We start from the raw sequence: 57,145 nt of genomic DNA on the forward strand, positions 1-57,145 counted from the left end.
ATCGGCATCGAAGCTTCCCGTGGGCGCTTCCGCTGAAGGGCCACCCGCGAGCCGTGCCAGCAGCGCGACGCGTGACGATGCCGCCGGAATCTCGGGGTCCGTTCCCGTGTCGACACGTGCCTCGTGCAGCGCTGCCACCTGCATTTCGAGCGAGCGCCCATCGGCGGTGAACACCACGCGCGCCAGCTTCGACAGCGCGGCTTTCTCGGAAGGCGCCACCTCGTGGTCGCGCAGCAGGTAGAAGCCCGCCGTGTCGTTGCGCGGAAAACTGTTCTGGGTCTGGTGCGCGACGCGCAGGCGCAGGGCTTCGATCTCGCGCTGCAACGGCATCAGGTAGGAGTTCGGCTCGCTGTTGAGCACCACCAGGTCGCAGGCCACGCCGCCAAAGCCCCACCACGGCTGCGCGCGCAGCAGCGCGTTGACGAGTCCCATGCCGTTCATCGAATGGATGGCGACCAGCACGATCGGCTTGTCGCCCGAAATGCCGAAGCGCCAGATCTGGCGCAGGTCGATCAATCCGCGGTCTTTCATCGCGCGCGGCGTGGTGTAGGTGAGGATGGTCGTCAGGTCTTGCAGCGCGAAGGTTTGCGCGGGCGCAATGCTCAGGTCGCGCAAGCGCACCTGCGCCAGCGTGGCGGCCATGCGCATCGCGCGCTCCACGTGCATCGGCTCCAGGTAGCGGTCGATGCTGGGCATCAGCGCCTCGACGCTTTCGTCCGCGGCAGTCGCGAAGCTCAGGTGCGCGGTGGCCCCCGGTGCGATCGACAGGCGTACGCGCAGGCATGCGATGGGATCGAGGCCGTTCACCGGTGTGCTGTCTGGCGCCATGGGCTGCGGATCGAGCGCGGGGCTCGCGAGCGAACGGTTGCGGCCGATGAAGGCGCGCCGGTCGGTCATGCAGTCGATCGAAAGCACATGGGCATCGACCGAGGCGAGGAAGTGCGCGGCGGCCACCACCGGGTCGCCATGCAGGCGCGGTTTGCGCGTCATCAGCAGTGCGCGCCACGCGGGTTCCCAGCGCGATTCGACGAACAGGTTGGCGAAGGCCGGATGCGCCTCGTCGGCCTTGGGATTCGACAGCACCGGCTCGAAGTAGGAGACGAGCTCCAGCGTGCGGGTTTTTTCGCCGGTGTTGTGCAGCGTGATGTTGCGCAGCTCGGTGTCGTCTTCGGGGCTGATCAGCACCGTGGTGCGCACTTGCAAGCCGTCGCCGGTTGCATCGAACTGCACCTGCTCCGCAAGAAATCGTGTGCGGTAGCTCCAGCCGGCGCCGGGCGCGGGCAGGGCGGTGAGCGAGACGAGTTCCTGCTGCCCTTCGTCGCGCAGGAAGAAGAAGGTGCCATGGCTGTCGCGCAGGGGATCGTCGCGCCAGCGGGTCACGTTGAACGCGTGCCAGCGGCTCACACCTGCGCCGTTGGCGCGCAGGGCCACCGTGTAGCGCCCGTTCGACAGCAGGTGCGTGGGCTGGAAGCCGGAGGCCGTCGGGTCCACCGCGCGGGGCTGGAACAGCGGCGCCAGTTCGCCCAGGCTGGGTTCGGGCGGCGTGCGCGGGTCCGCGCTGCCGATGATCTGCCGTGGCGTGCGTTCGTGCAGCAGCGACTCGTGCGCCTGCACCAGTGCGGCACTGCCGAACCAGCGCCGCGGCGCCTCGGCGCGCAGCACGTGGCACAGCGCCACGAGCGACATGCCCTGGTGGTGCGCCATGAAGTTGCGCACAACGGTGAAGTCCTGACCTTCGGCCTGGCGCGAGGTGGTGAAGTCGACCGCGTCGTGAAAGCCGAACTCGCCGCGCGCGCCAAGCGATTCGAGCAGTTCCAGGTTGACCACCGCCGCGGCCGGTGCAAGCACCGCGGCCATGGCGCTGGCATAGGGCGCCACCACGCGGTCGGTGGGGGGCGTGCGGCGAAGCGCGAGGCGCGGCACGCCGAAGGGCGAGTACTGGAAGGCCAGTGAATGGTCCTGCGCGAAGTAGGCCGACTCCGAGACGCCCCAAGGCAGGTTCAGCGATCGGCCGAAAGCCTGCTGCTCGGCAATGGCCGCGGTGTTGGCCACCTGCAGCAGGCCGTCGGCGGGCTCGGACATCACGAGCGCGGGCATCAGGTACTCGAACATCGAGCCGGACCACGACTTGAGGCCGGGCTGGTAACCCACCAGCAGGAACGGCCGGCCCAGCGCCATCCAGTGGCGCCGGGGCACGTCGCCCTTGGCAATGGCCAGGAAGCTCAGCAACCGCGCTTCGGAGGCCAGCAGGTCGTAGTAGCTCGCGTCGAGCTCGTTCTCCTCGACGCGCAGGCCGATGTGGAACAGGTGTCGCTTGGGGTCATACAGGCCGCTGAAATCCATGCCGGCGTGCAGCGCGTCGCAGCGCCGTGCCAGCGCCTCCAGCGCGGGTTCCTCGTGGCTCTGGCAGCCTTCCGCGGCGAAGGTGCGGCAGGCCTGGGCGACGGCCACCAGATGGCCCGCAAGGTTGCCGCTGTCCACGCTGGACACATAGGCCGGCGGCAGCAGGCGCAGGGTCTGCGTGTCGTACCAGTTGAAGAGATGGCCCTCGTGCTTCTGCATGCGGTCGATGGTGTCGAGCGTGGCCGTGATGCGCACGATCAGCGCCGCGGTGTCGAGCCAGCCGAACTCGCGCGCGCAGCACGTCGCCAGCAGGTACATGCCGATGTTGGTGGGCGAGGTGCGGTGGGCGACGGTCGGCTGCGGCTCGAGCTGCAGGTTGTCGGGCGGCAGGTGGTTGTCGTCCGGACCGACCACGTGCTCGAAGAACCGCCAGGTGTCTTGCGCCAGTTTTTCGAGGTACGCGCGCTGCTCAGCGCTCAGCGGATCGGGCACGTCCGGATCGACGCGGCTGCTCCACCAGGCCGCGAACGGCGCCAGCGCCCAGGCCAGGAACAGCAGAGGCCCGGCCACAGGGTAGGCGCTCCAGCGCGCCGCCACCACCGCCAGTGCCAGGCAGAACCCGGTACTGAGTGCCGCGTTGCGCAGGAAGGGCGGCAGCCGTTGGCTCGACTGGGCCTGTGCCTGCGCGGTCGTGGTCCATTGGAGCAGATGCCTGCGGCTGACGGTCAGCCGCCATGTCGCCAGGAACATTGCATCGAGCAGCAGGCGCGACTGCGCCGCCAGTTGGACGAACTGCCAGGCCGCGCCAGCCATGGCGCGGAGCAGCTCGACCGCGCCGACCTCGAAGAAGTGGCGCAGCTCGATGGCGCGGCGTGTCGGCACCAGTCCTGCCAATGCGCCGAGCAGCGGCCCCAGTGTGAGCGCTGAAGCGACCGCGGCAAGCGCCCATCCGAGCGGCATGGCCTGCGTGAAGATCACCAGCACCAGCAGCGCGAAAGAGGCGGGCACCACCAGCGAGCGGCGCAGGTTGTCGCCCATCTTCCAGAGCCCGAGCGCGTCGATGCCGAATCGCCTGGCGCGCCATATCAGCGGCAGCAGCTGCCAGTCGCCGCGCACCCAGCGGTGCACGCGCGATGCGGCCACGCCCGCGTGGTGAGGGTGGTCCTCGATCAGCACCACGTCGCTCACCATTGCGCAGCGCGCGACCGTGCCTTCGAGCAGGTCGTGGCTCAGCACCGCGCCTTCGGGCAGGCGGCGATCCAGCGTGGCGTGTACGGCGCGCACGTTCAGCAGGCCCTTGCCGGTGAAGGAGCCGCTGCCGAACACGTCCTGGTAGATGTCGGACGCGCCGCTGCCGTACGGGTCGAGCCCACACTGCCCGGCAAACATCCAGTGGAAGAGCGAGCGCTCGTTGCGCAATGGGAAGGGCGTCACGATGCGCGGCTGGAGGATGCCGAAGCCCGCGACCACGCGCCGGCTTTGCGCGTCGATCTCGGGTGCATTGAGCGGGTGGGCGGCAATCGACACCAGATCTCGCAGCGCGCCCGGCGGCAGGCCGGTGTCGCTGTCGAGCGTCAGCACGTAGGGCGTTCGTCCCGATGCCAGCCGCTGGCCCGATGCGAGCGGCAGAAAGCCGCTGGCGTCGCCCGTTGCCAGGAGGCGCATCAGCATTTCGATCTTGCCGCGCTTGCGCTCCCAGCCCATCCAGCGTTCTTCGGTGCCGCTCCAGCTGCGCGGGCGGTGCAGCAGCAGGAAGCGCGAGGCCGCGCCTGTGGTCGCTGGATATTTCGCATTGAGGGCTGCGATGCGCGCAATGGCATCGTCGAGCAGCGGTGCGTCGTCCGGCAGCGAGGCTTGCGCAGCGTCGGCCCAGTCGGTCAGCAATGCGAACTGGGCGTGCTCTTCGCGATTGGCGAGCCAGTGCAGTTCGAGCCGATGGGCGAGCTGCGCGGTGTTCGCAGGCGAGCTCAGCAGCGTGGGAATGACGACGAGCACTCGGTGCCGCTCGGGAATGCCGGCCGGGAAGTCGAGGCGCGGCAAGGCCTGGACCCGCACCGACTCGGCCATGATGCGCTGCGCCAGGGCGATCAACGCCTCCGAGAGCGGCCATGCGAGCAGTGCCATCGCCGCAACGGTGTTCCAGCCACGAGGAGACGGCAGTCCGTTCGCCACCGCCGTCAGCAGCCACGCGGTGCCCAGCACGATGGAGAGCACATACGCGGGCAGGCGCCAGCCGCGGCGGCTGCGCAGCGGCCAGACCCTTGCAGGCCGGCGGACGTGGCCCGCCGCGGCATCGGATTGCAGCGCGCCTATCAGCTCGGCGCGTCCTTGGCCGAACAGGTAGTAGCCGGCGGTGCCATCGGCTCGGTCGGTATCGGCCTGCACATCGTCAGCCGGCGCGGCTGCCGCGAGCCGCACCACGGCCTGCGCCACCTCGCGCTCGGAGCGGCCGCTGTCGCGCGCAATCCGCTCCATCGCGTGGGTGATCTGTTGGCGCGTGAGCTCGCTCTCGTCCACGAAGCTCGGCAGCTCGCGCAGCACGCGCAGCGACCGACTGACGGGTTCGATCAGGTCGCTCCACTCGACCTGGCCGATCATGCGCAGCGTGGTGATGATGTTGCCGACGGTGAGGTTGGCCGCGGCTTGTGCGTTCTGAGCCTCGCCGATCAGTGCCGGCCCGTTGGGGCAGTGCTGTTCGGTCCAGCGCACCAGCGCAGGAACGTTCTCGCCATGCTCAACCGGCAAGCGCTGCCAGAGCTGCGTGATGTAGGCATCCTGCAGGTTGTGGCTTTGCAATGCGCGATACAGCGCGTCGAGGTCTGGTGTCGAGAGATGCGGCGCCGCATCCCAGACTGCGTGCGCTATTTCGCGCGCGACCTTGTTCTCGGCGATGCTCTCGGCCACGCGGCGCAGGTTTTCGAGCAGCACCACGCGCAGGGTAGTGGGCAACGCCCAGAGCTCGCCGAGCGTGAGCTCGTCGATATCCTGGTAGGCATTGAGAAAAGCAGTGAACAGCGTCTTGTTGAGCACGCTGTCGGTGTGGGCCACGTAGGCCCACGCAATACCGTAGACGCGCGGCAGCCCCGCGAGCGGAGGCGTGGCGAGCTTCGGCAGTCGCGCGTAGTAGCTGCGCGGCACGCCGTCATGGATCTGCTGCAGCTGGGCTTCCACCAGGTGGAAGTTGTCGAGCAGCCATTCGGCCGCGGGCGACACATAGCGACCGCTCTGCGAAATGAGCGCGATGTAGTCGAAAGCATTCCGCAGCGATTCGAGGTTCTCGTCGACGCGCGGAAAAAAGGGCGCACCTTCGCGCGCGCGGCGGGGGTCGACTTCGACGACCTGAGCGCGGGACAGACTGTGGCCGTGCTGTTCGAAGCGCTGGGCGCCGAAGAGTTCGGCGCGGATCGGTGGCGCCACCGGATCATGTGGCGCAAGGAGCAGCGCGCGCGCGTACGGGCTGAGGTCTGCGAGCCGATCAACGACAAAGGCGGCGCTCATTGCGCCGCCTTTGCGTGGGTTTCGGATGGCATGCTGCCTGCCGGTTCCCTCTCGGGGAGAGTTGCAGCCCGTATCGGGTCAAAGGCGGCCACCCTCAAGCGATGGCGAACAGCCCGATGCCGAAAGCTGCCGCAACGCAGGCCATCGTGACGATCCGGCCCGCAGCGAGTGCCCGCACCCGCTGCATGTGGCTTCGCATCGAGAACCATCGCCCGTGGGCACGTGCGCAGTGACGCATGTGGGAGGCCAGCGCCTCGAAATCGTCGGTGACGAAATCGACTTGTGAATGGGTGAGGGACTGCGGGGTGGACATTGCAACGGGCTCCTGAAAAACGACTCGAGCTGCCGCGCGATTGCGAGAGATAGCGAGAAAACTTTGAATGCCTCCGACCCTACCCTTTTAATTGACCTTACAAATTGCTGTTCGGCAATTGTTTATGTAGGAAAAGGCGTACAGACGCCCTTTCCTGCTCTATTCCTCATCGATCCGGACGTGTCAGCCCGTGTTGCGCAAGCCGGCCGCGACGCCATTGATGGAGATGTGGATGCCGCGCTGCAGCCGCTCGCCGCCTTCGCCCGCCCGATAGCGCCGCATCAGTTCGACCTGCAGGTGATGCAGCGGATCGATGTACGGAAAGCGGTGGCGCACCGAACGCTGCATCTCCGCATTTCCCTCGAGCCTTTGCTTGGCACCGGTGATGAGGGTGAGCGCGTCGGAGGTGCGATGCCATTCGGTGTCGATCATCGAGAACACCTTCTGACGCAGCTTGCGGTCGGTCACGAGTTCGGCGTAGCGAGACGCCAGCGCCAGATCGCTCTTGGCAAGCACCATGTCCATGTTGGACAGCAGGGTGCGAAAGAACGGCCACTGCGCATACATGCGGCGCAGCAGCGCGACGCGTTCCTTGCGTGCGGCCGGCGTTTCGGCCAACGCCAGGAACTGCTCCACGCCTGAGCCGAAGCCGAACCAGCCCGGAATGGTGAGCCGGCATTGGCCCCAGCTGAAGCTCCATGGCACCGCGCGCAGGTCGTCGATCTTGTGGCTCGGGTTCCGCGAGGCAGGACGCGAGCCGATGTTGAGTTCGGCAATCTCGCGGATCGGCGTGGAGCCGAAGAAGTAATCGCCGAAACCCGGGGTTTCGTAGACCAGCTTGCGGTAGGCCGCCATGCTCGCAGTCGATAGCTCCGCGGCTGCCGAGAGGAATGTTGCGGGCGCCGACTTGGCCTGCGGCAGCAGCGTGGCTTCGAGGGTGGCGGCCACCAGTGTCTCGAGGTTGCGCCGGCCGATCTCGCGATTCGCGTACTTCGAGCCGATGACTTCGCCCTGTTCGGTGAGGCGGATCTGGCCGCGCACCGTGCCGGGCGGCTGAGCAAGGATCGCCTGGTAGCTCGGACCGCCGCCACGGCCCACCGTGCCGCCTCGGCCATGGAACATGCGCAGGCGGATCGGATTGGTTTTCTTCTTCTTGTTGAGCTCGTCGAACAGCGACACCAGCGCAATGCCGGCGCGGTAGAGCTCCCAGTTGCTCGTGAAGATGCCGCCGTCCTTGTTGCTGTCGCTGTAGCCCAGCATCACGTCCTGTTCGGCTCCCGATCGTTCGATGAGTGCCTGGATGTTCGGCAACGCGTAGAAAGCGCGAACGATGGGTGCGGCGTTGCGCAGGTCTTCGATGGTTTCGAACAGCGGCACCACGATCAGGTCGCAGGTGGCGTTGCTGTCCATCTTGCCGCGCAGCAGGCCCACTTCTTTCTGCAGCAGCAGCGCTTCGAGCAGGTCGCTCACCGTTTCGGTGTGGCTGATGATGTAGTGCCGGATGGCCGCTGCGCCGTAGCGCGCACGCGCGGTGCGCGCGGCCGCGAAGATCGCGAGCTCGCTGTGTGCCAGCGGCGAGTAGTCGGCATCGGGCACGCGCAGCGGGCGCGCATCGTCGAGCAGCTTGAGCAGCAGCGCCTGCTTGTCTTCTTCGGTGAGCGAGGCGTAGGCGGGCTCGATGCGCGCAGTGGCCAGCAGCTCCGCGATCACTGCCTCATGCTTGTCCGAACTCTGGCGCAGGTCGACGGTGGCCAGGTGAAAGCCGAACACCTCGACCGCGCGGATCAGCGGCCGCAGGCGCGGCGCGGCCAGCACGCTGCCGTGCTTTTCGGCGAGCGACTGCTCCACGGTGTGGAGATCGGCCAGGAACTCTTCGGCCCGGGTATAGGGGTTTTGCGGCGGTACCGCATGGCGCGCGGCTTCGCCGCCCGTGAGGTCGCGCAGCGTGGCCGCGAGGCGCGCATACACGCCGGTGAGTGCACGCCGGTAGGGCTCGTCCTTGCGGTGTTCGCTGGTGTCGGGCGAGCGCTCGGCCAGTGCCTGCATCTCGACCGAGACGTCGACCAGTGCGGCGGAGAGCGAGAGCTCGCCGCCCAGGTAATGCACTTCGGTCAGGTAATGGCGCAGTGCCAGCTCAGCTTGGCGGCGCAGCGCGTATTCGAGCGTTTCGGCCGTGACGTTGGGGTTGCCGTCGCGGTCGCCGCCAATCCACTGGCCCATGCGCAGGAAGGGCGCGACCGAAGGTACGGTACCGCCTTGGCCCAGCGCCTTTTCAAGGTCGGCGTAGACGCGCGGAATTTCGCGCAGGAAGGTGGCTTCGTAGTAGCTCAGCGCGTTCTCGATCTCGTCGGCCACGGTGAGCTTGGAGAAGCGCAGCAGGCGCGTCTGCCAGATCTGCGTGACGCGGATGCGCATCTGCGTTTCGTTCTCGGCAAACTCGAGCGGCGTGAGTGCGTCCTTGGCTGCAGCGTAGGCGCTCTGTCGCAGCTTGATTTCATCGCGCGTGGTGAGCAGTTGCGCAATCGCGCGCTCGGCGTCGAGGATGCTCTTGCGCTGCACTTCGGTGGGGTGTGCGGTCAGCACCGGCGACACGTAGCTGCGCGCGAGAGAAGCCACCACCTCGTCGGGCTTGACGCCGGCTTTGCGGATGCGCGCAAGGGCGGTCTGCAGGTCGCCGTCGGCGCTTTCGCCGGCGCGCTCGGCTTCGGTGCGGCGGCGGATCACGTGCCGGTCTTCCGCCAGGTTGGCCAGGTGGCTGAAATAGGTGAAGGCGCGAATCACGCGCACCGTCTCGGCCGCGCTGAGCCCCTTGAGCAGGTTCTTGAGTGCGCGGTCGGCCGCATGGTCGGCATCGCGGCGGAAAGCCACCGACAGCGTGCGGATCTTCTCGACCAGCGCATAGCTCTCCTCACCCTCCTGTTCGCGGATCACGTCGCCGAGGATCCGGCCCAGAAGCCGAATGTCGTCGATCAGCGGCTGGTCTTCGGCCTGGCGGCGCTTGGGTGGGGCAGGGGTCTTGCTGGCTTTCATTCGGTGTTATTCCTGGGGACTTGAATGGTGGCGCCGCCTGCGTTGCTGCGGCGCAACATGCTAGCATTCCGAAGGTCTGAAACTTGTACTTTTTGGGGACGGTCTTGAGCAATATCGTGATCGCCACGCGCGAAAGCCGGCTGGCCTTGTGGCAGGCCGAGCACGTGCAGGCGCTGCTGCAAGAAAAAGGCCACTCGGTCAGCCTGCTGGGCATGACCACGCGCGGCGACCAGATCCTGGACAAGTCGCTCAGCAAGGTGGGCGGCAAGGGCCTCTTCGTGAAGGAGCTGGAGCTTGCACTTGAGGAAGGCCGCGCCGACATCGCGGTGCATTCGCTCAAGGACGTGCCGATGGATCTGCCCGAGGGCTTTGTGCTGGCCTGCGTGCTGGAGCGCGAAGACCCGCGCGATGCGCTGGTTTCGCCGCAATATGCCTCGCTCGACGAGCTACCCCAGGGGGCCGTCGTCGGCACTTCCAGCCTGCGGCGCGTGGTGCTGCTGCGCGCCCTGCGGCCCGACCTTCGCATCGAACCGCTGCGTGGCAATCTCGATACCCGCCTGCGCAAGCTCGACGAAGGCCAGTACGACGCCATCGTGCTCGCGGCGGCCGGGCTCAAGCGGCTGGGCCTCGAAGAGCGCATCAGGGTTGCATTCGAGCCCGACACCATGCTGCCCGCCGCGGGGCAGGGCGCACTCGGCATCGAGGTGCGGGCCGACCGCGCCGACCTGATCGCGCTGCTTGCTTCTCTTTCGAACCGAGGCGATTGGCTGGCCACCGCCGCCGAGCGCGCGGTCAGCCGGTCGATGGGCGGAAGCTGCTCCATGCCGCTGGCGGCCCATGCGCGCTGGCAGGCCGACGGCGCATTGCGCATCGATGCCGCGTGGGGCGATCCCGAGGGCAACGCGCCGCTGGTGCGGATTCATGCAGAGGCTGAAGCGGCCGATTTTGCGCAGGCCGGCGTGCTGGGCGAGCAGGCCGCCGCGCTGCTGCGCGCCGCCGGCGCTCATTGAATCACCAGGCGACCCGAGAGACATGGCTGCCGCCAAGCCCGTGATCGTGACGCGGCCGGCCCGCGAGGCCGCGCAGTGGGTGGACGAATTTCGCGCCGCGGGGCTCGAGGCGGCCGCGCTGCCGTTGATTGCCATCGAGCCCGCCATCGACGTCGAGCCGCTGAACGCAGCCTGGAAGCGCCTGTCGGACTACGCGGCCCTGATGTTCGTAAGCGCCACGGCCGTCGAGCATTTCTTTCTCCACGCGCAACAGGCTGAAGCAAAAGATGCCATTGCGGCGGGCCTCCGTTTCTGGGCCACCGGTCCCGGTACCGCGCGTTCGCTGCTGCGCGCGGGTGTGCCTGCGGACGCCATCGATGCGCCGCTGCCCGATGCCGCGCGCTTCGACTCCGAGGCACTCTGGGAGCGGGTGCAAACCCAGGTCTCGGCCGGCGTGCGCGTGCTGATCGTTCGTGGCGGCGACGCGGCCGGCCACCCGAGCGGGCGCGACTGGCTCGCCAATGAAATCGAAACCGCGCAGGGGCGCCGAGACACCGTGGTCGCCTATCGGCGCCTGCCGCCGTCCTTCGACGAAGCGGCGCGCGCGCTGGCGCTCGAAGGCGCCGCGGGCCGTGCGATCTGGCTGTTCAGCAGCTCCGAAGCGATCGCGAATCTGCGCGATGCGATGCCCGGCACCGAATGGCATGCGGCCAGCGCCGTGGCAACCCATGCACGCATCGGCGAAGCCGCGCGGGCCGTGGGTTTCGGCGCGGTGCGGGTGTGCAAGCCACTGCGTGAGGCACTGATCGCGTCGATAGAATCCTTCCCATGAGTGCCGCGTCCCCGTCCGACGACTTCTCCCCCCCATCCGCCACCGCACCGGTGCCCGCCCCACTGGCGGCATCGCAGTCGCCGGAGTCGCTGGCGGCCGCCGCGACCATGCTCTCCCGCATCGGGCTCGGCTTGCTGGCCCTCGTGTCGATCGCCGCGCTGGTAATTGCCATTTCTCTCTGGCAGAAGGTCAGCGGCATGCAGGAGCAGCTGGCGCGCCAGAGCGCGGATGCACAAGCCCAGTCGCTCGAAGCGCGAACGCTCGCACGGCAGGCCATCGAGACCGTGCGCGACACCGCGGCGCGTGCCGCCCTCACCGAGACCCGAGTCGCCGAGGTCGCACTCCAGCGATCGCAGCTCGAAGAACTGATGCAGAGCCTCTCGCGTTCGCGCGACGAGAACCTGGTGGTCGACATCGAGTCGGCCGTGCGCCTTGCCCTGCAGCAGGCCCAGGCCACGGGCAGCGTGGAGCCATTGCTTGCGGCTCTCAAGGCTGGCGATCAGCGCATTGCGCGCGCCGCACAGCCCCGGCTTGCGCCGTTGCAGCGCGCCATGCAGCGCGATGCCGATCGCTTGCGCAGCAGCGCCAGCCTCGACAGCGGCGAAGCCCTGCAGAAGATCGACGAGCTGACGCGCAGCGTGGACGATCTGCCGCCGCTCAATGCGGTTGCCATGCGCGGCAACGGACTCAATGCCTGGCAGGCCGAACCCATTCCGGCCGACGCGCCCTGGTGGCAACGGGCGCTTCTCACGGTGCGCGCCGAAGCGCGGTCGCTGGTTCGGGTCGGCCGCATCGACCGTCCCGAGGCCGTGCTTCTGGCGCCCGACCAGACCTTCTTTCTGCGTGAGAACCTCAAGCTGAAGCTGCTCAATGCGCGCCTTTCGCTGCTGTCGCGGCAGGTGGATGTCGCGCGCAGCGAACTCGCCACCGTTTCCGCAACGCTGAACCGCTATTTCGATCCGGCGTCGCGGCGCACCCAGGCGGCCGCAACGCTGCTGCAGCAACTCCAGGCCCAGGTGAAGACCTCCGAAGCTCCGCGCATCGACGACACGCTGGCCGCGCTGGCAACCGCAGCCGCCGGGCGTTGATATGAGGGCAGCACTCTGGCTCCTGGCACTGTTCGCCATTGCGGCGGCGGTGGCCCTGTTCGCCGGCAACAACCAGGGCACGATCACGGTGTTCTGGCCGCCGTGGCGGGTCGATCTTTCGCTGAACCTGGTTCTGGTGATTCTGCTCGGCGCCTTCGTGTTGCTGCACCTGGCGCTGCGCGGCTTGGCGGCGTTGTTCTCGCTGCCGACGCAGGCTCGCCAATGGCGGCTGCAGCAGAAGGAACGCGCGCTGCATTCGGCCTTGCTCGATTCGATGGTGCAACTGCTGTCGGGACGCTTCTCGCGCGCACGCAAGGCCGCGCAAGCTGCGCTGGTCCAGGAAAGGACGCTGGCGGCCCTCGATGCCAGCCTGCCGCAGGCCCATCAGGTTCGCGTGCTGTCGCACCTGCTGGCCGCCGAGAGCGCACAGGCGCTGCAAGACCGGCCGGCGCGCGATGCGCATCTGCAGCAAGCCCTCAATGAAAGCGCCGACCGCACCATGCTGGCGAGCCCGGAGACGCGCGAAGGCGTGCAGTTGCGCGCTGCGCGCTGGGCGCTCGAAGACCGCGATCCCGCAGCGGCGCTGGCCCGGCTCGAAGAGCTTCCGCAAGGCGTGCAACGGCGAACCCTCGCCCTCCGCATTCGCTTGAAGGCGGCACGCCAGGATCGACGCACGCTCGAGGCGCTGGAAACCGCGCGCCTGCTTGCCAAGCACGGCGCGTTCTCGGACGCCGCGGCGCAAAGCATCGTGCGCGGTCTCGCGACCGAGTTGTTGTCCGGCGCACACGATCCGGCGCAACTGCTTCGTGCCTGGACCGAGCTCGATATGGCCGAACGCGAAATGCCCGAGGTGGCGATTCATGCCGCCCAGCGCATGGTGGCCCTGCGCGGCGACCTGGCATTGGCGCGCGAATGGCTGCTGCCTGCCTGGGAGCGCATGGTGTCGCAGCCCCGCGCACTGGGCGATATGCTGCGCGTCAAACTGGCGCGGGCGCTCGAAGCGGGGCTCGATTCAGTGGACGCCGAGTGGCTCGCCCGCATCGAATCGGCCCAGCGAAACAATCCGCGCGATCCCAACCTGCAGTACCTCGCGGGCATGGCGTGCATGAAGCGACAGCTCTGGGGCAAAGCCCAGCAGTTGCTCACCCAGGCCGGCCTGGGCCTGCAGGACGCGGACCTCTATCGCCGTGCGTGGCTGGCGCTCGCCGAACTGGCCGAAGCGCGCGGCGATGGCGAACACGCGGCCGAGGCCTGGAAGCGCGCGGCGCAAACAGAGAAGGCCTGAAGGGCGCAGTTGGCTCGCCAGGCATTGGCGGCTTCCGCGATGCCGCAGTTTCACTCTCCATAAAAAAACGGCGCCAGGATGGCGCCGTTTTTCATGGACTCGGGCCGTCGGCCCGAAGCTTCTTCAGTTCACGCTTTGCGCGTCGGACGGTGCCTTTTCGAAAGGCAGCGTCATCGAACCGAGTTCGCGGCGGGTTTCAACAAGCACCAGCGGACCGGCATCGAGCACGATGGCCGGCGGGCGTTCGCGCGGCACATGCACCGCCTTCGGCTCGGCGGCCATGGCCGCACGGGCTTGCGCAATGCGCTCGGCGTCGGAGTTGACCCACTGCAGGCCCGAGCTCTCGGCGATCTGCGCCAGTTCGTTCAGCGGCAGTTCGAAAGGCTGGACCTTCGGCAGCGCGCGGCCGTTGGCGGCTGGCTTGCTGCTGCTTGCGACCACGATGGGCGCCGCGACGGGAACCGCGACAGGCGTTGCGGCCACCGCAGCGACGGGTGCGGGTGCCGGCGCAGGTGCAATTGCCGGTGCCGGTGCCGGTGCCGGTGCCGTTGCAGGACGGTCGAAGTAGCTGCGCGGTGCTGGTGCTTCTTCGAACGCTGCGGCGCGAGCTTCGGCATGTTCCGGCTGCTGCCGCACGGGCGCTTCATTCGCGTCGATCGGCGCGCCAGCCGCGTTGGCTTCGCTCTCGTCGCGCGGACCGCGTTCGCGGCGGTCGCGGCCGTAGCGGTCGCGCGAACGACCGCGGCGCTCTTCGCCTTCACGGCGCGGCGCCTGCTGCTCGTTGCCACCGGTCTCGCCTTCGTTGTTGCCAGGTGTGACGTCGGCCGGCTCGACGGCGCGGAGACCCGCTTCGTCGGCAGATGCCGGTGCTTCGCCGTTGGCGAAACGCGGCTGGCCTTCACCGCGGCGATCGCGGCGGCCTTCGCCGCGCTCACCACGCGGGCCGCGCTCGTCACGGCCACCGCGCGGGGCGCGTTCGGCTTGCGTACCGTCCTCGGCGGCGGCGTTGTCGCCACCGGCCGCTTCGCGCGGTGCTTCGGAAGCATTGCGCTGGTCGCCGCGTTCACCGCGTTCACCGCGCTCGCCACGTTCCCGGCGTTCGCCGCGTGCGCGGGGCGCGCGTTCTGCCGGTGCATTGCCTTCGTCGCCGACCGGCGCGTTGGGCGCCAGTTGCTGTGCTTCGAGGTTGCCGTCGAGTTCGGCAGTCACCGGCCGTGCCTCGCGGCCTTCGCCTTCGCGGCGTTCGCCACGTCCGCCGCGGCGTTGTTCACCTTCGCGCGGGCCGCGTGCTTCACGGGGTTCGCGCTGCTCGCGGGGCTCGCGTTGTTCGCGAGGCTCACGCTGCTCGCGCGGTTGGGTTGCTTCGCTGCGCAGTTCGCTGCTGCGGCCTTCGCCACGGCCTTCACCACGGCGCTCGCCACCACGTCCGCCACGGCGTTCGCCGTCGCGGCCACCGGAGCGGCCACCGTTTTCGCTGCGGCCTTCGCCACCGCGGCCACCGCGGCGCTGTTCGCCATCGCGTGCACCGCGTGCTTCGCCGTCGCGGCCGGAACGGCCGCCATCGCGGCGTGCGGGCTTTGGAGCCTCGACGGGAATGACCGCTGGTGCGGGCGCCGGTGCCGGCGTGCCGCCGAACCAGCTCTTGAGGCGGGCGAAGAAGCCCATCTCAGCCGGTGCCGGTGCACTCGCCACGGGCGGTGCGACCGGTGCCGGAGCCGTGGCCGCAGTGGCGCGGACGGCTTCAGGCTTGGGCGGCACCACGGGTGCCGGTGCGTCGGGCAGCACACCCTTGATGACCGGCGTCTGCTTGTTGGTGGGTTCCTGCGAACGGCGCGTGACGGCGGTCGGGTCTTCGATCTCGTCGGCCATCTTGTAGCTGGCTTCGATGTGGTCGAGGCGCGGATCGTCGTGCTTCAGGCGCTCGAGCTTGTAGTTGGGCGTTTCGAGCGTCTTGTTGGGCACCATCAGCACGGTGACGCGCTGCTTGAGCTCGATCTTGGCGATTTCGGGGCGCTTTTCGTTCAGCAGGAACGACGCCACTTCGACCGGCACCTGGACGTGCACGGCGGCCGTGTTGTCCTTCAGGCACTCTTCCTGAATGATGCGCAGGATCTGCAGCGCGCTCGATTCTGTGTCGCGGATGTGGCCGGAGCCGCCGCAGCGGGGGCAAGGGATCGACGAGCCTTCCGAGAGCGCCGGCTTCAGGCGCTGGCGGCTCATTTCCATCAGGCCGAACTTGCTGATCGAGCCGAACTGCACGCGGGCGCGGTCTTGGCGCAGCGCGTCGCGCAGGCGGCTTTCGACTTCGCGGCGGTTCTTCGACTCGTCCATGTCGATGAAGTCGATGACGATCAGGCCGCCCAGATCGCGCAGGCGCATCTGGCGGGCCACTTCGTCGGCGGCTTCGAGGTTGGTGCGGGTGGCGGTTTCTTCGATGTCGCCGCCCTTGATGGCGCGGGCCGAGTTCACGTCGACGGACACCAGTGCTTCGGTGTGGTCGATCACGATGGCGCCGCCCGAAGGCAGCTGCACGGTGCGTGCATAGGCCGACTCGATCTGGTGCTCGATCTGGAAGCGGCTGAACAGCGCGGCATCGTCGCGGTAGCGCTTCACGCGGGCGGCATGCTCGGGCATGACGTGCGCCATGAACTGCTGCGCCTGGTCGTAGATGTCGTCGGTGTCGATCAGGATGTCGCCGATGTCGTGATTGAAATAGTCACGGATGGCGCGAATGACGAGCGACGATTCCTGATAGATCAGGAAGGCGCCCTTGCCGCCCTTGGCCGCGCCGTCGATGGCGCCCCAGAGCTTGAGCAGGTAGTTCAGGTCCCACTGGAGTTCGGGCGCCGAGCGGCCGATGCCGGCGGTGCGCGCGATGATGCTCATGCCCTTCGGGTACTCGAGCTGGTCCATCGCCTCCTTGAGCTCGGCGCGGTCGTCGCCCTCGATGCGCCGGCTCACGCCGCCACCGCGCGGGTTGTTGGGCATCAGCACGACGTAGCGGCCGGCCAGCGAGATGAAGGTGGTGAGGGCCGCGCCCTTGTTGCCGCGTTCTTCCTTCTCGACCTGGACGACGAGTTCCTGGCCTTCCCGGATGACGTCCTGGATGCGCGCCTGGTTGGCGGAAACGCCTTCGGCGAAGTATTGCTTGGAGATTTCCTTGAACGGCAGGAAGCCGTGGCGGTCTTCACCGTAGTCGACGAAACAGGCTTCGAGCGAGGGCTCGACGCGCGTCACGACGGCCTTGTAGATGTTGCCCTTGCGCTGTTCGCGCCCTTCGATCTCGATTTCGTAGTCGAGGAGCTTTTGCCCGTCGACGATGGCCAGGCGGCGTTCTTCGGCCTGCGTGGCATTGATCAGCATCCGCTTCATGATGCGTTGTCCTTATATGTATCGTTCTACCGGCCCATGACGGGCCAACGATGCACGGACGACGCCCGCGAAACGAGGGGAATTGCCGCTTGGCCCCGGTTGCTGTCACTGCCGCGGCAAGCGCGAACAGGCCTCTTGAGCGTCAGCTCAAGAAGACAGCCGGGGTGGGGGCGCGTGGATGGGCGCGAGCCAGATTCGGTGTTGAGCAGCTATCTTATTGATAGCTGGTTGCGCAATGGTGGCGCGCGGTGCGGATGACTCGATGCCTGAGGCCGCTGGCAGAAGCCAGGTGGGCCAGCGCAGGCACATTTGAATCAGCAGCATCAACACAAGGGACTCGCTTCGATCCGCCAGCAGCTTGGAAGCTGCAGGCTGGGTATTCCGTATCGGTGTTTCGTGGGTGTCGGCTTGACTTGGGTGCAGGGTCTGCCACTTTGCGCCATTGCGCGGGGTTTGCAGTCTCGGCGCCAAAGCGGCATCGACCTCGCAGCGTTGTCCTGGGCGTTTGACTGCAGTGATCTAAACTTCTGTCTAATCAAGCACTTACACGACCGCGCTGGTGAAAAACATTATAGGTGCGAAGCAAAGCCCTGCGGCCGCTCCAAATCCCGCAGATCAAAAAGCCGCGGCCGATGCCGGGGCGCCGCACGTGTCCATCAAATTCATTACCGTGGACGCGGAATCCGCTGGGCAGCGGCTGGACAACTTCCTGTTCCGCCATCTGAAGGGCGTGCCCAAGACGCATGTCTACCGGATCATCCGGTCGGGCGAGGTGCGCATCAACAAGGGTCGGGCGCAGGCCGATTCCCGCATCGAGACCGGGGACGTGGTGCGGCTGCCGCCGGTGCGGATTTCGCCGCGTGCCGAAGAGGGCGCCACGGCACCCGCGCCCGCGCGCGAATTTCCGGTGCTGCTGGAAGACGACGCGCTGATGGCCATCGACAAGCCCGCCGGCGTGGCGGTGCATGGCGGAAGCGGCGTGAGCTTTGGCGTGATCGAGCAGCTGCGAACGGCGCGGCCGGGCGCCAAGTTCCTGGAACTCGTCCACCGGCTCGACCGCGAGACATCGGGCATCCTGCTGGTGGCCAAGAAACGCAGCGCGCTGGTGGCGCTGCAAGACCAGTTCCGCGAGCGCGAGACGGGCAAGACCTACCTCGCGCTGGTCGAAGGTGGCTGGCCCGCCAACAAGAAGGTGCTCGACGCGCCACTCGCCAAGTACCTGCTGCCGGGCGACGGGGCCGGCGCCGGCGAGCGCCGCGTGCGCGTGGTCGCCAAGGACCATCCCGACGCCATGCGTGCGGTGACGCTGGTGCGCGTGCTGGCGCGGTTCACGCTGCCGGGCGATGCCGCGCCGCTGTCTCTGCTGGCGGTCACCATCAAGACCGGCCGCACCCACCAGATCCGCGTGCACCTTGCATCGGCAGGCCATGCGATTGCCGGCGACGACAAGTACGGCGACTTCGAACGCCAGCGCGTGCTCCATAAACTCGGCCTCCGGCGCATGTTCCTGCATGCCTGGCGGTTGCAGTTCAACCATCCCGCAACCGGCGAGCGCGTGGCGCTGCAGGCCGGCCTGCCGCCCGAACTGCACGCATTGATGCCGCCCCAGGCGCTTGAGGCGCTTGCCCAACATCCCACTCCCACGGCCAATGACTGATTCCCCCAGACCCCTTCGTTTCGACCTGATCGCCTTCGATTGGGACGGCACCCTCTACGACTCCACGCGGCTCATCGTGCGCTGCATCCAGGCCGCCGTGATCGACGTGGGCGGTGCCAAGCCCAGCGAGAACGATGCCGCATGGGTCATCGGCCTTGGCCTGGCCGAGGCCCTGGCGCGCGCGGCTCCCGACGTGCCGAAGGAAAAATATGCGGAGCTCGGCGCACGCTACCGCTATCACTACTTGCAGCACCAGGACGACCTCGTCCTGTTCGACGGCGTGCTGCAGATGCTCGATGCCTTGCGCGCGCGCGGCCACAAGCTGGCGGTGGCCACGGGCAAATCGCGCCGCGGCCTCAACGAGGCGCTGAAGTCGATGGCGCTGCGCGACCGCTTCGATGCATCGCGTACCGCCGACGAGACTTTCGGCAAGCCCCATCCGCGCATGCTTCTGGAGCTGATGGAAGAGCTCGACATTCCGGCCGAGCGCACGCTGATGATCGGCGACACCACGCACGACCTGCAGCTGGCGCTCAATGCCGGCTGCGCCAGCGTGGGCGTGAGCTACGGAGCGCACGAGCCCGAGAGTTTTGACGAGCTGAAGCCGCTGTTCGTCGCGCACTCGGTGGCCAGCCTCGAGGCATGGCTTCTGGACAACGTCTGAAAATCTCGCGATGAGCGAAGAAGAGCCAATTCCCCTTTGCAACGCCTCGGACCTGGTTGAAGGCGGCCGGGCCGTGCCTTTCGATGTGGTCTACGGTGGTGAAACCTGCCGCGCCTTTGCAGTGCGCTTCGATGGTCAGCCGCATGCCTACCTGAACCGATGCAGCCACGTGGCGATGGAACTCGATTTCCAGCCCGACCGCTTCTTCGACGACAGCGGCCAGTGGCTGCTCTGCGCCACGCATGGCGCGGTCTACAAGCCGGACACCGGCGAGTGTGCCGGCGGCCCATGCCGCGGTGGGCTCGTGAAGATCGCCCTCAGCGAACGTGGCGGGGTGGTGCACTGGCATACTGCCTGGAACCTCCACCCCCTGACTTTTTGACAATGACCGACCCGAACCGCACGGAACCTGAGGGTTTTGATCCTTTTGAGCCGGCCACTCCCATTGCGTCCTCGCAGGGCGCGCCACGAAACATGGCCAAAGATCCCACGCAACGCCCAGGGTGGGAGCGCGCAACGCTCGAGAAGCTTGCCTTCGCCTCGCTGAACGAGCAGAGGGCCGCGCGCCGTTGGAAGACTTTCACGCGTCTTTCGTGGCTCGCCTTCTTCATCTTCCTGGTCTGGCTCGCGATGTCGCGCAACGCGCCGAGCGCCGCCAAGACCACGGCCCACACCGCGGTGGTCGAAATCAAGGGCGAGATCGCCAACGGCGGAGACGCGAGCGCGGAATTCGTCGTGGCCGCAATGAAGACTGCGTTCGAGGACGAGGGTGCCAAGGGCATCGTGCTGCTGATCAACTCGCCCGGCGGCAGCCCCGTGCAGGCCGGCATCATCAGCGACGAAATCAAGCGCCTGAAGGCCAAGCACAAAAAGCCGGTCTACGCGGTGGTCGAAGAAACCTGCGCTTCGGCCGCGTACTACATTGCCGCGGCCACGGACAAGATCTTCGTCGACAAGGCCAGCATCGTCGGCAGCATCGGCGTGCTGATGGACGGCTTCGGCTTCACTGGCGTCATGGACAAGGTCGGTGTCGAACGCCGTTTGATCACCGCCGGCGAGAACAAAGGCTTCCTCGATCCGTTCAGCCCGATGAGCGATGCGCAGCGCGTCCATGCCCAGGCCATGCTGAACCAGATTCACACGCAGTTCATCAACGTCGTGAAGGCAGGGCGCGGCGACCGGCTCAAGCTGGACACCCCGGGGCTTTTCAGCGGCCTGTTCTGGAGCGGCGAACAAGCCGTGGCGTTCGGCCTCGCCGACCAGCTCGGCAACGTGGACTACGTTGCGCGTGAAGTGATCAAGGCCGAAGAGGTGACCGACTACACGCGGCGCGACAACGTGGCCGAAAAGCTTGCCAAGAAATTCGGCGCCGCGATGGGCGACGCCACGGTGCGTTCGCTGCAGTTCGCCACGCCGGCGCTGCGCTGAGGCTGGCTCAGTTTGGGCTGCCGCTGTCCGTGAAACGGGCCGAGGCGGCCAGCGCCACCGCGAAAACCACGACCACGTAGAGCGCGGCTGTCAGCGAACTGGCCCGCGCCAGCAGGCCGATCACGGCCGGTCCGGCCATGAAGCCCAGGTAGGCGATGGCCGAGACGGCCGCGATGCCCGTTGCGGCTTCGACGCCGGGCACGCGGGCCGATGCGCCGAACAAAATCGGCACCACGTTCGCGAAGCCCACTCCCACTCCCGCAAAGCCGATCAGCGCGAGCCAGGGCAGGTCGGTCAGCAGGACCAGCGTCATGGCCGCCGCCGCCAGCACGCCGCTGCCAAACAGCAGCGCAGCCGGAGAGAAGCGCGCACGCATCGCATCGCCGCAGAAACGCGCGGCTGCCATGGCGGCCGAGAAGCTGGCATAGGCCAGCGCGGCCTGCTCCTGCGGGCTGCCGAGTTCCTGATGCATGTACAGCACGCTCCAGTCGTAGATTGCGCCCTCGGCAATCAGGCCCAGCGCGGCGAGCAAGCCCAGCACCGCGAGCACGCCGCGAGGGAGCCGGAATGCGTGGTCGGCCGGGGAAGCGTCGCCGGCAGCGGGTGGTTTGGGAAGCATGTGCCACGAAGACACCGCCACCACCAGCACCATGGCTGCCGCAACCCACAACAGATGCGCCTGTGCGCCGATCCCCGCGGCCAATGCCGCGCTGCCGCTTGCGGCGCCGGCCATGCCGCCCAGGCTGAACATGCCGTGCATGCCGCTCATCAAAGGCTTGCCGCCCTGCAATTCGAGTTGCGCCGCTTCGGCGTTGATGGCCACGTCGAACACGCTGGTGACAAGGCCGAAGGCCGCCAGCAGCGCCAAGAGGAAGAGATAGCCCGGCATCGCGATCAGCCCCGCCAGCAGCAGCGCATAGACGCAGCCGCAGAGGGCGGCCATGTGCCGCGGGCCGTGGCGGCCGATCCATCGGCCGGCGCTGGTCAGGCCGAACATCGCGCCGGCACCGGCTGCGAGCAAGGCCAGCCCCAACTCGGCCTCGTCAATGCCGTAGTGCGCCTTGACCGTGGGAACGTGCACGCCCCAGGTCGCGAAGATGAAACCGGAAGAAAAGAACTGCGCACGCGAGGCCCAGCGGGTGCCGGCGGTAACCACCATCGCGTCAGCGTCCGATCGCGAAGACCGCGGGCAGGCGCTCGTCCGTCGGACTTTGCGCCTTGGCGCGCCAGGCCTTTACCGTTTCGCTGCGCACCTGGGCCGTTGCGAGCGTCAGCCCGCGCGCCACGGCGAGCCGGGTGTTGTGCTGCAACGTTTGCACCAGCGCCTGGAGCAGCGCGGCGTTACGGTAGGGCGTTTCGATGAACAACTGCGTTTGGCCGGTCTTGAGGGCCAGCGCCTCCAGTTCCCGGATGCGAACCTGGCGTTCGCCCGAATCCTGCGGCAGATAGCCGACGAAGGCAAAGTTCTGGCCGTTGAGGCCGCTGGCCGCCAGTGCGAGCAGCAGCGACACGGGGCCGGTGAGCGGGACTACCGTGATGCCAAGCTCGTGAGCAGCACGCGCCACCGAGGAGCCCGGGTCGGCCACTGCCGGCATGCCGGCTTCGCTGAGCAGCCCGATATCGTGGCCTTCGAGTGCGGCGGCCAGCAACGGCTTCGCATCGAATTGGCCGGCGTGGTCGCCTTTCTTGTGCACCTCGCGCGGCAATTCGCGAATGTCTTGTGCCTGCAGGGGCGCAGCCAGTGGAACGACGGCATCGATGCGCTTCAGATAGGCGCGTGCCGACTTGGCGTTCTCGCAGATCCAATGGGTGATGCCGGCAGCAGCCTGCAGCGTACCGAGGGGCAGGGCGTCCTGCAGCGGCGCCTGTGTTTCGCAGCCGAAATCGAGCGGCGCGGGCACCAGGTAGAGCTTGCCCCGGGTCACAGCAGATCGACTCCGGCGGAACGCAGCATCCGGCAGGTGCGGATCAGCGGCAGGCCGATGAGGGCGGTCGGGTCGTCGCTGTCGATTGCGCTCAGCAAGGCGATCCCCAGGCCTTCGCTCTTGGCGCTGCCTGCGCAGTCGTAGGGTTGTTCGGCCTGCAGGTAGTGCTCGATGGCCGCATCGCTGAGTTCGCGGAACACCACCCGAACCGGCGCCAGGTCGCGCTGGACGAAGCCCGTGGCTTGGCAGACGACCGCCACTGCGGTCTGGAACACCAGGGTCTGGCCGCGCATCCGGCGCAGCTGGGCTGTGGCGCGCGCGTGGTCACCCGGCTTGCCGAGCGCCTCGCCGGCGAGGTCGGCCACCTGGTCTGAGCCGATCACCACGGCCTCGGGGAATCGCGCGGCGACTGCCTGGGCCTTTTCCAATGCCAGGCGCTCGGCCAACTCGCGCGGGGTCTCTCCGCTCTGGGCGGTCTCGTCGACTTCGGGGGGCTGCACGTCGAAGGGCAGGTGGAGGCGGGCCAGCAGTTCACGCCGATAGCGCGAGGTCGAGGCAAGGATCAAGGGGCGTTGCATGGCGACGATTGTGCGTGAGCTGCCAAAAAGCCTTTGGCGGTGCTCCGCCAATTCCCGCGGCCGGCGCGCTAGACTGGAGCGGATGAAGAGAGAATTTGTTCCCGAACGGCTCGACGTGGCCGCCTTTGCCGCCGAAGCCGCGGCGCTTTCAGCCGACGATCCGGTCCCCAACTATCCCCGGCTGGCGCAAGAATTGGCCTCGCCGGCGCCCGAATCTCTGGTTCGGTGGGAGGCCGTGGGCGAGCAGCGCACCGGCGCTTTGGGCAAGGCCGAGCCCTGGCTGCATCTGACGGCTGAAACGACCGTGCCGCTGGTGTGCCAGCGCTGCCTGGCACCAGTGGATACGCTTGTTGCGTCCGACCGCTGGTTCCGTTTCGTGGCCGATGAAGCCACCGCAGATGCCGAGGACGATGAATCGGAAGAAGATCTCCTCGTCGTGAGCCGAGACTTCGACCTTCACGCCTTGATCGAGGACGAGCTCCTGATGGAAATTCCCGTCATGCCGGTTCACGAGGTCTGCCCGACGCCAATCCAGCTCTCGTCCAGCGATGAAGACTTCCAGGCGGCTGAAGAGGCCAAGCCCAACCCGTTCGCGGTGCTCGGCGCGTTGCGTTCGCGCAAGCCGGAAGAGGGCAAGTAGCCCTTTTCCTCAGGCTAGGCTATAATCATGGGCTTCGCGCGCGCCGCCGTGAGCAGCAAGACAGACCAAGGCATTCCATACATGCCCCTGTATTGCCACCGCCAGAGAGCGCATCCAATCACTCACCTAACAGTCCAGGAGCCATCATGGCCGTCCAGCAAAACAAGAAGTCGCCTTCCAAGCGCGGCATGCACCGTTCCCACAATGCGCTGGTCGTGCCCGGCATCGCCGTGGAACCGACCACCGGCGAAACGCACCTGCGCCACCACATCAGCCCCAACGGTTTCTACCGTGGCCGCCAGGTGCTCAAGAACAAGTCCGAAGCCTGATCTCGCATCCCAAGGCCAAGGCCCGAAGCTACTTTTGCCGTAGCGTCGGGCCTTTGTTTTGATGGCTACGCCTTCTTCCCCCGAAATCACTGCTGCGCCTTCCGCAATCACGCTCGCCGTCGATTGCATGGGAGGCGACCATGGGCCGCGCGTCACGCTCGCGGCCTGCCGCGCGTTCCTTGAGCGGCACAGCGAAGCTTCGTTGCTGCTGGTTGGTGCGCCTGCCGCATTGGCCGGGTTCGCTGCACATCCGCGTGCGCGCATCGTTGCCGCCAGCGAAGTGGTGGGCATGGACGATCCTATTGAAATCGCCCTGCGCAAGAAGAAAGACTCTTCGATGCGCGTTGCGATCCAGCAGGTCAAGGACGGTGCCGCTCAAGCAGCCATCTCGGCCGGCAATACCGGCGCCCTGATGGCCATTGCGCGCTATCTCCTGAAGACGCTCGACGGCATCGACCGCCCCGCCATTGCGCCCCAGCTCCCGAACGCCAAAGGCGGCGCCACCACGGTGCTGGACCTAGGTGCCAACGTCGATTGCGACGCCGAAGACCTGCTTCAGTTCGCCGTGCTCGGGTCGGCCCTGGTCTCCGCACTCACCGGCAACGAGGCTCCATCGGTCGGCTTGCTCAATATTGGCGAGGAAGCCATAAAGGGCAGCGAAACGATCAAAAAAGCAAGCCAACTGCTGCGTACGGCCGCCAACTCGAAGGATTTGAACTTCTATGGCAACGTGGAAGGCAACGATATCTTCAAGGGCACAACGGACATCGTGGTGTGCGACGGGTTCGTGGGCAACGTGGCGCTGAAGGCCAGTGAAGGCGTTGCTTCAATGATCGGCGACTTCATTCGCATCGAGTTTTCGCGCAGCATTTTGACCAAGGCGGCTGCAATTGTTGCCTATCCGGTTCTAAAAGCTTTTAAAAATCGGTTGGACCACCGACGGTACAACGGCGCCGCGCTGCTTGGCCTGCGCGGCCTGGTTTTCAAGAGCCATGGCTCGGCTGACGAAGTGGCTTTCGGTCATGCGCTGGATCGCGCTTATGATGCCGCTCGCAACAACCTGCTCGATCGCGTGCGGGCCCGCATTGCTCACGCCGCGCCATTGCTCGCGCGGCAGGAGCCGGCGGTGCCTGCCGACGCGGCGGCCCTTCACGTTTGATGAGCTCTTATTCACGCATCACCGGCACAGGCAGCTATCTGCCTCCGCGCCGGGTGACCAACGACGACCTTGCCAAGGAATTGGCAACACGCGGCATCGAGACTTCGAATCAATGGATCGTCGAACGCACCGGCATCCACGCGCGGCACTTTGCGGCGCCTGAAGTCACGAGCAGCGATCTCGGCCTCGAGGCCGCCCGCCACGCGCTGGAAGCCGCTGGGCGCAAGGCGGAAGATGTCGACCTGATCATCGTCGCCACATCGACGCCGGACATGGTGTTTCCGTCGTCGGCCGCCATTCTTCAGAACAAGCTCGGCATTGCCGGCTGCCCGGCCTTCGATGTACAGGCGGTCTGCAGCGGCTTTGTCTATGCGCTGACCGTGGCCGACGCGATGATCCGCACCGGCAGCGCGCGCTGCGCGCTGGTGATTGGCGCCGAAGTGTTCTCGCGCATTCTCGATTTCAACGATCGCACCACCTGCGTGCTGTTTGGCGACGGTGCCGGCGCCGTGGTGCTCGAGGCCAGCGACGAGCCCGGCATCCTCGCGAGCGACCTGCATGCGGACGGCAAGCACGTCGGCATTCTTTGCGTACCCGGCCATGTTTCGGGCGGCAATGTGCTGGGCACGCCGCTGCTGCATATGGACGGCCAGGCCGTCTTCAAGCTGGCGGTGCGCGTGCTCGAAGATGCGGCCCGCGCCACGCTGGCAAAGGCAGGCAAGACCGAAGCCGACATCGACTGGCTGATTCCGCACCAGGCCAACATCCGCATCATGGAAGGCACGGCCAAGAAGCTGAAGCTTCCGCGCGAGAAACTCATCGTGACGGTCAATGAGCATGGCAACACCTCGGCCGCCTCGATTCCGCTGGCGCTCGACGAGGCCGTGCGGTCCGGCAAAGTGAAGAAGGGCGAAACCGTCATGCTCGAAGGCGTGGGCGGCGGGTTCACCTGGGGCGCGGTGCTATTGAACCTGTAGCCATTGCAATGCCCCTCGCGGTGGGGCTGCAGTGCGACATGACGCTTGAAACAATGAAATCCTTTGCTTTTGTCTTTCCGGGCCAGGGCTCGCAGGCGGTCGGCATGCTCGACGCCTGGGGCGACCACCCGGCCGTGGCCGAAACTCTGCGCGAAGCCTCCGAGGCACTGAGCGAAGACGTTGCCGCGCTGATCAAGAACGGCCCCAAGGAAGAGCTGGCCCTCACGACCAACACTCAGCCGGTGATGCTGGTGGCTGGTGTCGCCGCCTGGCGCGCATGGTTGGCGGAAGGTGGCGCGGCCCCTTCCGTCGTCGCAGGACATTCGCTCGGCGAATACTCCGCGCTGGTGGCGTCCGGTGTTCTCACGTTGGCGCAAGCGGCGCCGCTGGTGCGGTTCAGGGCGCGGGCCATGCAGCAGGCCGTGCCTGTGGGGGTGGGCGCCATGGCGGCCGTCCTCGGCATGGACTCCTCCAAGGTGGTTGCAGGCTGCGCCGAAGCGACCGCGTCCTTTGGCACCGGCAGCCCCGAGATCGTCGAGGCAGTGAATTTCAACGACCCGATGCAGACCGTGATCGCGGGCAGCAAGGCGGCCGTTGACAAAGCCTGCGAGCTGCTCAAGGCCAATGGTGCCAAGCGCGCACTGCTGCTCCCCGTGTCGGCACCCTTCCATTCGAGCCTGATGAAGCCCGCGGCCGAGGCGCTGCGCGAAAAGCTGACCACGATCACTTTCGCTGCGCCGCAGATCCCTGTGCTGAACAACATCGACGTGGCCGTTGAAACCGACCCGGATCGCATCCGCGACGCCCTGGTGCGCCAGGCGGCCGGCCCGGTTCGCTGGGTCGAAAGCGTGCAGGCCTTGAAACTGCGCGGTGTAGCCGCCATCATCGAGTGCGGGCCGGGCAAGGTGCTGGCCGGCATGGTCAAGCGCATCACCCCCGAACTCGAAGCCGCGTCGGTGTACGACCCGGCAACGCTCGCGGACACCCGACAACTGCTCGCCGGCTGAACGGCCAGGGCCCCCGATACTTTTATGAGCATTCCCAAATTCGAAGGGCAAGTTGCCCTGGTTACCGGCGCGTCGCGCGGCATCGGCGCCGCCATTGCGCTCGAACTCGCGCAGCGCGGCCTCAAGGTGGTCGGCACCGGCACCACCGATGACAGCGCGGCAAAGATCACCTCGGCCCTGAGCGCGTTTGACGGCCGTGGCCGTGCGCTCAACGTGAACGACGCGGCGGCCGTCGACGCGCTGATCGACGAAATCGTTCAGGCCTACGGCGCCATCCATGTGCTGGTCAACAACGCCGGCATCACGCGCGACACGCTCGCCATGCGCATGAAGGACGACGACTGGGACGCGGTGCTCGACACCAATCTCAAGGCCGTGTTCCGCCTGTCGCGCGCGGTCATTCGCCCGATGATGAAGCAGCGCTACGGCCGCATCATCAGCATCACGAGCGTGGTCGGCGCCTCCGGCAATGCCGGGCAGGCCAATTACGCGGCGGCCAAGGCCGGTGTGGCGGGCATGACCCGCGCGCTGGCCCGCGAACTCGGCAGCCGCAACATCACGGTCAACTGCGTTGCGCCGGGCTTCATTGAAACCGACATGACGGCCAGCCTGCCGGAGGCCCAGCAGCAGGCCCTGCTCCAGCAGATTCCGCTCGGCCACCTTGGCAAGCCAGCTGACATCGCACATGCCGTGTCCTACCTTGCATCGCCCCAGGCGTCGTACGTGACAGGGCAGGAACTGCACGTCAACGGCGGCATGCACATGTAATTGCCGCAAGGCGCAATCTTTCCCCGCTCCGGGTGCACGGCAAATGCCACAATGCGCCCGGCTAAAATCCACCGATTACCTACAACCCTCAGAGGGAACCAAATGAGCGATATCGAAGCACGTGTCAAGAAAATCATCGCCGAGCAACTCGGCGTGGAAGAGTCCCAAGTAACGAACGAAAAGGCTTTCGTGGCCGACCTCGGTGCGGACTCGCTCGACACGGTCGAACTGGTGATGGCACTCGAAGACGAGTTTGGCATCGAGATTCCCGATGAAGATGCCGAGAAGATCACCACGGTGCAAAACGCCGTCGACTACGCCACCAAGAATCAAAAGGCCTGATCGGGCCAGCTGGAACTGCCACGGCCGGCGGCGCTTTTCATCGAGCCCGTACGCGCCGCCCGCAGTTGTTCAGCGCTTTCAGAAAGGTTTGCCGGCATGACCAAACGCCGCGTCGTCGTGACCGGACTCGGTTGCATCGCTCCTGTCGGAAACACCGCAACCGAATCCTGGGCCAACCTGTTGGCCGGGAAGTCGGGCATTGCGAACATCACCGCGTTCGATGCAAGCGCCTTTGCCTGCAAGTTCGCCGGTGAGGTGAAGGGTTTCGACATCACCCAATACATCTCGGAGAAGGAAGCGCGCCACATGGACCGCTTCATTCATCTGGGGCTTGCCGCCGCCATGCAGGCGGTGCAGGACAGCGGACTGCCGACCGGCGAAGCGCTGCCCTATGAAGAAGCCGTGCGCATCGGCTGCAACATCGGCTCCGGCATCGGCGGCCTGCCGATGATCGAAGAAACGCACGGCGAATACGCGAGTCGCGGCCCGCGCCGCATTTCGCCGTTCTTCGTACCGGCTTCGATCATCAACATGATCTCGGGCCACGTCTCGATCAAGTACGGCTTCAAGGGCCCGAACATCGCGGTGGTGACCGCCTGTACCACGGGCCTGCATGCCATTGGCACGTCGGCACGCATGATCGAATACGGCGATGCCGACGTCATGATCGCGGGCGGCGCCGAGTCGACCATTTCTCCGCTCGGCATCGGCGGCTTCACCGCGCCGCGTGCACTCAGCACGCGCAACGACGATCCCGCCACGGCCTCGCGTCCGTGGGACAAGGACCGCGACGGCTTCGTGCTGGGCGAGGGCGCCGGCGTGCTGGTGCTCGAAGAATACGAGCATGCCAAAGCGCGCGGTGCCAAGATCTACGCGGAAGTGGCGGGCTTCGGCCTGACCGGCGACGCGTACCACATGACCGCACCCGACGTCGACGGCCCCCGCCGCTCGATGACCATGGCGCTGGCCAATGCGGGCGTCAACGCCGACGAAGTGCAGTACCTCAATGCACACGGCACCTCGACGCAGATCGGCGACGTCAACGAGACCAATGCGGTCAAGAAGGCCTTCGGCGACCATGCGAAGAAGCTGGTTGTGAATTCGACCAAGTCGATGACCGGCCACTTGCTGGGCGGCGCCGGCGGCATCGAGTCGGTGTTCACGGTGCTCGCACTGCATCACCAGAAGAGCCCGCCGACCATCAACATCTTCAACCAGGATCCGGAGTGCGACCTCGACTACTGCGCCAACGTGGCGCGCGATCTCAAGATCGATGTCGCGGTCAAGAACAACTTCGGCTTCGGCGGCACCAACGGCACGCTGGTGTTCAAGCGCGCTTGAGCATTGCTCTTTCATGCACAGCGCACCGTCGGTGACATACCCGGTGGGGCGCTCGCGCGGTGCCACCCGGATTCTGATCGCCACATGGGCCTTGGGCGCAGCGTGCGCGGGACTGTCGTGCTATCTGTTCGATAGTGCCGGTTGGCGCCAGCTGCTGCTGGTCCTGAGTGTGCTGTTGTCGGGCCTCGCGGCCGGGCTCGGGCTGCGAAGCGACGGTGCGGGGGTGCTGCACTTCGACGGACTGGGCTGGACGCTCACGGGCGCCCATCCGGGCCGTGCCGTCCATGCGGCCCGCGCCGCCGTCGCACTCGATATCCAGTCGCTGCTGCTGGTCCGGCTGACCCAGCCGGGCCGTGCGAGCCGATGGATCTGGGTCGAGCAGCGCGCCATGCCGGAACGCTGGCGCGACCTGCGCCGTGCGGTATATTCGCGCGCCCCGACCGCGTCGCCTGCCGGCGAGCCTTGGCGTGCGACCGCGCCTGTCGATGCGCCCTGAACCTCCCCGATGACCACTTCTCCGCCGCCAGTGCCACCGGACTCCGGCTTGCCCGATGTGTCCGCCGAGGCGCCGCGCCCGGGCGAGGTCGACCTGCTGCTGGTCCAGCGCACGGTCGCGGGTGACCAAAAGGCATTCGAACTGCTGGTCATCAAGTACCAGCGCCGGATCGAGCGCCTGATCGGGCGCATGGTGCGCGATGTCGATCTGGTCGAAGACATTGCGCAGGAAACCTTCATTCGCGCCTACCGCGCGCTCCATCAGTTCCGCGGCGACGCGCAGTTCTACACCTGGCTTTACCGGATCGCGGTGAATACCGCCAAGAAGGCATTGGTAGACATGAAGCGCGACCCGACCATTTCCGAAAGCGCCATGCGGCCGTCTTCTGATGAGGACGATGAAACTTACCGGCCCGGAAACGAACCAATCAGCGACGAAACCCCCGAATCGGTCCTGGCGGCAAACGAAATCGCCCGCGTGGTCGAGGCGGCCATGGAGGCGTTGCCGTCCGAGCTGCGCCAGGCTGTCACCCTGCGCGAGATCGAGGGCATGAGTTACGAAGAGATTGCCGAGGTCATGGATTGCCCGATCGGCACCGTGCGCTCGCGTATTTTCCGGGCGCGCGAGGCCATTTCGGCCAGGGTCAAACCGCTGCTGGACAACCAGTCCGGCAAGCGTTGGTAGGTAAGCAGGTGAATGAAATGAATCAGACGATGACGGTTCGTGAGCAGGTATCCGCATTGGCGGATGGTCATTTGCAGGGCGAGGAGTTTGCGCGGGCCATCGAGGCCGTCTGCGCGGACGACGAGGCCCATCGGGTCTGGCGCGCCTATCACCTCGTGGGCGACGTGCTGCGCGCGGGCGCGCACTCGCCATGCAGCGATAGCAGCGCGTTCCTGGCCCGCTTTCAGCAGCGCCTGGCGGCGGAGCCTGTGGCCTCGGTCGCGCCTGTGCCGCCGGCCCAGGCCTCAACGATGCATGCGGTGCGGCACAAAACCGATGCAGCCAACGAGCCGGTCTTCCGTTGGAAGCTCGTGGCCGGCGCCGCTTCGCTGGTGGCCGTGGCCGCGATCAGCTGGACGCTGGTCGGAAACGGCGCCCCCTTTCCATCGCAGGGTGCCCAGATAGCAGCCCAGCAGCAGCAACCAGCGTCCAACGCGGTGCTGGCCGCCGCTGCCCCCAGCAGCCCGCTGCCCGCCGCTGCGCCGCTGGCGTCAACCCGCGTGGTGGTCGGCAGTGGAAGCCCGCAGGTCATGCTGCGAGACCCGCGGCTCGACCAGTTGCTCGAAGCGCACCAGCAAGCCGGCGGCGCTTCGCAAATGCCCTCAGGGTTCCTGCGCAACGCGACCTTCGAAGGCCCGACGCGCTGACGCGCGCCTGCCGTCGCTCCAATGACCGTTCAGATGCCGATCTCTGCACGCGCGTTCGCGCTGGTGCTCGCTGCTTTTTGTCTGGTGCAGATTGCGGCGGCACAGAGCCGGCCGGGTCCAGCCAACGCCAGGAGTGCGGCCTCGGTGCAGGCCGGCGACGCACCGCCCGCAATGGGCGTCGTCGAATGGCTGCAGCGCATGCACGCCGGGGCCCGGCAGCGCAATTACGTCGGCACCTTCGTGGTTTCGGCGGCGGGCGGCGATCTGTCGAGTGCGCGCATCTGGCATGTGCGCGACGGCGATATGCAGATCGAGCGCATCGAGGCCCTGTCCGGCCCGCCGCGCTCCACCTTCAGGCGCAACCACCATGTGATGACCTTCCTGCCAGAGGCAAAGGTCGTGAAGGTCGAGAAGCGCGAGAACCTCGACCTCTTTCCCAATCTGCCGGACAAGCCCGATTCTTCGATCGGCGATTTCTACGACGTCCGCGCCATCGGCAAGGACCGCGTGGCGGGTTTCGACGCCGACGTGGTGCAGCTGTTGCCGCACGACGGGCTTCGCTTTGGCTATCGCATCTGGAGCGAGCGCCGCTCCGGCCTGGTGATGAAGCTGCAGACCATCGACAGCGACTCCCGCGTGGTGGAGCAGTCGGCGTTCTCCGAATTGCAGCTGGACGCGCCCGTCAAGGCGCAGGCCCTCGCGCAGATGATGGCCAACACCGGCGGCTACCGCATCGAGAAGCTCGAGCTGGAGCGCACCAGCGCGCAGGACGAGGGCTGGACGCTCAAGTCGCCCGTGGCGGGTTTCAAGCCGCGCAGCTTCTATCGCCGCGGTGACAAGACCGGTCAGGATCGAACCGTCCAGTGGACCTTCTCCGATGGCCTTGCCTCCGTATCGCTTTTCATCGAGCGCTACGATGAGAAACGCGCACCGCGGGATGGTGTGCTCACAATCGGTGCAACCAATGCCATTCGCCGGCGATTGCCCGAGCCGGCAAGCGATTGGTGGCTCACCGCCGTGGGCGAGGTGCCGCAGCAGACTCTCAACGCGTTTGCGCAAAGCCTCGCGCGTACGCGCTGATCTGCGAGGCGCGCGCTGCTGGCGCTGAACCAAGTCCGCATCACTGACTCATAGCTCTTCTTTTGGCTGTTCTCTGTTCTTTTGAAAGAAAACCGATCATGTTCAAAGTCGAGGGACACAAGCTTCGTTCCTATCTCTTCGCATTCGGCGTGGCCTGCTCGGCTGCGACCGGATTCTTGCCGGCAACGTCAGCCATGGCGCAGACGCCCCAGGCGCGCGGATTGCCCGATTTCGCCGATCTGGTGGAGCAGGTGGGTCCCGCGGTGGTCGGCATCCGCACCGTCGAGAAGGTTTCCACGCGCGGCGGCAGCGGCGGGGAAATGGACGAGGAGATGCAGGAGTTCTTCCGGCGCTTCTTCGGCCAGCCGCTGCCCGGCAATCCGCGACCCGGCCCGCGCCCCAACCGGCCGCAGCAACCTCAGGAGGAAGAGCGCCCGCGCGGCGTGGGGTCGGGCTTCATCCTCTCGGCCGACGGCTATGTCATGACCAATGCCCACGTGATCGAGGACGCGTCCGAAATCCTCGTCACGCTGACCGACAAGCGCGAGTTCAAGGCCAAGCTGATCGGCGCCGACAAGCGCAGCGACGTCGCGGTGGTGAAAATCGAGGCGACCAGCCTGCCTGTGGTGAAGGTCGGCGACATCTCCAAGCTGCGCGTCGGCGAATGGGTGATGGCGATCGGTTCGCCCTTCGGCCTGGAGAACACCGTGACCGCGGGCATCGTGAGCGCGAAGCAGCGCGACACCGGCGATCTGGTGCCGCTCATCCAGACCGACGTTGCAATCAACCCGGGCAACTCCGGCGGCCCGCTCATCAATCTGCGCGGCGAGGTGGTCGGCATCAACAGCCAGATCTATTCGCGCTCGGGCGGCTACATGGGCATCTCGTTCTCGATCCCGATCGATGAAGCGATCCGTGTCAGCGAGCAGCTGCGCGCCACCGGCCGGGTCTCGCGCGGCCTGATCGGCGTGACCATCGGCACCGTGTCCAAGGACGTGGCCGAATCGATCGGCCTGGGCAAGGCCCGCGGCGCGCTCGTGAACAGCGTGGTGCCGGGTTCGGCGGCCGACAAGGCCGGCGTGAAGGAAGGCGACATCATCACGAAGTACGGCGACAAGGTCATCGACACGCCGAGCGACCTGTCGCGCTCGGTGGCTAGCACCAAGCCGGGCGCCAAGAGCACGCTGACCCTGTTCCGCAACGGCGCTTCGCGCGAGCTCGCAATCACTGTGGCCGAGGGCGATCCCGAAGCCAAGCCGTCCGGAAAGCGCCAGCAGGATCGCGAGGAGCCACAGGCCAAGCCGTCGTCCGCGGCCGGCAAGTCGCTCGGCCTGGTGGTCAGCGACCTCACCGACGCCCAGAAGAAGGAGCTCAAGGTGCGCGGCGTGCGTATCGACGCGGCCACTGATGCGGCCGCCAAGGCCGGGCTGCGCGAGGGTGACGTGATTCTCTCGGTTGGCAATGTCGAGGTGTCGAGCGTCAAGGAATTCGAGTCTGCGATTGCCAAGGCCGACAAGAACAAGGCGCTCAGCGTGCTGTTCCGCCGTGGCGAGTGGGCGCAATATGCCCTGATCCGACCCGCACGCTGATCTGGCGCTGCCGTCAAGTGGCCCCACCCGTCAGTCGGGTTTGGGGCCTTTTTTTGAGGTGTTTGCGACGTTGGAGCGCCCGGTTTCAAAAAAAATTCTGGGCGAAAATCGCCCCGGATTTGTTTGCGTTCACTAACTTATGTAAGGGCTTAGGACGGTTTTCGGTAGAATAGGGGTCAGTGGACAGTCAGTCCGGGCATAAAGAGTATGGTTTCCTCCACCATGCGAGATGTCAGACAGCAGTCCACCGGTGCTCCACAGATCGCCCACAAGTTGTTCATAGAGTGCTCCACCGTTCCTGTGGATAAGTTGTTTATATCTTTGATGTTGTGGACCTGCAACGACCCGTTTTGACCCTGTCCCCGGATGTACGTGCCTCCCTTTTTGCCTACAATGAAGTTCCAACTACTGCAGTTGCCATTGCTTGTTGGTTCAGGGCGCGTCTCCAGAAGACGCGCCCTTTTTTCTTGCCTGTCGCACTCTGCGCACGAGCCAATTCAAGTACTTAAGCGTTCCCGTTGATGAATCACATCAGAAATTTTTCGATCATTGCGCACATCGATCACGGCAAGTCGACGCTCGCAGACCGTTTGATCCAACGTTGCGGCGGCCTCGCGGAACGCGAGATGGAAGCACAGGTGCTCGATTCGATGGACATCGAAAAAGAGCGTGGGATAACCATCAAGGCACAGACCGCTGCGCTGCACTACAAGGCGCTCGATGGGCAGGTCTACAACCTCAATCTGATCGACACACCGGGCCATGTCGACTTCTCGTACGAAGTGAGTCGCTCGTTGTCTGCATGCGAAGGTGCGCTGCTCGTCGTCGATGCATCGCAAGGCGTTGAAGCGCAGACGGTGGCCAACTGCTACACCGCGCTCGACCTCGGTGTTGAAGTGGTGCCCGTGCTCAACAAGATGGATCTGCCAAACGCGGATCCGGACAACGCACGCACCGAGATCGAAGACGTGATCGGCATCGACGCGACCGACGCGATTCCGTGCTCCGCGAAGACCGGCCTCGGCATCGACGAGATTCTCGAAGCCGTCGTCCACAAGATGCCCGCCCCGCGCGGCAATCCCGATGGCCCGCTGCGCGCGATGATCGTCGACAGCTGGTTCGATCCCTACGTCGGCGTGGTCATGTTGGTGCGCGTGGTCGACGGCCGCCTGGTGAAGGGCGAGCGCATCAAGATGATGGCGTCCGGCGCCATGTACAACGCCGACAACGTCGGCGTCTTCACGCCCGCCAACGAGCCGCGCGCATCGCTCGAGGCGGGCGAGGTGGGCTACATCATCGCGGGCATCAAGGAGCTGCAGGCCGCCAAGGTCGGCGACACCGTGACGCTCATCAAGCCAGGCACCGGCGGCGCGGCTGCTACCGCCACCGAGGCGCTGCCGGGCTTCAAGGAAATCCAGCCGCAGGTGTTTGCCGGCCTCTACCCGACCGAAGCGAGCGAATACGACTCGCTGCGCGACGCGCTGGAAAAACTCAAGCTCAACGATTCGTCGCTGCGTTACGAGCCCGAGGTGAGCCAGGCGCTCGGCTTCGGCTTTCGCTGCGGCTTTCTCGGCCTCTTGCACATGGAGATCGTGCAGGAGCGCCTGGAGCGCGAGTTCGACCAGGACCTGATCACGACCGCGCCGAGCGTGGTCTACCAGGTGGTGCGCAACGACGGCGAAGTCATCATGGTCGAGAACCCGTCCAAGATGCCCGACGTTGGCAAGATGAGCGAGATTCGCGAGCCGATCGTCACCGTGCATCTCTACATGCCGCAGGAATACGTCGGCGCCGTCATGACGCTGGCCAACCAGAAGCGCGGCGTGCAGATGAACATGGCCTACCACGGCCGCCAGGTCATGCTGACCTACGAGATGCCGCTCGGCGAGATCGTGCTGGACTTCTTCGACAAGCTGAAGTCGGTCAGCCGCGGCTACGCTTCCATGGACTACGAGTTCAAGGAGTACCGCGCCTCCGACGTGGTCAAGGTCGACATCCTGCTGAACGGCGAGAAGGTCGATGCGTTGTCCATCATCGTGCACCGGAGCCAGTCGCAGTACCGTGGCCGGGCCGTGGTGTCGAAGATGCGCGAGATCATTTCGCGCCAGATGTTCGACGTTGCGATCCAGGCGGCCATCGGGGTCAACATCATTGCGCGTGAGACAATCAAGGCGCTGCGCAAGAACGTTCTTGCCAAGTGTTACGGCGGCGACATCACCCGCAAGAAGAAGCTGCTCGAGAAGCAGAAAGCGGGCAAGAAAAGAATGAAGCAGATCGGCTCCGTCGAGGTCCCTCAAGAGGCCTTCCTCGCGATTCTGCAAGTCGAAGACTGATCTCAAAAATGGCATTCATCACTACTTTGGTCCTCGCGGCCTTTGCCAGCTACGTCGGTGCCTGGTACTTTGGCGCCATCGAAGGCAACTTCGCACTGCTGCTGTTCCTGGCCACCGTGGTCACCGGTCTTTACTGGCTCGCCGAGCGCTTCTATTTCCTGCCCCGCCGCGAACGCGCCGCCACCGTGCTCGAAACTTCTCTGAGCGAGCGCAACGCGCGCCTGGCCGGGCAGGGCATCACGCAGGTCGACATGGTCGATGCCAAGGCCAGCGAGCGCCTGCTGATGCAGCCGTGGTGGCTCGATTGGACGGCTGGGCTGTTCCCAGTCATCCTGGTGGTGTTCCTGCTGCGCTCGTTCCTCTACGAGCCCTTCAAGATCCCGTCGGGTTCGATGATGCCGACGCTGCTGACCGGCGACCTGATCCTGGTCAACAAGTTCACCTATGGCCTGCGCCTGCCCGTGATCAACACCAAGATCACCGATGGCACGCCGCTGGCCCGCGGCGACGTGGTGGTGTTCCGCTACCCGCCCAAGCCGAGCATGGACTACATCAAGCGCGTGGTCGGCATTCCCGGCGACGAGGTGGCCTACCTGAACAAAAAGCTCACCATCAACGGGCAGCCGGTTTCCAAGTCCTCGATGCCCGACTATCTCGACAGCGATTCGATGCGCCTGCTCAAGCAGTTCAACGAAGACCTCGGCGGCAAGCAGCACAGGCTGCTCAACGACGATGCCGGTCCGGCCTTCGTCCAGGGCGCCGCCGACTTCCCGTTTCGCGAAAACTGCCGCTATTCCGTCGAAGGCGTGGTTTGCAAGGTGCCGGCCGGCAACTACTTCATGATGGGCGACAACCGCGATAATTCGGCGGACTCGCGTTTCTGGGGTTTCGTGCCGGACAAGAACATCGTGGGCAGGGCGTTCTTCGTCTGGATGAACTTCGGCGACCTGGGTCGCATCGGTCCATTTCAATAAGCAGTCAGCATTGTTCGAGGGGTAAGAGGGCATGAGAGCAAATCGGTCCATCCGCAGCAGGGCCGCGCATCAGCGCGGCATCTCGTTCATTGGCCTGGTGTTCGTCGCCGCGGTGCTGGGTTGCCTGGGCGTCGTCGTCGCGCAGGTCATTCCGACGCTGATCGAATACCAGGCAATCGACAAGGCGGCCAACAAGGCCAAGGAAGGCGCCACCGTGCCCGAAGTGCGCGCCATCTTCGACCGGGCCCAGGCGATCGACGACTTCAAGTCGGTTTCCGGCAAGGACCTCGACATCAAGAAGGTCGGCGACAAGGTCGTCGTGTCGTATGCCTACGAGCGGGAGATCCCGCTATTCGGGCCGGCCTTCCTGGTGCTCAAGTACAAAGGCGAGACCCGCTGAACGCGGCGACACGCAAGGTGGACGGCGGCCTCGCAGCGCTGCAGGAGCGCCTCAAGCATTCGTTCTCCGACCCGCGGCTGTTTCAGCTCGCGCTCACGCACCGTAGTTTTTCGGCTGACCACAACGAGCGTCTCGAGTTTCTCGGCGACTCGGTGCTCAATCTCGCGGTTTCGCACCTGCTATACACCCGCCTTTCGGCCCTGCCCGAAGGCGATCTGTCGCGCGTGCGGGCCAACCTGGTCAAGCAGGACACGCTGCATCGCCTGGCGCTTGAGCTGCAGCTGTCGCCGCTGCTGCGGCTCGGCGAAGGCGAGGCGCGCTCGGGCGGGCCCAACCGGCCTTCGATCCTGGCCGATGCGCTCGAAGCGCTGATCGGCGCGGTCTACCTCGACGCGGGCTTTGCGGCCGCCGAAGCACTGGTGCGCCGGCTCTACGAGTCGGTCGAGATCAATCCGCGCATGGACGCGGTCGCCAAGGACCCGAAAACCGAATTGCAGGAATGGCTCCAGGGCCACAAAATGAAGTTGCCGGTGTACCGCGTGGCGGCCACGCTCGGCGCCGCGCACAAACAAACTTTCGATGTCGAGTGCGAGGTGCCCGAAATGGGACTGCGCGAACGCGGCATCGGTGGCTCGCGACGCGCCGGCGAGCAGGCTGCCGCGGCAGCCATGTTGATCCGGCTCAAGGCACGCGGAGCCACGTGAAACCACAAATGAACGACGCTATAAATTCAGCAGCAAACCCCGAAGACGCAGCGGGCGACACGGTCCCGACCGGACCCCAGCACTGCGGCCTGGTGGCCATTGTGGGCAAGCCCAACGTGGGCAAATCGACGCTGCTCAACGCGCTGGTGGGCCAGAAGATCAGCATCACCTCGCGCAAGGCGCAGACCACGCGGCACCGCATCACGGGCATGCGCACGATTGGTGCAACTCAGTTCGTGTTCGTCGATACGCCGGGCTTCCAGACCCTGCACGCCAACGCGCTCAACAAGTCGCTCAACAAGACGGTGCAGGGCGCGGTGGGCGACGTGGACCTGATTCTTTTCGTGGTCGAGGCGGGCAGCTTCACACCGGCCGACGAGCGGGTGCTCAAGCTGCTCGGCAAGGGCATTCCCACGGTGCTTCTGGCCAACAAGCTCGACAACGTGCACCGCCGTGGCGACATCGCACCCTGGTTGCAGACCATGCAGGCGAAGCACCCCTTCGCCGAGTTCGTGCCGATGTCGGCCAAGAATTCCAAGGACGTCGAGCGCCTGTTCGGCATCTGCGAAAAATACCTGCCCGAGCAGCCCTGGTTCTACGCGGAAGACGAGCTGACCGACCGGAGCGAGAAATTCCTCGCGGGCGAACTGGTGCGTGAAAAGCTGTTCCGCCTCACCGGCGACGAACTGCCCTACACCTCGACCGTGATCATCGACAAGTTCGAGGAAGAGCCGCCGCAGAAAAAGGGTCAGAAGCGCCTGCTGCGCATTGCCGCCACCATCGTGGTGGAGCGTGATGGCCACAAGGCCATGGTGATCGGCGACAAGGGCGAGCGCATCAAGCGCATCGGCATGGAAACCCGCGTCGAGCTCGAAAAGCTGGCCGATGCCAAGGTGTTCCTCGAACTGTGGGTGAAGGTGCGCTCCGGCTGGGCCGACGACGAGGCCCGCGTGCGCTCGTTCGGTTACGAATGAAGTGGCGACTGCCCACCGCGTTTCGCACGAACCGGCGTATGTGCTCCATCGCTACGACTGGAGCGAGTCGAGCCTGATCCTCGAGGTCTTCACCCGGCACCACGGGCGCATTGCGCTGGTGGCAAAGGGGGCGAAGCGGCCGAGCTCCAATTTCAGGCCGGTGCTGCTGCCGCTGCAGCCGCTGCAACTCAACTATGGCGGCGACGCCGAAATCCGCACGCTCAAGGGCGCCGAGTGGATGGGCGGGCACGTCATGCCCACCGGCGAGGCGCTGCTTTCGGGCTATTACGTCAACGAACTGCTGCTGCGTCTCCTGGCCCGGGACGATGCGCATGAAGCCCTGTTCGACGCCTATGCGGGCGTGGTTCAGGTGCTGGCCAGCGAACACGCCGGCGCGCAGGCGGCCACCCACGCCGCCGCGCTGCGCGCCTTCGAACTGCTGCTGCTGCGCGAAGTGGGACTGTTGCCCTCGCTCGACGTGCAGACCCTCACGCTCGAGCCACTGGCGGCCGATCAACGCTACAGCTTGGTGCCGGAGGCCGGCTTGCGGCTGGCGGGTGGCGAAGAGGCCGCGCTGGCTGGCGCCGATTGGCAGTCGCTGCAAGGCGTGCTGGACGACCGCGCGCCGTTCACTGCCACGCTGCGCGAGATCGCGACCATGAACGCCGGCAGCAACAGTGCCCTCAGGAACCAGCTGCGCACCTTGCTCAACTACCATTGCGGTGTGTCCACGCTGCGCACGCGGCAGATGATGAGAGATTTGCAAGCCCTATGAGCACGACATCCGGCCATTCCGCTACCACTTCGCTGTCGGTCAACCTGAACAAGGTGGCCCTGGTGCGCAACACGCGCGCCCTCGGTATTCCGAGCGTGCTCGTTGCCGCCAACGCTTGCCTTGCCGCGGGCGCGCAGGGCATCACCGTGCATCCGCGGCCTGACGCGCGCCATATCCGCGCGCACGACGTGAGCGACCTGTCCGCGCTGCTCGCCAAGGACTGGCCGGCGATCGAGTTCAACATCGAAGGCAACCCGTTCCACAACCTGATGGACTTTGTGCGCGAGCTGAAGCCGCACCAGGCCACCTTCGTGCCGGACAGCGAATCACAATCGACTAGCGACCACGGCTGGAGCTTCCCCGAAGACGCCGAGCGCCTGCGCCCCCTGATTGCCGAGGCCAAGGCGCTGGGCGTGCGCGTGAGCCTGTTCATGGACCCCATTCCGCAACAGATGGCTGCGGCCAAGGAGGTGGGTGCGGATCGCGTCGAGCTGTACACCGAGGGCTATGCCGCATCGCGCGGCACGCCGGACGAAGAGGCCGTGCTCGCGCGCTATGTCGAATCGGCACGTGCGGCAGAGGCCGTGGGCCTTGGCGTGAATGCAGGCCACGACCTGAGCCGCGACAACCTCACTGCGTTCCTCCGGGCCGTGCGCGGCGTCCAGGAGGTTTCGATCGGCCACGCCTTCATTGCCGATGCGCTCGAGCTCGGCTACGCCGCCACGACGCGGGAATACCTCCGCTGCATCGAAGAGGCGCAGTGAACGCGCAAGCGGAATGATCTACGGCATCGGTACCGACATCTGCGACCTGCGGCGCATCGGCGCAACGTTCGAGCGCCAGGGTGAGCGCTTTGCCCACCGGGTGCTGAGCGACGCCGAATTCGCCGTCTGGAAGGCCCGCAGCGCGCGCTGGCCCAAGCGCGGCCTGAGCTATCTTGCGACACGCTTTTCCGCCAAGGAAGCCTTCAGCAAGGCCATTGGCCTGGGCATGCGCATGCCGATGAGCTGGCGGCTGTGCGAGATCGCGAACCTGCCCAGCGGCAAGCCCGTCATCGTGCTGCACGGCGAGCTCAAGGACTGGTTCGAGGCCAAGGGCCTGACGGCCCACGTCACGGTGACCGACGAAACCGAATATGCCGCGAGTTTCGTCGTGGTCGAATACAAGAACGAGGCATGACCCTGGCAACGACAAGCAATCACTCGCCTCTCATCATCGACGTGGCGGGCACGGAACTCAGCGACGCGGACCGCCACCGCGTCACCAACCCCCTGGTGGGCGGCGTCATTCATTTCGCCCGCAACTGGCGAGACCGCGCCCAGATGGCGGCGCTCAATGCCGAGTTGAAGGCCCTCCGCCCCGACCTGCTGATCTGCGTCGACCACGAAGGCGGCCGAGTGCAGCGGTTTCGCACCGACGGCTTCACGCGCCTGCCTTCGATGCGCGCACTCGGCGAACTATGGATGCGCGATGCCATGCGCGCCACCCAGGCCGCAACGGCGACCGGCCAGGTGCTTGCCGCCGAGCTGCGCGCCTGCGGCATCGACTTCAGTTTTGCACCGGTGCTCGACCTGGACTACGGCGGTAGCAGTGTGATCGGCGACCGCAGCTTTCACCGCGACCCGCGCGTTGTGGCGCTATTGGCCAAGAGCGTGATGCACGGCATGCTGCAGATGGGCATGCGCCATTGCGGCAAGCACTTTCCCGGGCATGGCTTCGTGACGGCCGATTCGCACGTGGACATTCCGGTCGACCGGCGCAGCCTCAAGGCGATCCTCGCCGACGACGCGCGGCCTTATGACTGGCTCGCAGGCACGCTCACGGCGGTGATGCCGGCGCACGTGATCTATCCGAAGGTCGACAAGCGGCCCGCGGGTTTTTCGTCCCGTTGGCTGAAAGAGATCCTGCGCAGCCGGCTTTCATTCGATGGTGCCATCTTCAGCGATGACCTGAGCATGGAGGCGGGGCGCTACATCGATGGCGAGCTGTTGAGCTATGCCGATGCCGCACTTGCGGCACTCGATGCGGGCTGCGACCTCGCGATGCTGTGCAATCAGAGCATCGGCGATGGCCGGCCACTCGACGAGTTGCTCGATCGCTTCGCCGTCGCAGCCAAGGCGGGGCGTTGGCAAGCTGACGCAAAGAGCGAGATGCGGCGGCGGGCACTGCTGCCGGAGACGCCATCGACCGACTGGAACGCGATGGTCGAATCGGAAGGCTACAAAGGCGCCAGGCAAGTGCTGGCGAAGGCCAGGCTCGCGTCGCCCGCGGGCGACTGACGAACCGCTACGGCGCGCCGACCGGCGGCGGATTGGCCCACAGCCGCTCGCCGCCTGAGTCCAGGTGCGTCAGGTACAGCCGCACGTCGAACTCCAGCCGGTGGTAGCCCGGCTCCATGTGCTCGCACAGCGCATAGAAGCTCTTGTCATGGTCCTTTTCCTTCATGTGCGCGAGCTCATGGACCACGATCATGCGCAGCCACTCCAGGGGCACTTCCCTGAACAGGCTCGCCACCCGGATCTCGCGCTTGGCCTTGAGCTTGCTGCCCTGCACGCGCGAGACGGTGGTGTGCGTGCCGAGCGCGTTGCGGATCACATGCAGCTTGCTGTCGAACGCCACCTTGGAGAGCGGCGGCGCCTTGCGCATGAAATCGCTCTTGAGTTCGCTCACGTAGTCGTAGAGCGCACGATCGGTCTGCACCTCGTGCAAAGGGCCGGGATAGCGGCTGCGCAGCAACGGCGCGAGCCCTTCGGTTTCGACCAGTTGCTGAACCTGAGCCAGCAGGGTGGGTGGATACCCCGCGAGGTATTTCATGCCGCCGGCCCCACGCAGGCCAGCCCGGTCGCCACGCCCCCGAACAGGTCGCCCTCGACGAGGTTGATGCCAGCGAAGCTTTTGCGCAAGGCCTGCTGAAACGGCCGCAGCGCCGAGGAGCCTCCCGTCAGGTAGATGGCGTCCAGGTCGCCGCTGCGCAGCCCGGCGCGCTTGACGCAGGCGTGCGCGCAGGCAATGACGTTCTCGAGCAGCGGAGAAAGCTGCTGCGCCATGTCGGCGGGCGAAAGCGACGCGGTCAGGCCCGGCTCTGCGCACGACAGGTCGATCGCGCTGGGCGCATCGCTTACCGAGGCATCGATCTTCGCCTGCTCGACCTCGCTGGCAATGCGATGACCGTGCCGCTCTTCGAGCACCGCCATCAGCCGGTCGTGCAGCCGCGTATTGCTGTAGCTGGTGCGCAGATCCTTCGCCTGCCGCACCGCCTTGGCCGCATAGAGCCAGTTGATCAGGTGCCAGGACGAGAGCTCGAAGAAGACCTTGCTCGGTACTTCACGTCCCTGTGCGCCCGTATGGCGAAAGCCGAATTCCGGCATGACGCGATCGAGGTTCAGGCGTTGGTCGAAGTCGGTCCCGCCGATGTGCACGCCGCTGGTGGCCAGCACGTCGTCGCTGCGGTCGTCGCGCATGGCGCGGTCTGGCCCGACGCGCACAACGGTGAAGTCGGAGGTGCCGCCGCCGACGTCGACGATCAGCACCAGCGACTCCTTCGTGATGCGCTGCTCATAGTCGAAGGCCGCGGCAATCGGCTCCAGCTGAAAAGCGATGTCGCGAAACCCGGCCGCACGGGCGGCGTGGCGCAGGCTTTCTTCCGCGCGTTCGTCGCGCTTGGAATCGTCGTCCACGAAATGAACCGGCCGGCCGATGACCACGCGCTCCGGCACCCGGCCCAGTTCGCGGCCCGCCCGTGCGGCGAGTTCGCGCAGAAAGCGCGCGATGATGTCCTCGAAGCTCACGAGCCCGTCGTAGACGGCCGTTTTCTCCTGCATCAGTGCGCTGCCGAGCAGGCTCTTGAGTGAGCGCATCAGGCGGCCTTCAACGCCCGCAAGATAGAGCGCGACAGCTTCGCGGCCGAAGTGCGTCGTACGGTCTTCAGCGTTGAAGAAGATCGCGGTGGGCAGGGTGGTGGCCGCGCCTTCGATGGGCAGTAGCCGGGCCACGCCGTCGACCCGGCAGGCCACGGCGGAATTGGAGGTGCCGAAGTCGATGCCGATCGTCGGCAACGACGACGGTAACTTCACGCTCAAGATTCCCTGCGCAACGCCGGGAACAGGATCACGTCGCGGATGCTCGGCGAGTCGGTCAGCAGCATCATCAGCCGGTCAATGCCGATGCCGCAGCCGCCGGTGGGCGGCATGCCGTATTCGAGCGCACGCACGAAGTCGTGGTCGTAGAACATGGCTTCGTCGTCGCCGCTGTCCTTGGCGGCCACCTGCGCGTTGAAGCGCGCGGCCTGGTCTTCGGCGTCGTTGAGCTCGCTGAAGCCGTTGCCGAACTCGCGGCCCGTGATGTAGAGCTCGAAGCGCTCGGTCACTTCAGGGCGCTCGTCGTTGGCGCGTGCCAGCGGCGAGATCTCAGTCGGGTGCTCCATGATGAAGGTCGGCTGCCAGAGCTTCTCTTCCACCGTCTCTTCGAAGTACATCACCTGCAGGCTGGCAAGGCTGCGCTGCGAGAGCTTGTCCTTTTCTTCGCTGAGGCCGATCTTGCGCAGGGCATTGATGAGCCAGGCGCTGTCGTCGACGCCATCGCCGGCCTCGGTGTGCTTGAGGATGGCTTCGCGGATCGTCAGGCGCTCGAAAGGCTGGGTCAGGTCGACAGGCTTGCCCTGGTAGGTGAGCTGCTGAGTGCCCACGGCCTTGTCGGCAATGGTGCGGATCAGCGTTTCGGTGAAGTCCATCAGGTCGCGGTAGTTCCAGTAGGCCGCGTAGAACTCCATCATCGTGAACTCGGGGTTGTGCCGCACCGAGATGCCCTCGTTGCGGTAGCTCCGGTTGATTTCGAACACGCGCTCGAAACCGCCGACGATCAGGCGCTTCAGGTAGAGCTCGGGCGCGATACGCAGGAACATCTCCTGGTCGAGCGCGTTGTGGTGCGTCTTGAAGGGCTTCGCGTTGGCGCCGCCTGGGATGGGGTGCAGCATCGGCGTTTCGACTTCGAGGAAGTCGTTGGCCACCATGAATTCGCGCAGGGCGCTCACAGCCTTGCTGCGCGCGGTGAAGCGCACGCGCGCCGACTCGTCGGTGATCAGGTCGACGTAGCGCTGGCGGTACTTCTGCTCCTGGTCGGCCATGCCGTGGAACTTGTCGGGCAGCGGACGCAGGCTCTTGGTGAGCAGGCGCAAGCGGGTCACCTTGACCGAGAGCTCGCCGGTCTTGGTCTTCATCAGCGTGCCTTCGGCGCCGACGATGTCGCCCAGGTCCCAGCGCTTGAAGTCGGCGTAGGCTTCTTCGCCGATGGCGTCGCGCGTCACGTAGAGCTGGATGCGGCTCGTGGCGTCCTGCACCGTCGCAAAGCTGGCCTTGCCCATCACGCGCTTGAGCATCATGCGGCCCGCCACGCTCACCGCAACAGACTGCGCTTCGAGCGCTTCGGCTTCGGTGGCGCCATGCGCCTCGATCAGTGCGGCGGCGCGGTGGCCCGGCTTGAAGTCGTTCGGAAACGCAACGCCCTTGCCCTCGGCCTGCGCGGTGCGCATCAGCTTGAGCTTTTCGCGGCGTTCCGCGATGAGCTGGTTGTCGTCGACGGCGGGCGCCGCGGCTGGAGCCGCTGCAGGCGTGGGAATGGAGGGAATCAGGTGATCGGACATGGAGAGCGGAGGAGGGCGCAACGGGAGCATGCGCAACCCGCCATTTTAGCCGATCGGGTTCGAATGAAACCGGCCTCCAGCGCCCGCCAATCCTGTATGAAATGCTATTTAAAAAGTAGCAACCTATTCAGTGATGCCCGCGCGTGCGAGCAGATCGCTGACCAATTCGAGCCGCATCAGCGGGCTGTCGAGTTCCATGAGCCGTTGCCGGAGTTCGAGTTGCATCGGCACCAGTTCGCACCAGCGGTTGGCCACCCAGCCGCAATCGTTGAACTGATATGGCTCGCCGATGGGCAGGCGCACGGCTTCGGCACCCTGCGCGCGGCGGCGCTCTTCGAGGGTGTCTACCAGGCGCCGCAGTGCCGTGGCGGTGTGCTGGAGGTCGTCCGGAATCTCGATCGCCGCGTCTTCGAGTACGGCCGCCACCTCGGCCACCCACAACCCGTGCTTCTGCAATTCGGTACTGCGAATGCGAAAACGTTGGGTACCGACGCATTCGATCTGCAGCAGTCCGCTCTGCGGCGAATCGAATTCGCGGATGACGGCCAACGTGCCGACGGCGGCGAAGCTTTCCACATCGGCACCTGCCTTGCGGACCTCGCTGCCGCTCGTGAGGCTGACAACGCCGAAAGGCGCGTCGGCCTTGCGGCATTTGCCGATCATGTCGAGATAACGTACCTCGAAAATACGCAGTGGAAGCACGCCGCCGGGAAACAGGACGGTTCCTAGCGGGAACAATGGCAGTGAATGAAGAATGGGCTGTGTCGTCATCGAGGAACCTTGCATGGCTATCATCGCATTCCCCTCACGACCACGCCCCATGCTCTACCAGATCCCCTCGTTTCTTCTCGACGTGATCGTCGGCCTGCTCGGCGGCGCCTGCCTGCTGCGCCTCTACATGCAGTACCACCGGGTGCCGTTCGGCAATCCGCTCGGCCGCTTCATATTTGCAATCACCGACTGGATCGTGATGCCGCTGCGCCGCATCGTGCCCGCGGTCAAGCGCTGGGACCTGGCGAGCCTGATTGCCGCATGGCTGCTGGTGCTCGCGAAGTTCCTGCTGCTGTGGCTTCTGGTCGGCAACCTGGGACGGATCGCGGCCTTGCCGCTGGTCTCCCTCGTGGGGCTGATGCAGCTGGCCATTTCAGGCCTCACGGCGCTGCTGGTGGTCTATGCGGTGCTGTCGTGGATACCGGGTGCCTCGCCGGTGCTGCTCGACCTGATTTCCCGGCTGGCCGAACCGCTGGTCCGGCCGTTTCGGCGCTTTATTCCGCTGATCGGCGGCGTGGACCTGTCGCCCCTGGCCGCCATCGTGGTGCTTCAGGTGATTGCCATCGTGCTGGGCAACCTGCTGGTCTGGGCCTACCGGCTGGGCTGACGCCCAGCCTTTGTCTTCTTGATCAGATGACTGCGTCGGCGGGCTGGCGCAGCAGCATCGCCAGCGTGCTTGCGATGGTCTTACGCAGTTCGCGGCGGTCGCTGATGAAGTCGATTGCGCCCTTGGTCTGCAGGAACTCGGCGCGCTGGAAGCCCTCGGGGAGCGTCACGCGCACGGTCGACTCGATCACGCGAGGACCGGCAAAGCCGATCAGCGCCTTGGGCTCGGCAATGACCACGTCGCCCACAAAGGCGAAGCCGGCCGAGACGCCGCCCATGGTCGGGTCGGTCAATACGCTGATGTAAGGCAGGCCCTTCTTCGCGAGGCGCGTGAGCGCTGCGTTGGTCTTGGCCATCTGCATCAGCGAGAGCAGGCCTTCCTGCATGCGCGCACCGCCGGTGGCGGTGAAGCAGATGAACGGCACCTTTTGCTCGATGGCCGTCTCGACGCCGCGCACGAAGCGCTCGCCGACCACGCTGCCCATGCTGCCGCCCATGAATTCGAATTCGAAGCAGGCCACGACCACGCTGATGCTGTGGACCGAGCCACCCATGACGATCAGTGCATCGGTCTCGCCGGTGTTCTCCAGGGCTTCCTTGAGCCGTTCAGGGTATTTGCGGCTGTCCTTGAACTTGAGTGCGTCGACGGGGAGCACTTCCTGCCCGACCTCGTAGCGGCCTTCGGCATCGAGGAAGGCGTCGAGCCGTGCGCGCGCGCCGATGCGGTGATGGTGGTTGCAGCTCGGGCAGACGTTCTGGTTGTGCTCGAGATCGGTCTTGTAGAGAACGGTCTCGCAGGCGGGGCATTTGATCCACAGGCCCTCGGGCACCTGGCGGCGCTCCGACGGGTCGGTTTGTGCGATCTTGGCGGGTAGCAGTTTTTCAAGCCAGCTCATAAGACTCCGGATTTAGCTCCCCTCTCCCGCCATGCGGAAGAGGGGCTTGGGGGTGAGGGCACCCGCGATTATCGGCCAGCCGCGTTCTTGGGGGTAGCCGCAGGCAGCGCATCGAGCGCCTCGCGGATGCCAGCCAGGAATTCGCTCACCGCAGGCACGACCTTTTCGCGCGGTTGTCCGTCGATCAACTGGATGATCTTCGTCCCGATCACCACCGCATCGGCGGCCGAACCCACCGCCTGCGCGGTGCGCGCATCGCGGATGCCGAAACCCACGCCGACGGGGATGTTCACGTGCTCGCGGATGCGCGGGATCATCTGGCCGACCGCCTCGGTGTCGAGGTGGCCCGCGCCCGTCACGCCCTTGAGCGACACGTAGTAGACGTAGCCGCTCGCGATGCGTGCGACCTGCGCCATGCGCTCGCTGGTGCTGGTGGGCGCCAGGAGGAAGATCAGGTCGATGTTCGCGGCCTTGAGTTCGGCGGCAAAGCCTTCGCACTCTTCGGGCGGGTAGTCGACCACCAGGAGGCCGTCGACACCGGCTGCCGATGCATCGCGAATGAAGGCCTTCTTGCCGTGCACGAGGTCATAGCGCTCGACCGGATTCGCGTAACCCATCAGCACCACAGGCGTTGCCGTGTCCTGCTGGCGGAATGCGGCCACCATGGCGAGCACCTGCTTCATGCCGATGCCCATGGCCAGCGCGTCCTCGCCGGCTTTCTGGATCACCGGACCGTCGGCCATCGGGTCGGAAAACGGCACGCCGAGTTCGATCACGTCGGCACCCGCCGCGACCATGCCGTGCATCAATTCAGGCGTGATGTCCGCGTAGGGGAAACCTGCGGTGACGTAGGGAATCAGGGCGCGGCGGCCGTCTTTTTTCAGCGCGTCAAAGGTGGCGGCAATGCGGCTCATCACTTGCCTCCCTTCACGCTCAAGCCGCGCATCGAGGGCCGGTCGTAGAAGTCGACGCCCGACAGGTCGGCCACGGTGCCGATGTCCTTGTCGCCGCGGCCCGAGAGGTTCACGAGAATGGACTGGTCCGGCCGCATGGTTTTTGCGAGTTTCATGGCATAGGCCACGGCGTGGCTCGATTCGAGGGCCGGAATGATGCCTTCGGTGCGGCACAGGTAGTGAAAGGCTTCGAGTGCCTCGGTATCGGTGATGCCGACGTACTCGGCCCGGCCGATGTCGGCCAGGTAGGCATGCTCGGGGCCCACCCCCGGGTAGTCGAGCCCCGCGCTGATGCTGTGGGTCTCGGTGATCTGGCCGTCTTCGGTCTGCAGAAGGTAGGTGCGGTTGCCATGCAGCACGCCCGGGCTGCCGCGCAGGATCGAGGCCGCGTGCTTGCCGCTGTCGAGCCCTTCGCCTGCCGCCTCGACGCCCACCAGGCGGGTGCCCGCGAACGGAATGTAGGGGTGGAAGATGCCCATGGCATTGCTGCCACCGCCCACGCAGGCCACCACCACGTCCGGCTGCCGGCCTTCGGCCTCGCCGGTGATGCCTTGCGCCGCGAGCATGGCGGGCATCTGGTCGATGCACTCGGTTCCGATCACACTCTGGAAGTCGCGGACCATCGTCGGATAGGGGTGCGGACCGGCCACGGTGCCGATGATGTAGAAGGTGTTTTCCACGTTCGTCACCCAGTCGCGCATCGCCTCGTTAAGCGCGTCCTTCAGCGTCTTGCTGCCCGATTCGACCGGCACCACGGTGGCGCCGAGCAGATTCATCCGATAGACGTTGGGACTCTGTCGCTTCACGTCCTGGCTGCCCATGTAGACCACGCATTCGAGCCCGTAGCGCGCGCAGATGGTGGCCGTGGCCACGCCATGCTGGCCGGCGCCGGTTTCGGCAATCACGCGGGGCTTGCCCATGCGGCGCGCGAGCATCGCCTGGCCGATCACGTTGTTGATCTTGTGTGCGCCCGTGTGGTTGAGGTCTTCGCGCTTCAGGTAGATCTGCGCGCCGCCCATCTCGCGGCTGGTGCGGGCCGCGTGGTAGACCGGCGAGGGCCGGCCGACGAAGTGCTTCAGCTCGTAGTGGAATTCGGCGAGGAACGCCGGATCGTCCTTGAACTTCGCATAGGCGTCGCGCAGCTCGTTGATCGCGTGGGTGAGCGTTTCGCTCGCGAAGGTGCCGCCGTAGTTGCCGAAATGGCCGGTGGCGTCCGGTTGCTGGTAGTCCTGGATATGGCTTTGCATGGTTCTCGATCGTTGGGCCGCAGCCCCAAATGACGATCGGGGTGCGGCGGCTAACTGGAGAAGGACGCGTCGGCGGCTCTGACCGCTGCGACGAATTGCCGGATTTTTGCGGCGTCCTTCAGGCCCTTGTTCCCGGGTCCGTCGATTTCGACGCCCGAGCTCACATCAACGGACAGCGTCTTGCAGCGCGTCCGCACGATGCGAATGCCATCGCTCACGTTTGCAGGTGTGAGCCCACCACTCAAGACGAGGTGAGCGTCGACGGCGGGTGGAAGAAGTGACCAATCGAATGCCTTGCCGCCACCGCCATAACCTTCGACATGGGCGTCGAGCAGGATGGCCTGGGCGTGGGAGTAATCTGACGCGTATTTTACGAGGTCGAAGCCCGCTCCGGCAGCCCCGAGCGGAATGCGCGCGGCGCGCATGTAGCGAAAACGGCCCGGGCCGGTGGATTCCTCGCACTGTTCCGGCGTTTCTTCGCCGTGAAACTGCGCGATGGCGCCCTTCACTCGAGCAAGCGATGCTATGACTTCAAGAGCATCCTCGTTGACGAACAGCAGCACGGGGGTGATGAAAGGAGGCAACCGGGAAGCCAGTTCGGCGGCGCGAGCGGCCGTCACGGCGCGGGGGCTCGCGGGATAGAGCACGAAGCCCACGGCATCGGCGCCCGCCTCGACCGCGGCATCGACGTCGGCCTCACGCGTGAGGCCACAGATCTTGATGCGGGTGCGGGGAAGCGTCATGGCGGCCCATCATAAGGAGCACCGCCAGCCTGCAGCGTGGCCTCCGCCGGCAGACCCCACTTGGCGTCGTACAACGGCCCGAGAAAGTACAGCCCATCGGCGGAGAAGGTGGGTGCCGCCACCTTGCGGCTGCGGGCTTCGAGCACCTCGGTGATCCACTCCGGCCGCTCGTCACCGCGGCCGATGCGCACGAGGCAGCCCATCAGGTTGCGGATCATGTGGTGCAGGAAGGCATCGGCCTCGAATTCGAAGTGCCAGCGGCAGCGGTCGCCCGCGCCCACACGCGTGATCTCGATGCGTCGCAGGTCCTTGACCGGCGACCGCGCCTGGCAGGCGGAGGCGCGGAAGGAGCTGAAGTCATGCTGGCCGACCAGCAGGGCGGCCGCGGCGCGCATCGCATCACCGTCGAGCGCATGCATCGACCAGCCAACGCGGCCAGAGTCGAGGCTGGGCCTCACCGGTGACTGCGACAGCACGTAGAGGTAGCGGCGGGCCAGCGCGCTCGCACGGCAATGGAATTCGTCGGGAACCGGATGCGCCCATTGCACGGCGATGTCGTCGGGCAGATAGCGATTGGTGCCGCGCATCCAGGAGAAGGGCTCGCGCTCGACGTCGGTGTCGAAGTGCACCACCTGCATCAGCGCATGCACGCCGGCATCGGTGCGGCCGGCGCACAGCGTGCCGATGGGCTGTGCGGCAAATTTGCCCAGCGCGGCTTCCAGCTTGTCCTGTACCGTGCGGCCCGAGCGCTGGCTTTGCCAGCCCTCGTACGCTTGGCCGTTGTAGCGGATGCCTAGCGCCAGCCTCACGAAATCAAAAGGACGGGAAAAGCCGCTTTAGCGCAGCTCGGCGAGCAATTGCTTCGCCTGCGACTTGAGGTCGCCAGCGCTTTCAGCTTCGACTTCCTCGACCAGCGAGCGGGCGCCTTCAACGTCGCCGATGGCCTGCAGCTCGCGCGCCAGCGACAGTTTGACCGCATGGGGGCTGTCGTCGCCGTCGTCGTCTTCGGGCATGGTGGCGGAGGGCCTCGCCGCCTCGGCGGTTCCGGCCGCCGGACGGGAGGGAAGGCCGGCCAGCGCGCTCATGTCGAATTCGATGAAACCCGAATCCGCGGGAAGACCGCCGCGCAGTGCCGCCGGGCGGGTGTTGGCATCGGCATCGGATTCGTTGAGCGCCGAAGGGCGTGTGACCGGCGACAGTGCGCCGGGGGCCGTGTCGAAATCGTTTTCCAGATCCACCGGTGCAGCGGGTGCATGCGCATGGCCGTTGGACAAGGGAGCGGCTGCGGCGGCGGGCGCTGCATACGCTGCCTTCGGCAAACTGGCGCTCACGGGTGCTGGGCTGGGTGCTGGCGGCTGGCTCAGGTCCAGATCGAAGTCCAGCGGCGCGACGGAGGGCACGAAGGCCGGCGTGGGCGCCACGGCGACGGGAGCCGCGGCGGGTGCCGGCGCAACCACTGCAGCGGGTTTGGCTGCCGAGGCCAGGGCGCCAGCGAAGGCGGCGCTCTCGGCCGGGCTCACGCCACGGGACGAACCCGATTCGTACAGCGGATTGCCCGGATCGAGGTCCTTGCCCATGTCGACCACACGGTTCCAGTCGGAACCGTTGCCGTTGGTCAGCTTGTGCACTTCGGTTGCCAGGCCTTCGAAGGCCCGAACGTCGCGGCGCTTGGCATGGATCTCGAGCAGCTTGAGATGGATAGCCGTGCGGTCAGGGCTCACGCGCAGGGCTTCGCGAAGAATTTCCTCGGCCTGCAGGTCGCGGCCATAAGCCAGGTACACGTCCGCTTCGGCCACAGGGTCGACGTCGCCGGCATCGAGCTGGCTCGGCGAGTACGACAGCGATGAGACGCTGGAGTCGCCACGGTGTTTGGTGTCGACCGATTCGCCGCCGCTGGCGCCGAAGAAGGAATCCTTCGGAATGCGGCTCTCGAGGAACACGCTTTCGCTCATTTCCTCGCGCCGGCGGCCCAGCACGCGATAAAGCAGGAAGCCGACCAGCAAGGCGATCAGCGCGGCGCCGGCAATCATCAGCGGGTTGTCGAGCAATTCGTCGAAGAAGCTGCGTTCCGCCGGAGGCGGCGGCGGGGCTGCCTTGACCACCGGCTTGGGAGCGGGTGCGGGGGCAGCAGCAGCGGCGCTGGCTGCCGCTGCGGGAGCGGTAGGCGCGGCATCGGAAGGTGCGGTTGCCACGGGCGCAGTGGCTGCCGCAGGTGCTGCGGCCACTGTCGCGGCAGCCGTTGCCGGAGTTGCGGGCGTCGATGCAGCGGCCGGAGTCGGGGCTGGTACTACGGGCGCGGCGGCGGGTGCTGCGGCAGTGGCAGGCGCTGGCGCTGCAACCGGTGCGGGCGCCGCTGCTGGCGGCGATGCGGTGGCAGCCGTGCCTGGATTGGGAACCGGAATGCCTGGCGCCGCGGGTGCAGCGGCCGAACCCGTGGCCGGTGCCGCGGTGCCGGTGGCCGCCTTGAGCTTGGCGAGTTCGTTGATGTTCTTGGAAAGCTCCGCTACGCGGTTGTTGCTGTCCTGTGCCTGACGGGTCTGCGCAACCTTTTCGTCGGCGGCGCGGGCGGCTGCGTTGCCCTGCGAGATCGTCAGCTTGTCGGGTGCGCTTGCCGCGGCATTGCGGTCTTCGACATTGGCTTGCAGCTTGCCCGTCGCCTTGCGGCTGGCGGCGGCCACATTGGAGGTGGGCGCGTTTTCGGCCAGGCGCTGGCGGTAGGCACCGAAATCACGGCTTTGGGCGGTGATAGTGCGCCGCGCTTCCGACGGCAGGATGGCGCCGGCTTCGGCCGCGCTTGGCAGGTCGAGCACGGCACCCGCTTTCATGCGGTTGATGTTGCCGCCGACGAAGGCATCGGGGTTGGCGAGCAACAGCGCCACGAGCATCTGGTCGAGCGAGATGTCCGCCGGCTTGTAGGCACCGGCGATCTTGCCGGCGGTATCGCCGCGCTGAACGGTAACCTGCTCGCTGCTGCCAGCGGGGCGAGCCGTGGCTGCGGCACTGGGCGCTTGCGGTGCGGCCGACGCGGGCGCCGGCGCTGCCGCTGCCGGAGGGGCCGTGACTGGTGCGACCGGCGCAGCCGGTGCACGCTCGCGGCGTGCGCGAGCTGCTGCGGCGGCGGGACGCTCAACCGGCGTGCTGACCTGCGGCGCAGCGGGCGCGATCGGTGCGCTTGGCGCTGCCTGGCGGGTTACGGGCGGATCGAGCAGCACGGTGTAGTCGCGCACAATGCGGCCCGTCGAACCGTTGGCTTCGAGCAACAGGTCGATGAAGGGATCGTTGAGCGGACGGGTGCCAGTCAACCGGACGACGTACTGCCCGCCAGCGCGGCGCTGCAGCGTGGCCTTCACGTCGCTCAAGGCGGCGTTGTAAGGCACGCCCGCTTTCTTGAAAGCGTCGGCGTTCGCGACGTTGATCTTCAGGCTTTCCGCGTCGGCGGCAGCCATCTCGGTCACGTCGATCTCGGCGCGAAGCGGTTCGCCCAGGGCCGACTGCACCTTCAACTGCCCCAGCGCGAAAGCGCTGGCGTCGGTGCTTGCGATGCCCAGGACCACCGCGATAGCTGCGCCGAGAACGGAGAGGCGAAGTCCGTTCAGGGGTAGGGAGGGGCGAGCGGCCGATGGGCGGGCCGCGGGCAACAGATGTCTTGTCATGCTGATAGGGGCGGCTCAGGCCCAGAAATTGTAAGAGGACGTTAGCATCATCACCGGGTGCTGACAAGGCGGTGCGCCCGTTCTACCCAGTGCGCGCATACTTACGCACACATTTAATGTTGCCATATGGCAACATTCTCGGTCTGGGAAGAGCCCTGGCACCCCATCAGGCATCAAGCAAGATGCGCAGCATGCGGCGCAGCGGTTCCGCCGCGCCCCACAGCAACTGATCGCCGATGGTGAACGCGCCGACGTATTCAGGGCCCATTGCCAGCTTGCGAATGCGGCCTACGGGGATGTTCATGGTACCCGTCACGGTCACCGGCGTCAGGTCCTTGACCGTGGCTTCGCGGGTGTTGGGCACCACCTTCGCCCAGGGGTTGTCGGCTGCGATCATCGCTTCGATGTCCGCCAGTGGCACGTCCTTCTTGAGCTTGAAGGTCAGCGCCTGGCTGTGGCAGCGCATGGCGCCCACCCGCACGCAGAAGCCGTCGACCGGCACGGCGGCACTGCCGAAGCCCGCGCCCTGGCCGAGGATCTTGTTCGTCTCGGCCCCGGCCTTCCACTCTTCCTTGGACATGCCATCGCCCAGATCCTTGTCGATCCAGGGGATCAGCGAACCGCCGAGCGGGGCGCCAAAGTTGGCCGTTTCGGAGGCGCTCAGGTTCTGCTGCTTGTGCAGTACCTTGCGATCGATTTCGAGAATGGCCGACTTCGGGTCGTCCAGCAGGGCGCGCACTTCGGCGTTGAGCGTGCCGAACTGCGTCAGCAGCTCGCGCATGTGCTGTGCACCGCCGCCCGACGCTGCCTGGTAGGTCATGCTGGTCATCCACTCGACCAGGCCCGCCTTGTAGAGGGCGCCCACGCCCATGAGCATGCAGCTCACGGTGCAGTTGCCGCCGATCCAGTTCTTGCCGCCGTTGGCGAGAGCGTTCTGGATCACCGGCAGGTTGACGGGGTCGAGCACGATGATCGCGTCGTCCTGCATGCGCAGGGTGGAGGCGGCATCGATCCAGTGGCCGCTCCAGCCCGCGGCGCGCAGCTTGGGGAACACCTCGCTGGTGTAGTCGCCGCCCTGGCAGGTGATGATGATGTCGCACTTCTTCAGTGCGTCGATGTCGTTCGCATCCTTCAGCGCGGTCTCGTTCTTCGCCATGGCCGGGGCCTTGCCGCCGGCGTTGGAGGTCGAGAAGAACAGCGGCTCGATGAGCCCGAAGTCGCCTTCGGCCTGCATGCGGTCCATCAGGACCGAGCCGACCATGCCACGCCAGCCGACGAGGCCGACCAGAGGTTGAGATGCGTTCGCCATTTCAGTTTGCCCTATAAAAAGAAAGAAAAAAGTTGTCTTTTCTTGCCCCCGACTCGTCGAGCCGGGGAGGGGCGTGACGAAGCGGGCTGCGGTTAGCCGGTAATCGTCTTTTTGGTGATTGCTGCAACGACCGCGTCGCCCATCTCACGGGTGCCGACGCGCTTCGTACCTTCTGACCAGATGTCACCCGTGCGCAGCCCGGAGGCGAGCACGTGCTTGACCGCCGACTCGATACGGTCGGCAGCTTCGGCTTGGTTGAGTGAAAAGCGGAGCATCATGGCAGCGGACAGTATTGTAGCCAAAGGATTGGCAACCCCTTTTCCCGCAATGTCGGGCGCGCTGCCGTGGCTGGGCTCGTACAGGCCCTGGTTGCTCGAATTGAGCGAGGCCGACGGCAGCATGCCGATGGAACCGGTGAGCATGGCGGCCTCGTCCGAGAGGATGTCGCCGAACATGTTGCCGGTGACGATCACGTCGAATTTCTTGGGTGCTTTCACGAGCTGCATGGCCGCGTTGTCGACGTACATGTGGTCGAGCTCGATGTCCGGATAGTCCTTGTGCACCTCGGTCACGACGTCCTTCCAGAACTGGAAGGTCTCGAGCACGTTGGCCTTGTCGACGCTGGTCACGCGCTTGTTGCGCTTGCGGGCCGCCTCGAAGGCCACGCGTGCGATGCGCTCGACCTCGGGACGCGAATAGCGCATCGTGTCGAAAGCCTCTTCGGCACCCGGAAAGTGGCCGTCGACGGCCGTGCGGCGGCCGCGCGGCTGGCCGAAGTAGATGTCGCCGGTCAGCTCGCGGATGATGAGGATGTCGAGGCCGGAAATCAGTTCGGGCTTGAGGCTCGATGCGCCCACCAGTTGCTCATAGCAGATGGCGGGGCGGAAGTTCGCGAACAGGCCGAGGTTCTTGCGCAGCCCAAGAATGGCCTGCTCAGGGCGCAGCGGGCGGTCGAGCTTGTCGTACTTCCAGTCGCCGACCGCGCCGAACAGCACCGCGTCGGCTTCCTTCGCAAGCTTGAGCGTCGATTCGGGCAGCGGATGGCCGTGCGCCTCGTAGGCCGCACCGC

The 57,145-nt window shown here is 66.1% G+C and carries 50 protein-coding genes (2 of these 50 only partly in view); 31 read left to right on the forward strand and 19 right to left on the reverse strand.

The annotated features are described in order from the left end of the window. From ASC78_RS18115 to ppc, 3 genes are all read right to left on the reverse strand, one after another. Nucleotides 1–5,841 carry the 5' portion of a GH36-type glycosyl hydrolase domain-containing protein gene (locus ASC78_RS18115; RefSeq protein WP_055804139.1) on the reverse strand. Its footprint begins 2,337 nt before the window's first position, so only the first 5,841 of its 8,178 coding nucleotides appear in the window; its start codon is at nucleotides 5,839–5,841; its stop codon lies beyond the left edge, outside the window. 94 nt (nucleotides 5,842–5,935) lie between these two features. Then, complete coding sequence (locus ASC78_RS18120; protein WP_055804142.1) at nucleotides 5,936–6,154, reverse strand: hypothetical protein; 219 nt, start codon at nucleotides 6,152–6,154, stop codon at nucleotides 5,936–5,938. A gap of 183 nt (nucleotides 6,155–6,337) precedes the next feature. Further along, the gene (gene ppc, locus ASC78_RS18125) at nucleotides 6,338–9,184 is read right to left on the reverse strand and encodes a phosphoenolpyruvate carboxylase (RefSeq protein ID WP_055804145.1); all 2,847 of its coding nucleotides are present in this window, start codon (nucleotides 9,182–9,184) and stop codon (nucleotides 6,338–6,340) included. A gap of 83 nt (nucleotides 9,185–9,267) precedes the next feature. Here ppc and hemC point away from each other — a divergent pair, with 83 nt between their 5' ends. From hemC to ASC78_RS18145, 4 genes are read left to right on the forward strand one after another with little or no spacing between them, the layout of a single operon-like run. Next, nucleotides 9,268–10,194 carry a hydroxymethylbilane synthase gene (gene hemC, locus ASC78_RS18130; RefSeq protein ID WP_055804147.1) on the forward strand — a complete coding sequence of 309 codons (927 nt, stop codon included), beginning with the start codon at nucleotides 9,268–9,270 and terminating at the stop codon, nucleotides 10,192–10,194. A 22-nt stretch (nucleotides 10,195–10,216) separates the two neighbouring features. Further along, complete coding sequence (locus tag ASC78_RS18135) at nucleotides 10,217–11,005, forward strand: uroporphyrinogen-III synthase (protein ID WP_055804150.1); 789 nt, start codon at nucleotides 10,217–10,219, stop codon at nucleotides 11,003–11,005. Then, nucleotides 11,002–12,093 carry a uroporphyrinogen-III C-methyltransferase gene (locus tag ASC78_RS18140; protein ID WP_055804153.1) on the forward strand — a complete coding sequence of 364 codons (1,092 nt, stop codon included), beginning with the start codon at nucleotides 11,002–11,004 and terminating at the stop codon, nucleotides 12,091–12,093. The genes ASC78_RS18135 and ASC78_RS18140 overlap by 4 nt, the downstream gene beginning before the upstream one ends. Before the next feature lies 1 nt (nucleotide 12,094). Then, a complete protein-coding gene (locus ASC78_RS18145) occupies nucleotides 12,095–13,378 on the forward strand; it encodes a heme biosynthesis protein HemY (RefSeq protein ID WP_055804155.1) in 1,284 nt (427 codons plus the stop codon). Nucleotides 13,379–13,501: 123 nt separating this feature from the next. On the opposite strand, the gene ASC78_RS18150 is transcribed toward ASC78_RS18145, so the two are convergent. Next, on the reverse strand, nucleotides 13,502–16,750 hold the full coding sequence (locus tag ASC78_RS18150; protein WP_055804158.1) for an Rne/Rng family ribonuclease: 3,249 nt from the start codon (nucleotides 16,748–16,750) through the stop codon (nucleotides 13,502–13,504). Between the two features lie 559 nt (nucleotides 16,751–17,309). On the opposite strand from ASC78_RS18150, the gene ASC78_RS18155 reads away from it, so the two are divergent. From ASC78_RS18155 to ASC78_RS18170, 4 genes are read left to right on the forward strand one after another with little or no spacing between them, the layout of a single operon-like run. Beyond that, nucleotides 17,310–18,407, forward strand: a complete 1,098-nt coding sequence (locus ASC78_RS18155) for an RluA family pseudouridine synthase (protein ID WP_055804161.1) — start codon at nucleotides 17,310–17,312, stop codon at nucleotides 18,405–18,407. After that, the gene (locus ASC78_RS18160) at nucleotides 18,400–19,071 is read left to right on the forward strand and encodes an HAD family hydrolase (protein ID WP_055804164.1); all 672 of its coding nucleotides are present in this window, start codon (nucleotides 18,400–18,402) and stop codon (nucleotides 19,069–19,071) included. Before ASC78_RS18155 ends, ASC78_RS18160 begins: the two co-directional genes overlap by 8 nt. Nucleotides 19,072–19,081: 10 nt before the next feature. After that, nucleotides 19,082–19,453 carry a Rieske (2Fe-2S) protein gene (locus tag ASC78_RS18165; protein WP_055804167.1) on the forward strand — a complete coding sequence of 124 codons (372 nt, stop codon included), beginning with the start codon at nucleotides 19,082–19,084 and terminating at the stop codon, nucleotides 19,451–19,453. 2 nt (nucleotides 19,454–19,455) lie between these two features. Beyond that, nucleotides 19,456–20,499, forward strand: a complete 1,044-nt coding sequence (locus tag ASC78_RS18170; protein ID WP_055804169.1) for a S49 family peptidase — start codon at nucleotides 19,456–19,458, stop codon at nucleotides 20,497–20,499. Nucleotides 20,500–20,506: 7 nt separating this feature from the next. Here the strand turns inward: ASC78_RS18170 and ASC78_RS18175 are convergent, their stop codons facing one another. The 3 genes from ASC78_RS18175 to ASC78_RS18185 are packed head-to-tail and all read right to left on the reverse strand — an operon-like array spanning nucleotide 20,507 to nucleotide 23,002. Beyond that, nucleotides 20,507–21,658 carry an MFS transporter gene (locus tag ASC78_RS18175; protein WP_055804172.1) on the reverse strand — a complete coding sequence of 384 codons (1,152 nt, stop codon included), beginning with the start codon at nucleotides 21,656–21,658 and terminating at the stop codon, nucleotides 20,507–20,509. Between the two features lie 4 nt (nucleotides 21,659–21,662). Then, on the reverse strand, nucleotides 21,663–22,424 hold the full coding sequence (locus ASC78_RS18180; protein WP_055804174.1) for an SAM-dependent methyltransferase: 762 nt from the start codon (nucleotides 22,422–22,424) through the stop codon (nucleotides 21,663–21,665). Then, nucleotides 22,421–23,002, reverse strand: a complete 582-nt coding sequence (locus tag ASC78_RS18185) for a Maf family protein (RefSeq protein ID WP_055804177.1) — start codon at nucleotides 23,000–23,002, stop codon at nucleotides 22,421–22,423. The genes ASC78_RS18180 and ASC78_RS18185 overlap by 4 nt, the downstream gene beginning before the upstream one ends. Before the next feature lie 82 nt (nucleotides 23,003–23,084). Between ASC78_RS18185 and ASC78_RS18190 the strand changes: the two genes are divergently transcribed. From ASC78_RS18190 to nagZ, 22 genes are all read left to right on the forward strand, one after another. Further along, nucleotides 23,085–23,642, forward strand: coding sequence for a YceD family protein (locus ASC78_RS18190; RefSeq protein WP_055804180.1), 558 nt, complete (start codon nucleotides 23,085–23,087; stop codon nucleotides 23,640–23,642). Between the two features lie 146 nt (nucleotides 23,643–23,788). After that, entirely contained in the window at nucleotides 23,789–23,971 is a 183-nt protein-coding gene (gene rpmF / locus ASC78_RS18195; protein ID WP_007830466.1) for a 50S ribosomal protein L32, read from the forward strand. 61 nt (nucleotides 23,972–24,032) lie between these two features. After that, nucleotides 24,033–25,130, forward strand: coding sequence for a phosphate acyltransferase PlsX (gene plsX / locus ASC78_RS18200; protein ID WP_082517578.1), 1,098 nt, complete (start codon nucleotides 24,033–24,035; stop codon nucleotides 25,128–25,130). After that, nucleotides 25,130–26,107, forward strand: a complete 978-nt coding sequence (locus ASC78_RS18205; protein WP_055804186.1) for a beta-ketoacyl-ACP synthase III — start codon at nucleotides 25,130–25,132, stop codon at nucleotides 26,105–26,107. Before plsX ends, ASC78_RS18205 begins: the two co-directional genes overlap by 1 nt. Before the next feature lie 53 nt (nucleotides 26,108–26,160). Beyond that, nucleotides 26,161–27,114 (forward strand): ACP S-malonyltransferase, encoded by a 954-nt coding sequence (gene fabD, locus ASC78_RS18210; protein WP_055804395.1) that lies wholly within the window; start codon nucleotides 26,161–26,163, stop codon nucleotides 27,112–27,114. Between the two features lie 24 nt (nucleotides 27,115–27,138). Next, a complete protein-coding gene (gene fabG / locus ASC78_RS18215; RefSeq protein ID WP_055804189.1) occupies nucleotides 27,139–27,882 on the forward strand; it encodes a 3-oxoacyl-ACP reductase FabG in 744 nt (247 codons plus the stop codon). Nucleotides 27,883–27,984: 102 nt separating this feature from the next. Beyond that, on the forward strand, nucleotides 27,985–28,224 hold the full coding sequence (acpP, locus tag ASC78_RS18220; protein WP_007830471.1) for an acyl carrier protein: 240 nt from the start codon (nucleotides 27,985–27,987) through the stop codon (nucleotides 28,222–28,224). Nucleotides 28,225–28,320: 96 nt separating this feature from the next. Further along, nucleotides 28,321–29,565: a beta-ketoacyl-ACP synthase II gene (fabF, locus tag ASC78_RS18225; protein ID WP_055804192.1), complete on the forward strand. Its 1,245-nt coding sequence runs from the start codon at nucleotides 28,321–28,323 to the stop codon at nucleotides 29,563–29,565. 13 nt (nucleotides 29,566–29,578) lie between these two features. Next, nucleotides 29,579–30,061 (forward strand): hypothetical protein, encoded by a 483-nt coding sequence (locus ASC78_RS18230; RefSeq protein WP_055804195.1) that lies wholly within the window; start codon nucleotides 29,579–29,581, stop codon nucleotides 30,059–30,061. A 9-nt stretch (nucleotides 30,062–30,070) separates the two neighbouring features. After that, nucleotides 30,071–30,745 carry an RNA polymerase sigma factor RpoE gene (gene rpoE, locus ASC78_RS18235; RefSeq protein WP_235505121.1) on the forward strand — a complete coding sequence of 225 codons (675 nt, stop codon included), beginning with the start codon at nucleotides 30,071–30,073 and terminating at the stop codon, nucleotides 30,743–30,745. A gap of 17 nt (nucleotides 30,746–30,762) precedes the next feature. Beyond that, on the forward strand, nucleotides 30,763–31,431 hold the full coding sequence (locus ASC78_RS18240) for a sigma-E factor negative regulatory protein (protein WP_055804198.1): 669 nt from the start codon (nucleotides 30,763–30,765) through the stop codon (nucleotides 31,429–31,431). Nucleotides 31,432–31,452: 21 nt separating this feature from the next. Next, the gene (locus ASC78_RS18245) at nucleotides 31,453–32,511 is read left to right on the forward strand and encodes a MucB/RseB C-terminal domain-containing protein (protein ID WP_055804200.1); all 1,059 of its coding nucleotides are present in this window, start codon (nucleotides 31,453–31,455) and stop codon (nucleotides 32,509–32,511) included. A gap of 98 nt (nucleotides 32,512–32,609) precedes the next feature. Next, a complete protein-coding gene (locus ASC78_RS18250; protein WP_443082730.1) occupies nucleotides 32,610–34,100 on the forward strand; it encodes a DegQ family serine endoprotease in 1,491 nt (496 codons plus the stop codon). A 521-nt stretch (nucleotides 34,101–34,621) separates the two neighbouring features. Next, nucleotides 34,622–36,433, forward strand: coding sequence for a translation elongation factor 4 (lepA, locus tag ASC78_RS18255; RefSeq protein ID WP_055804203.1), 1,812 nt, complete (start codon nucleotides 34,622–34,624; stop codon nucleotides 36,431–36,433). A gap of 8 nt (nucleotides 36,434–36,441) precedes the next feature. Continuing rightward, on the forward strand, nucleotides 36,442–37,407 hold the full coding sequence (gene lepB, locus ASC78_RS18260) for a signal peptidase I (RefSeq protein ID WP_055804206.1): 966 nt from the start codon (nucleotides 36,442–36,444) through the stop codon (nucleotides 37,405–37,407). A gap of 31 nt (nucleotides 37,408–37,438) precedes the next feature. Continuing rightward, the gene (locus ASC78_RS18265) at nucleotides 37,439–37,807 is read left to right on the forward strand and encodes a DUF4845 domain-containing protein (RefSeq protein ID WP_055804209.1); all 369 of its coding nucleotides are present in this window, start codon (nucleotides 37,439–37,441) and stop codon (nucleotides 37,805–37,807) included. Between the two features lie 17 nt (nucleotides 37,808–37,824). Continuing rightward, entirely contained in the window at nucleotides 37,825–38,511 is a 687-nt protein-coding gene (gene rnc / locus ASC78_RS18270; protein WP_055804215.1) for a ribonuclease III, read from the forward strand. 8 nt (nucleotides 38,512–38,519) lie between these two features. Then, a complete protein-coding gene (era, locus tag ASC78_RS18275) occupies nucleotides 38,520–39,485 on the forward strand; it encodes a GTPase Era (RefSeq protein ID WP_055804217.1) in 966 nt (321 codons plus the stop codon). 1 nt (nucleotide 39,486) lies between these two features. Beyond that, nucleotides 39,487–40,260: a DNA repair protein RecO gene (gene recO, locus ASC78_RS18280; RefSeq protein WP_055804219.1), complete on the forward strand. Its 774-nt coding sequence runs from the start codon at nucleotides 39,487–39,489 to the stop codon at nucleotides 40,258–40,260. Continuing rightward, a complete protein-coding gene (locus tag ASC78_RS18285) occupies nucleotides 40,257–41,024 on the forward strand; it encodes a pyridoxine 5'-phosphate synthase (RefSeq protein WP_055804221.1) in 768 nt (255 codons plus the stop codon). Before recO ends, ASC78_RS18285 begins: the two co-directional genes overlap by 4 nt. A 13-nt stretch (nucleotides 41,025–41,037) precedes the next feature. Then, nucleotides 41,038–41,439, forward strand: a complete 402-nt coding sequence (gene acpS / locus ASC78_RS18290) for a holo-ACP synthase (protein ID WP_055804225.1) — start codon at nucleotides 41,038–41,040, stop codon at nucleotides 41,437–41,439. Then, complete coding sequence (gene nagZ, locus ASC78_RS18295; RefSeq protein ID WP_055804228.1) at nucleotides 41,436–42,539, forward strand: beta-N-acetylhexosaminidase; 1,104 nt, start codon at nucleotides 41,436–41,438, stop codon at nucleotides 42,537–42,539. Before acpS ends, nagZ begins: the two co-directional genes overlap by 4 nt. Before the next feature lie 7 nt (nucleotides 42,540–42,546). Here nagZ and ASC78_RS18300 read toward each other — a convergent pair whose 3' ends face one another. From ASC78_RS18300 to ASC78_RS18315, 4 genes are all read right to left on the reverse strand, one after another. Next, nucleotides 42,547–43,074 (reverse strand): M48 metallopeptidase family protein, encoded by a 528-nt coding sequence (locus tag ASC78_RS18300; protein WP_055804231.1) that lies wholly within the window; start codon nucleotides 43,072–43,074, stop codon nucleotides 42,547–42,549. Further along, nucleotides 43,071–44,339, reverse strand: a complete 1,269-nt coding sequence (locus ASC78_RS18305; protein ID WP_082517579.1) for an Hsp70 family protein — start codon at nucleotides 44,337–44,339, stop codon at nucleotides 43,071–43,073. The genes ASC78_RS18300 and ASC78_RS18305 overlap by 4 nt, the downstream gene beginning before the upstream one ends. Beyond that, nucleotides 44,336–45,898: a lysine--tRNA ligase gene (gene lysS / locus ASC78_RS18310; protein ID WP_055804234.1), complete on the reverse strand. Its 1,563-nt coding sequence runs from the start codon at nucleotides 45,896–45,898 to the stop codon at nucleotides 44,336–44,338. Before lysS ends, ASC78_RS18305 begins: the two co-directional genes overlap by 4 nt. Before the next feature lie 123 nt (nucleotides 45,899–46,021). Beyond that, nucleotides 46,022–46,693, reverse strand: coding sequence for an LON peptidase substrate-binding domain-containing protein (locus ASC78_RS18315; protein WP_055804237.1), 672 nt, complete (start codon nucleotides 46,691–46,693; stop codon nucleotides 46,022–46,024). Nucleotides 46,694–46,718: 25 nt separating this feature from the next. Between ASC78_RS18315 and ASC78_RS18320 the strand changes: the two genes are divergently transcribed. Next, nucleotides 46,719–47,276: a YggT family protein gene (locus ASC78_RS18320; RefSeq protein ID WP_055804239.1), complete on the forward strand. Its 558-nt coding sequence runs from the start codon at nucleotides 46,719–46,721 to the stop codon at nucleotides 47,274–47,276. Between the two features lie 22 nt (nucleotides 47,277–47,298). Here ASC78_RS18320 and accD read toward each other — a convergent pair whose 3' ends face one another. The 8 genes from accD to leuB all read right to left on the reverse strand — a co-directional run. Beyond that, the gene (gene accD, locus ASC78_RS18325; protein ID WP_055804242.1) at nucleotides 47,299–48,171 is read right to left on the reverse strand and encodes an acetyl-CoA carboxylase, carboxyltransferase subunit beta; all 873 of its coding nucleotides are present in this window, start codon (nucleotides 48,169–48,171) and stop codon (nucleotides 47,299–47,301) included. 68 nt (nucleotides 48,172–48,239) lie between these two features. Then, nucleotides 48,240–49,085: a tryptophan synthase subunit alpha gene (gene trpA, locus ASC78_RS18330; RefSeq protein ID WP_055804246.1), complete on the reverse strand. Its 846-nt coding sequence runs from the start codon at nucleotides 49,083–49,085 to the stop codon at nucleotides 48,240–48,242. Then, the gene (gene trpB, locus ASC78_RS18335; RefSeq protein WP_200934328.1) at nucleotides 49,085–50,359 is read right to left on the reverse strand and encodes a tryptophan synthase subunit beta; all 1,275 of its coding nucleotides are present in this window, start codon (nucleotides 50,357–50,359) and stop codon (nucleotides 49,085–49,087) included. Before trpB ends, trpA begins: the two co-directional genes overlap by 1 nt. 62 nt (nucleotides 50,360–50,421) lie before the next feature. After that, nucleotides 50,422–51,114, reverse strand: coding sequence for a phosphoribosylanthranilate isomerase (locus ASC78_RS18340; RefSeq protein WP_055804251.1), 693 nt, complete (start codon nucleotides 51,112–51,114; stop codon nucleotides 50,422–50,424). Next, a complete protein-coding gene (gene truA, locus ASC78_RS18345) occupies nucleotides 51,111–51,923 on the reverse strand; it encodes a tRNA pseudouridine(38-40) synthase TruA (protein ID WP_055804254.1) in 813 nt (270 codons plus the stop codon). The genes ASC78_RS18340 and truA overlap by 4 nt, the downstream gene beginning before the upstream one ends. A gap of 27 nt (nucleotides 51,924–51,950) precedes the next feature. Further along, nucleotides 51,951–54,668 carry a FimV/HubP family polar landmark protein gene (locus tag ASC78_RS18350; protein ID WP_443082731.1) on the reverse strand — a complete coding sequence of 906 codons (2,718 nt, stop codon included), beginning with the start codon at nucleotides 54,666–54,668 and terminating at the stop codon, nucleotides 51,951–51,953. 265 nt (nucleotides 54,669–54,933) lie between these two features. Next, nucleotides 54,934–56,076, reverse strand: a complete 1,143-nt coding sequence (asd, locus tag ASC78_RS18355; RefSeq protein WP_055804259.1) for an aspartate-semialdehyde dehydrogenase — start codon at nucleotides 56,074–56,076, stop codon at nucleotides 54,934–54,936. Between the two features lie 92 nt (nucleotides 56,077–56,168). Further along, a protein-coding gene (gene leuB / locus ASC78_RS18360) for a 3-isopropylmalate dehydrogenase (RefSeq protein WP_055804262.1) crosses the window boundary here: on the reverse strand, nucleotides 56,169–57,145 show its 3' portion. The gene runs 112 nt beyond the window's last position; only the last 977 of its 1,089 coding nucleotides appear in the window; its start codon lies off the right edge, out of view; the stop codon is at nucleotides 56,169–56,171.

It is taken from the genome of Variovorax sp. Root318D1, assembly GCF_001424835.1.
Lineage (GTDB): Bacteria > Pseudomonadota > Gammaproteobacteria > Burkholderiales > Burkholderiaceae_C > Variovorax.

Excerpts from the sequence above, each read along its gene's own strand:
- ASC78_RS18120 (WP_055804142.1), bottom strand. The coding sequence starts at position 6,154 with ATGTCCACCCCGCAGTCCCTCACCCATTCACAAGTCGATTTCGTCACC.
- ppc (WP_055804145.1), bottom strand. The coding sequence starts at position 9,184 with ATGAAAGCCAGCAAGACCCCTGCCCCACCCAAGCGCCGCCAGGCCGAA.
- ASC78_RS18135 (WP_055804150.1), top strand. The coding sequence starts at position 10,217 with ATGGCTGCCGCCAAGCCCGTGATCGTGACGCGGCCGGCCCGCGAGGCC.
- ASC78_RS18140 (WP_055804153.1), top strand. The coding sequence starts at position 11,002 with ATGAGTGCCGCGTCCCCGTCCGACGACTTCTCCCCCCCATCCGCCACC.
- ASC78_RS18145 (WP_055804155.1), top strand. The coding sequence starts at position 12,095 with ATGAGGGCAGCACTCTGGCTCCTGGCACTGTTCGCCATTGCGGCGGCG.
- ASC78_RS18150 (WP_055804158.1), bottom strand. The coding sequence starts at position 16,750 with ATGAAGCGGATGCTGATCAATGCCACGCAGGCCGAAGAACGCCGCCTG.
- ASC78_RS18160 (WP_055804164.1), top strand. The coding sequence starts at position 18,400 with ATGACTGATTCCCCCAGACCCCTTCGTTTCGACCTGATCGCCTTCGAT.
- ASC78_RS18165 (WP_055804167.1), top strand. The coding sequence starts at position 19,082 with ATGAGCGAAGAAGAGCCAATTCCCCTTTGCAACGCCTCGGACCTGGTT.
- ASC78_RS18170 (WP_055804169.1), top strand. The coding sequence starts at position 19,456 with ATGACCGACCCGAACCGCACGGAACCTGAGGGTTTTGATCCTTTTGAG.
- ASC78_RS18175 (WP_055804172.1), bottom strand. The coding sequence starts at position 21,658 with ATGGTGGTTACCGCCGGCACCCGCTGGGCCTCGCGTGCGCAGTTCTTT.
- ASC78_RS18185 (WP_055804177.1), bottom strand. The coding sequence starts at position 23,002 with ATGCAACGCCCCTTGATCCTTGCCTCGACCTCGCGCTATCGGCGTGAA.
- ASC78_RS18190 (WP_055804180.1), top strand. The coding sequence starts at position 23,085 with ATGAAGAGAGAATTTGTTCCCGAACGGCTCGACGTGGCCGCCTTTGCC.
- rpmF (WP_007830466.1), top strand. The coding sequence starts at position 23,789 with ATGGCCGTCCAGCAAAACAAGAAGTCGCCTTCCAAGCGCGGCATGCAC.
- plsX (WP_082517578.1), top strand. The coding sequence starts at position 24,033 with ATGGCTACGCCTTCTTCCCCCGAAATCACTGCTGCGCCTTCCGCAATC.
- ASC78_RS18205 (WP_055804186.1), top strand. The coding sequence starts at position 25,130 with ATGAGCTCTTATTCACGCATCACCGGCACAGGCAGCTATCTGCCTCCG.
- fabD (WP_055804395.1), top strand. The coding sequence starts at position 26,161 with ATGAAATCCTTTGCTTTTGTCTTTCCGGGCCAGGGCTCGCAGGCGGTC.
- fabG (WP_055804189.1), top strand. The coding sequence starts at position 27,139 with ATGAGCATTCCCAAATTCGAAGGGCAAGTTGCCCTGGTTACCGGCGCG.
- acpP (WP_007830471.1), top strand. The coding sequence starts at position 27,985 with ATGAGCGATATCGAAGCACGTGTCAAGAAAATCATCGCCGAGCAACTC.
- fabF (WP_055804192.1), top strand. The coding sequence starts at position 28,321 with ATGACCAAACGCCGCGTCGTCGTGACCGGACTCGGTTGCATCGCTCCT.
- ASC78_RS18230 (WP_055804195.1), top strand. The coding sequence starts at position 29,579 with ATGCACAGCGCACCGTCGGTGACATACCCGGTGGGGCGCTCGCGCGGT.
- rpoE (WP_235505121.1), top strand. The coding sequence starts at position 30,071 with ATGACCACTTCTCCGCCGCCAGTGCCACCGGACTCCGGCTTGCCCGAT.
- ASC78_RS18240 (WP_055804198.1), top strand. The coding sequence starts at position 30,763 with ATGAATCAGACGATGACGGTTCGTGAGCAGGTATCCGCATTGGCGGAT.
- ASC78_RS18245 (WP_055804200.1), top strand. The coding sequence starts at position 31,453 with ATGACCGTTCAGATGCCGATCTCTGCACGCGCGTTCGCGCTGGTGCTC.
- ASC78_RS18250 (WP_443082730.1), top strand. The coding sequence starts at position 32,610 with ATGTTCAAAGTCGAGGGACACAAGCTTCGTTCCTATCTCTTCGCATTC.
- lepA (WP_055804203.1), top strand. The coding sequence starts at position 34,622 with ATGAATCACATCAGAAATTTTTCGATCATTGCGCACATCGATCACGGC.
- lepB (WP_055804206.1), top strand. The coding sequence starts at position 36,442 with ATGGCATTCATCACTACTTTGGTCCTCGCGGCCTTTGCCAGCTACGTC.
- ASC78_RS18265 (WP_055804209.1), top strand. The coding sequence starts at position 37,439 with ATGAGAGCAAATCGGTCCATCCGCAGCAGGGCCGCGCATCAGCGCGGC.
- era (WP_055804217.1), top strand. The coding sequence starts at position 38,520 with ATGAACGACGCTATAAATTCAGCAGCAAACCCCGAAGACGCAGCGGGC.
- ASC78_RS18285 (WP_055804221.1), top strand. The coding sequence starts at position 40,257 with ATGAGCACGACATCCGGCCATTCCGCTACCACTTCGCTGTCGGTCAAC.
- acpS (WP_055804225.1), top strand. The coding sequence starts at position 41,038 with ATGATCTACGGCATCGGTACCGACATCTGCGACCTGCGGCGCATCGGC.
- nagZ (WP_055804228.1), top strand. The coding sequence starts at position 41,436 with ATGACCCTGGCAACGACAAGCAATCACTCGCCTCTCATCATCGACGTG.
- ASC78_RS18300 (WP_055804231.1), bottom strand. The coding sequence starts at position 43,074 with ATGAAATACCTCGCGGGGTATCCACCCACCCTGCTGGCTCAGGTTCAG.
- lysS (WP_055804234.1), bottom strand. The coding sequence starts at position 45,898 with ATGTCCGATCACCTGATTCCCTCCATTCCCACGCCTGCAGCGGCTCCA.
- ASC78_RS18315 (WP_055804237.1), bottom strand. The coding sequence starts at position 46,693 with ATGATAGCCATGCAAGGTTCCTCGATGACGACACAGCCCATTCTTCAT.
- ASC78_RS18320 (WP_055804239.1), top strand. The coding sequence starts at position 46,719 with ATGCTCTACCAGATCCCCTCGTTTCTTCTCGACGTGATCGTCGGCCTG.
- accD (WP_055804242.1), bottom strand. The coding sequence starts at position 48,171 with ATGAGCTGGCTTGAAAAACTGCTACCCGCCAAGATCGCACAAACCGAC.
- trpA (WP_055804246.1), bottom strand. The coding sequence starts at position 49,085 with ATGAGCCGCATTGCCGCCACCTTTGACGCGCTGAAAAAAGACGGCCGC.
- ASC78_RS18340 (WP_055804251.1), bottom strand. The coding sequence starts at position 51,114 with ATGACGCTTCCCCGCACCCGCATCAAGATCTGTGGCCTCACGCGTGAG.
- asd (WP_055804259.1), bottom strand. The coding sequence starts at position 56,076 with ATGGCGAACGCATCTCAACCTCTGGTCGGCCTCGTCGGCTGGCGTGGC.